Here is a 57,671-nt window from a genome sequence, read left to right on the forward strand (position 1 = left end):
CTGGCGGACCTTGGCTTCATCGTCTACTCCGGCCAGGACCGAAAACCGTCCGCGGTCCTCGCCGAAGGCGGCGTGGGCGTTGTTTCTGGAACTGCCAGCGCGATCCCCGAGCATTTCGCACCCCTCGCAACAGGGGACTTCTCCGCGGAGTCCGAGCTCTCCCGCGCCACGGACGACATCGGAGGGAGCATCCAGCTCATCAAGGACAGTATCGTCCGCCGAGGGATCGGCTACGGCGGCACCCGCATTCCACCCGCACACCCGGCGTCCAGTTCGATCCCGACCTCACACGCGCGCCGCGCCCATAAGGAGCTCGTCGCGCCGGTCATCACCACATAGGGCTGCCGCACCGCTACTGAGCGCAGCAGCCCCCCACCCCACGAGAGGCAACACCATGCAAAGACGCATTCCCTACATCGCCGGCGCGCTCGCGATCGCCCTGGCCAGCGGCCTCGCCGGCTGCTCGTCCGGAACGCCGGGCGAGGGGGCATCCGAATCGACGGTTGACGAGATCACGGTCTGGGCACGCGGAAACGCGCTGGGCGAGGGGCTGTTCACTCCCCTCGTGGACGCCTGGAACGAAACCCACGATGTCGAGGTGCGGCTGACCCTCGTCCCGAGTGCGGAGCTACCCGCGAAACTCGGGGCAGCGGCAGGCGCCGGCGAGATGCCCGACGTCGTCCTGTCCGACATCGGCAATCTGCCCTCGCTCGTCGAACAGGGCGTACTGCAGGACCTGTCGGACAAGATCGAGAGCCTCGAGTATGCCGACGCGCTCTCGCCGTCGGCGATCGAGCAGGGCCGCGAAGGCGACGCCCTCTACGCCGTCCCGGCCAGCGTGGATCCGTCGCTCATGTATGTCAACACGAGCCTCCTGGCACAGGCCGGAATCAACGAAATGCCGACCTCACTGGACGAGGTCGCTGACGCGGCGACCGCCGTGAGAGGCCTCGGGGATGACACGTACGGCTTCTACTTCGCAGGCAGCTGCGGCGGATGCCTCGCGTTCACCACGGACCCCGTCGTCTGGGCCGACGGGGGCGAGATCGTCGCGGACGACGGGAACGTGGTCATCGACACGCCGGAGATGGCTTCCGCCCTGCAGTTCTATCGCGGAATGTGGGAGTCGGGCACCGTGCAATCCGACGCGCCGGCCGACACGGGCGCGAACTGGGCGAACGTGTTCGCGCCAGGCAATATCGGCATCCAGTTCAATGGCTCGTCACTTCTCGGCGCTCTCTCGGCCGCTGAAGTGCCGTTCGAGTGGGATGTAGCCGCGATCCCCGGACCGGGCGGCGGTGAATCATCCTTCATCGGCGGCGACACATTCTCGGTGACCAAAGACGCCCAGAACGTTGATGCGGCGTGGGAGTTCATCGAGTGGGCCCTCGATGAACAGCAGCAGATCGACATCTACGCAGCCAACGGGTGGCTGACCGTGCGCACGGATCTCACGGACAACGAATTCACGGCCGCTGATCCCCGCGTGAAGAAGGTCAATGACCTGATCTCGATCGGACAGACACCGCGGACCCCCTACAGCGGCCAGATCTTCAACGACCCGACCGGTCCCTGGCTGGCGACATTCCGCGCGGCCGTCCTGAATGGTGACGACATCGATGCCGCGCTGGCAGAGGGTCAGGATCAGATCGACCAGATCCAGGGAGGCTGATCCAGTGGCCGTCGTCGAAACTGTCGCGTCGGAACGCGGAACTCTCCGCCGCCATCCGTCGTCCCTCGGACGGCGGGCGGCGGCGACCGGAGCGGCCTTCGTCCTGCCGGCAGCGGTGCTTCTGGTCATCTTCTTCGGTGCGCCACTGGTGCTGTCGCTGGTGATGTCCTTCTTCGACTGGCCCCTTTTCGGAGACCGACAGCCGGTCGGTTGGGAGAACTACGCTCAGATCCTGTCCGACGACATCGTCCTCCAGAGCATCGGATTCACTCTCTACTACACCGCGCTCGTCACGATCATCACCTTCGTCGTCTCATTCGCCCTGGCTCTGCTCGTGCAGCGCGGCGGACGGGCAGTCGGCCTCTTCCGCACCGCCATCTTCATTCCCGCCGCGATCGGATTCGGCCTAGCGGGACTGCTGTGGGGTTTCCTCTACAACGCCCAGATCGGGGTGTTCTCGAACCTCCTCCAGATCGTCGGTCTTGCGGACGATCCTGTGCTGTTCTTCCAGAGCCAAACGTCATCGCTGTGGGCGGTGATCGTCATGGTCACGTGGAAGAGCCTGGGGCTGAACACGCTGGTGATGCTCGTCGGACTGCAGTCAGTGCCGGCGGAGCCTCTACGAGGCGGCCCGAATGGACGGCGCATCGTGGTGGCAGCGGATCCGTTTCATCACCCTGCCCCTCATGCGGCCGACCTTCGCGCTCCTCTTGGTCTTGGGGATCTCGGGCGCTCTGCTCTCCTTCGATCAGTTCTTCGTCCTGACCGCGGGAGGACCCGACCGCTCGACCATCACTGTGGTCTACGCCATCTATCGAGCGGCATTCACGCAGTTCCACCTGGGCTACGCAGCGGCCATCGGCGTCGTGCTCATGATCGTGATCCTCCTGATCAACGTCGTTCAGCTTCGATTCCTGCGCACGCGGGACTGAGGAAAGACATGTCCATCACTGAGAAAGCCCCGCTCACGCGAAAGCCCGCGAAGCCGGCGGAGGCGTCCGTCGGAGAACCGCATCGCGAACCCCGGGAACGCACGCCTCGCCCCGTGCTGGTGTTCGGCGGCGTCGTCAGCATCCTCCTGCTCTTTCCCTTCTTCTGGTCGATCCTGTCGTCGTTCGGGATCTCGCCGGGAGGACAGTCAGGAATGCTGCCCTCCGAGTGGGGGTGGGACAACTACGCGCGACTATCGGACTTCGGAGCCGGGATCGGTCGCTACCTGTGGAACACCGCTCTCGTGTCCGTGCTGACCGTGGTCATCTCGGTCATCGTGTCCGTGCTCGCGGGGTATGGATTCGCTCGGTTCACATTCCCCGGCAAGACGATCGTGTTCTTCGGCATCCTCGCGGTGATCATGGTCCCGCACTCAACGCTCCTCATCCCGCTGTACACGATCCTCGCAAGCGTCGGCCTGACCAATTCGCTGGTGACCCTGGCCTTCATCTATGCCACGTTCCAGCTACCTTTCGGTGTCTACATGATGCGCAATACCTTCGAAGCGATACCCCGCGAAATCGAGGAGAGCGCGGCGCTGGACGGGTGCGGACCGGTGCGAACGCTGTGGCGGGTTCTTCTGCCGATCGCCGTGCCGGGCGTCGTGACGGTCGCGCTTTTCGCGTTCCTCGCGGCGTGGAACGAGTTCCTCGCCCCCCTGATCTTCCTGACCGATGACCGGCAGTTCACTCTGCCGATCGCCCTGCAATCGATCAGCGTCGGCCAGCTCGGCGCCGTCGACTACGGCGCACTGCAGGCCGGGATCACCGTGAGCACGCTGCCCTGCATCATCCTGTTCCTCCTCCTACAGAAGTACTACGTCAACGGGCTCGTCAACGGGGCACTGAAGGGATGATCGTGGACACGACGACAGCTGGCATGACGACGAGGGGCTTCTTCGCACCGGTGAACACCACGCTCCTCTCCGGACGCCCTCTGCGCAAGCCCTTCACCCCCACGGGCGGGACCCTCCACAGATGGCGCCAGCGCAACTCGCAGTCCTCGATTCCGCACGGGATCGAATGGATGTCGCGCGGCCACTATCTGAGCAACCTCGAGCGAGCCGCCGACCGTCGACACGGTGGATTCACCGGGATGCACTGGATGGATTCCGACCTGTACAAACTGCTCGAGGCCATCGCGTGGGACGCCGACGGCTCATCGGACGCGATGACCTTCTTCGACTCCACGACCGAGCTTCTGGAGCGGGCCCAGCTCGCCGACGGATACCTCAACTCCTACTACCAGGTCGCCGCTCCCCAGGATCAATGGTCTGACTTCGCCTTCGGCCACGAGATGTACCTCGGCGGACACCTCATCCAAGCCGGAGTAGCCGCGTCCCGCGCGCGAGGAGAACGTCGTCTGCTTGACATCGGGATCTGGTTCGCTGACCACCTATGGGAGTTGTTCGGCCCGTCCGGAGAGGAGCGCATTGACGGACATCCCGAGATCGAGCTCGCCCTCGTCGACCTGTTCCGCGAGACGCTCGACGAGAAGTACCTCGAGCTTGCCCGCCTCATGCTCGACCGGCGGGGCCATGGACTCCTCGGCGAGGGACACTTCGGCAAGTTCTACTGCCAGGACGAGGTGCCGTTCCGTGAACGGACCGAGCTGACCGGCCACGCTGTCCGAGCCGCGTACCTCGCGATCGGCGCAACCGACATCGCGATCGAGACCGGCGATCAAGAGCTGCTCGATCGCTGCATCCTTCTATGGGAAAGAACGACCGCCCGGAAGGCCTTCCTCACAGGGGGAATCGGATCCCGCCATTTCCACGAAGCGCTCGGCGCGGACTGGGAGCTGCCGCCCGACCGCGCATACCAGGAGACGTGCGCATCGATCGCGATGGCGTGGTGGAGCCACCGCCTGATGGTGGCGACCGGCCGCCCGGAGTTCGCCGAGCACCTGCAGCGCGTCACACTGAACGCGATCGCCGCGAGCGTCTCAGACGACGGATGCCGCTTCTTCTATCGCAACCCGCTGATGCAGCGCACCCTCGAACCCTCGCCCCCCGCCGATGCGCTCCTGGAAGAGCGAATCGACATCGGCACGAGGGCGAGCTGGTACAACACCGCGTGCTGCCCCCCGAACCTCATGCGGTTCTTCAGCACCCTCCCCCACCTGATGGCGTTCGAGCTGGACAACAGCATCGTCGTCGCACTCCCCGAGATCGGACGCGTCGACACCGTGCTCTCCACGGGAAAGCGTCAAGAGGTGGCCATCGATCGCTACGAGCCGGAAATCGGCGTGCTGGAGGTCGGCGAAAGAACCGATCCGTTCACGATCGCCGCATCCCTCTCGCGACCCCAGCTTCGGGTCTCGCCCGACCAAAGCACGACCTTCGCGTGGAATCCGGGTCCCGTGATCGTTCGGCCGCACCCGCGGGTGGACGCCGTCCGTGGACAGATCGCGATCGTTCACTCGGATGTCGTCTACGCGGTCGAGACCGCCGACGAGGCCGCAATCGACGATCTGCTCGACCTCCGGGTGAACACCAATACGCCGATCACCGTTGACGGATCCCCCCACGACGGCGCACCGAGCTCGATCACGGTGGACGCGCGCGTCGTCAGTTCACCGGACGACACCGCATTCCACCTCGCGCCCGAGGATGCGCCACCCCCCGCCGAATCCGCCACCGTCACGCTGCGACCGTGGCGTGCGTGGGCGCAGACACAGCCCACCGTCATGCGCGTGTGGCTGCCCACATCCGAGGAGAACGCGCCGTGACCTACCTTCTCCCTGCCATTCAAGATGCGCCGCCCGCGACGGAGCGAACCGCCTGGCTCATCGCATCCGGAGACCTCCGCGAGAGTGCGAACATCGCAGGATGGCCCACCCAAATCGAGATGGAGACGAAGATCGCCGCCGTCTTCGCCGAGGAAGGATGGAACGTCCAGCGGGCGCATCCGGTGGACCCCGTCACGGGTCACGGCTTCATCTCCAGCCAGCGGATGGGCATGGATGTCTTCCGCGACATCCCGCGAGACACTCCCCTCATCGTCGCGGAAGCTGTCTGGCAGTACTCGCATCACATCCTCGCCGGCCTGCGCACACAGCGGGGCCCGATCCTCACCGTCGCCAACTTCTCCGGCGCCTGGCCAGGGCTCGTCGGGCTCCTCAACCTCAACGCATGTCTGACGAAGATGGGCGTTCCCTTCTCCACCACATGGTCCGTCGACTTCGACGACGACTGGTTCCGATCCGCCATCCGCGAATGGATCGACACCGGCCACATCACGCACGACGACAGCCATGTTCGCGCCCTGCCGAACCTCCCGTCGACACCGGAGGTCGAGCTCGGCCAAGCCCTCGCAGAACAACTGAAGCGAGAGAAGGCGATCATCGGGGTCTTCGACGAGGGCTGCATGGGCATGTACAACGCGATCATCGACGACGAGCTGCTCAACCCCACCGGAATCTACAAGGAGCGTCTGTCGCAGTCCGCGCTCTACGCCGAGATGCTGACGGTCGATGCCGAAGAAGCAGAAGCCGTCATCGCGTGGCTCGTCGACCGGGGGATGAGCTTCCGCTTCGGCGACGATCCCACCACCGAGCTCACGCGGGCGCAGGTCGTGTCGCAGGCCAGGATGTACATCGCCGCGCTCCGGATCGCCGACGACTTCGGCCTCGCCGCGGTGGGCATCCAGTACCAACAGGGCCTCAAGGACCTCGTGCCGGCATCCGATCTCGCAGAGGGACTTCTCAACTCGACCAACCGCCCTCCCGTGATGTCAAGAGACGGCACACGCGAACTCGTCCCCGGACGCCCCCTCCCCCATTTCAACGAGGCCGACGAGGGAGTCGCGGTGGATGCTCTCGTGACCGACCGCGTTTGGCGTGCAATGGGATTACTTCCCGATAACACGCTCCATGACATCCGATGGGGAGAGGATTTCGGCGGCGAGTTCGTCTGGACCTATGAGATCTCGGGTTCGGTACCGGGCTCGCACCTCGGAGGCTGGCAGTACGCGGAAGGATGGCGGCAGTCTCCGGTCTTCTTCCCGGCCGGCGGCTCGACCGTCAACGGCGTGAGCAAGCCTGGTGACGTGGTTCTCTCACGCGTCTTCGTAGAAGGCGGGGCTCTGCACGTGGACCTCTTCCGAGGCACCGTGATCGATCTCCCCGCGCGCGAGAGCGACCGGCGCAAGGAGGCGACGAACCCGGAATGGCCAATTGCACATGTCGTGCTGCACGGTGTGACACGGAATCAGTTCATGGCGCGGCATCGGGCCAATCACGTTCAGCTTGTGTACGCCCCCGATGCCGAGTTGGCTGACAAGGCACTGATCGCGAAGGCCGCCATGTTCGAGCGGATCGGAGTTCGTGTCCATCTTGTAGGCGACGTAGCGGCTGGCGGCGCGCGTCCCATTGATACCGAAGCCCGGGTGCCCTCGCCCAGCGCCGTTCACAGTGTGCCGCAGGTCTGAGGAAAGTGATTCCGCCCAGCTTTCTGACCTTCGTTTGCCTCACTTGCGTCGGGGCAAAGAGCGACGGCTATCACCCGCGGCTGTGGCCATGGCTCGCGTCAATTGCTTGGCACAAGATCGCGGCCGTCGCGACGTCAGACGACTACCGCGGGTGCGTTGTAGCGGAGGAGTGAGGCGGCAGCGATGGGCTCGAGCGGGTCGAACACCCGCGGAAGGGTCAGTGTTGTGAGAGCGGTGTTCTCCAGTCGCGGGAAACGACGCCGATAGTCGTCCAACGGGATCCCCATCGCTGCGCACAACATCAGCCGGATGAGTGTCGTGTGGGCGACGACTGCGATCGTGGCACCGTCACCGACTCCTCTCACGGCGTCAGCAACCGACGCCCAGCCCCGGTTGACCGCGAGGGACCCCATTTCCCCCTGAGGCAGCGGGGTCGAGGCGGGCTTGGCGAGGAACGCTTCCAAGTCGTGGGGGAACTCTCGGCGCATTTCGTCTCGCGTCAACCCTTCGGCTCGTCCGAAGTCGACTTCGCGAAGTCGCGAATCCACGACCAAGGGGACCCCAGCCGCCGTCGCCACCACTTGCGCGGTGAGGGTCGCTCGAGTGAGATCCGACGTGGCGACGACGTCGATGGCGGCGTCTCGCGCCCAGGGCGACAGCGCCTGAGCCTGGGCTCGTCCACGGTCGGTCAGTTGCACATCCGTAACACCGGCATAACGATTCTCCGCGTGCCAGACCGTTTCGCCGTGCCGCAGCAGGTGAAGAGTGATCATTTCACGCCGCTCATCGCTGCGTCGCGCAGACCAGCGGGGATCCAGCCCCGATCGAACAGGTGTGCGACGAATGTCGCGTAACCCTCAGAAAGCGCAGCTTCGCGAGATGCGGTCGGACCGACAGGCTTCACCTCGGGCACCATACGCTTGGCGACAGCGACGAGAGGATCGCCCGTCCTTGGGTCGTTGCGATGCTCTAAGCTCGCGGCCGCGAGCATCGCCATGCCGACAGCCCCCTCGCCGTGGACGGCCGGGGAGATGTCGCGCCCCAGCATGTCCGCTCGGAGCTGGTTCCATGCGGAGTTTTTCGCTCCTCCCCCCGTGACGAAGACCTTCCCCCCGATGTCGTATCCCACCCAACGAAGCAGGTCGTAACCGAGCCGCTCCACGTACGCGACACCGTACAGAATCGCTGAGAACAGCTCGTCGTCATCACCGCTGGGCAGGAACCCCGTGGCATCCGGGGCCACAAAGGGAAATCGCTCACCGCGGCCGACCAGCGCGTATGCGATCGGCGGTGGCGCCGTCGGGTTGAAACGCTCCGTAAGCTTCCCGAGGTCCCGCCCCGGGAGTAGCTTCGTCATCACCCCGGCGCCCGAACTCGATGCGCCACCGGGATACCACCCCCCGCCAAAGGGAGCTCGATGCGCATAGACGGCGCCCGTCGGGTCGACGTGCCGAACGCCAGCCGATCCCTTCACGACGAGGGTCGTGCCGAGCACGGAGTTCCAGTCCCCCGGGTGGAGGGCGCCGGAAGCGATCTGGGCGGCGCATCCATCGGTCATCCCAGAGACGATGAGGCACCCCTGCGGGAGACCCGTCGCGGAACTCGCGACCGGTCCGACCTCTCCGATCACCATTCCGGACGCAACGACGTTGTTCACGACATCAACCGGGATTCCTAACGCCGAGAACACCGTCTCTGGCCAGGCGATCTCATCGAGGTCTACTCCGGTTTTCAGGGCCGAGCTGAGATCGGAGGGCAGGAGCCTTCCGGCGAGCATCGAGGTGATGACATCCGGCTGATGGGCGATGACCGTGTTCTGCTCAAGCGGACTCTCACGCAACATCTGCATGAGAGTCGGCAGGCCCCACGATGCCTGCATCCGATACCCCAATCGAGACCACACTTCCGAGCCGGCGTCGTCGACGTCTGGAAGCAGTCCGGCACCACGCCGATCGTCGTACATCACACCGACACCGCGCGGCGCGCCGGTGCGTGCGTCGACGGCGACGAGCGTCCCGGACGTGCCGGAGACCGAAACGCCCAGCGGCCCGACTCCGTTCGGAAGGGCGGCGGTGACGGCACGCAGAGCCGCGGCCGTCGCCGCGATCCATTCCCCGGGATGTTGCTCGTGTCGACCCCCGGTCCTGATACTGTGCAGCGGCTGGGCGGCCGTTGACATCACCACGCCGTCGTGCGCCACCGCGACGGCGCGGACACTCTGGGTGCCGAGGTCCACCCCGACCCACGAAGCGGCGCTCACCGTTCTTTGTCCGTCGTCCGCCAGGTTACCCAGCGCTCAGCCAGCGCGACTCTTGTACGAAGAAAGTCTGTGTGGCGCTCGTCGAAGAACTCGCGGACCCCCGGATCCGGTGCGTAGGAGGCGCCGCGGATGACCACGCGCTCCGCGGCCTCCTCGAGATCGCTGAATGAACCGTTGGCGACGGCGGCGTACATCATCGCACCCTTCGCACCGATCTGAGTTCCCTGCACCCGAACGACCGGAACACCGGTGACGTCGGCAATAACCTGGCACCAGACCTCGCTCGCTGACCCGCCGCCGGAGAGTATGAGCTCGCGCGGATGAGCGCCTGAGGCGTCGAGGCAGTCGCGGATGGTGTGTGCGAGGCCCTCGAGAACCCCCCGAGCCACGTCCTCCTGCCGCGTGCTCACCTTCAGACCGAGGATTGCGCCGCGGGCGTCCGGATCCAAGAAGGGCATCCTCTCCCCCGCCTCCGCCAGGTACGGAAGTACCCTCACGCCCCGGGCTCCGGGCACAGACCTTGCCGCAAGAGCTGTCACTTCCTCAGCAGCCGCAAGACCCATGACGCCCCGCGCCCAATGGACGACCTCGGTACCCGCCAGCGTCGGGAAGACCCGTGTTGCGCGTGAGCCGTCGATTCCGAGGAGTGTCAGACCCGTGGGTGCGCCCTGGGTGTCTGGGGCTTCCGTGATGATCCCTGTGCACAGCGTCGTTCCGAGGATGCAGAACGCCGAGCCTGTCGCGACGCATCCCCCGCCAACCGCCGTGGACAGCACGTCGTATGGAGCCAGCGTCACGGGAAGCCCTGGCTGAAGACGCATCTCCCGAGCGGCGCGGGGACTGAGTGCAGCTGTAAGGTCGCGCGCGCCGAGAACAACGGGCAGCTTCGCTTTGATATCGGCCAAATCGAAGAGCTCGATGATCTCCTCGGAGTACTGACCGGTCCGCACGTCTAGCCATGGAGCGGAAGCCTCCGACGGGTGCAGTCCGCGCCGGCCGGTGAGCGATTCGAAGAGCCAGCTGCCGCACGTGACGACATCGCGGACATCTGCGAGCGCATCTGGGTCGTTCTCAAGGAACCAGCTGAGGATGGCGTGGGGCAGCCCAAGATTGCCGAGCGAACCGTTGATGCGAAACGCCTCTTCGAGTCGGCCGTCATCGGTCCAGCGGTCGACAATCTGCACCGCTCGCGCATCGTTCCACAGCACGGCGGGACGCGCGGGCTGGCCGTCGCCTCGGATCATCCATGCGCCGTCGCCCTGCGCGGTGAGGGCGATCCGGCTGATCGTACCCGGAGCGCGTCGAGCAGCTTCTGCGGCGCACGCGAAGGCCATCTCGCGCACCTCCGCCATGTCCTGCTCAATCCATCCAGGATGGGGAGAAGACAGCGCGGTAGGCCGGGAAACAACCACCTTCTCGTCACCGCCACCGTCGAAGACGACGGCCTTGATAACGCTCGTCCCTGCGTCGATCGCGAGCGTGAGGTCGTCGCCCGTCATGATGTCGGAACAAGATTCAAGGTCGTGAGCACCGCGGGATTCGCGACGTGCAGAGGCGTTCGATCATCGAGGAAGCGAGCGACGTCGCGAGCGACGATGTCGGCCGCGCGCATAGCGGTCTGGCGAGTCGCGCCCGCCAGGTGCGGAGTGACGACCGCATTCGGCTCGACAAACAGCGGCCAGTCTCCCGGGGGCGGTTCGACGTCGTAAACGTCGAGCGCGACCGCGCCGAGTCGCCCGGACTGTAAAAGGCCGGGGAGTGGCGCGTAGTCGAGAAGCCCTCCTCGCGCGGTGTTGACGAGCACTGCACCACGGGGGAGCAGGTTCAGCGCGCGCTCGTCGATCATCCGCTCGGTCTCTGGGGTCAGACGCGCGTGCAGACTTACGACCGCGCTGCGCGAGAGGAGCTCATCCAGACCATCGACTGCCTCGACGCCGTCACTCGCAAGGGTCGCGGAATCGGTGTAGGGGTCGTACACGATGATGTCGGCACCGAAGGCTTTCAAGATCCTGGCGACGATGCGACCGATGGCGCCATAGCCGACCAGGCCCACCGTCGCACCGTGAAGTTCGACTCCGACGTTCTCCCACGCGTAATGGTCGCCCCGCCACGCACCGTTCTTCAGTTCGGAGTTCGTGAACGGGATGCGCCTCATGGCCGAAAGAGTGAGGCCCACCGCGAACTCTGCAGCCGCTTGTGCGTTACGTCCGGGGGCGAAAGTCACAAGGACACCGGCGTCCGTCGCCGCCTGCAGATCGACATTGACCGGCCCGCCGCGGCACACCCCGACCATGCGCAGGTCCGGCGAGGCGTCGAACACTTCGGCGGTGAACGGTGCCATCTGCGTTAGGGCGATGTGCGCACCCGCGACGGCGTCGATCGTCTCTTCGATCGTCCCACTTGCCTCGAGCACATCACCCACCTCCCCGAACGGCTCTTGGGGCCAATCCAGTGTGATCGCTCGGAAGGTCGTCGCCGCACCATCAATCTCTCGCTCGAGAGCCGAGCGGAAGAGATCTGGAGTGACGAACCCGTCGGCGGCGATGGCGATCATCGGCATGACGTGCCTCCTTGCATGCGTCTGAACCGACGTCAGGTCGATTCCGCATGAGGACTATAACATCCAGAATGGTAAAAATATCAATCCCGGCGAAGCGATCCCCGACGGAGCGGGGGATCACCGTGATGAGAGCGACGCAACGTGGACCGTGGCGTGATCAGCGATACGCTCCCGCACTCGGGGCTCCACATCCTCGGTCAGGATGACGTCGGTGAACTCGGAGATCGGAAGGTATCGGTGCAGGGACGTGTGGCCGACTTTCGAGCCGTCCATCATGAGCACCCGGCGTCGGCCGGACTGCAGCATGGCCCGCTTCATCGTCACGATGTCCTGCTCTTGGTGGTACGTCAACCGGTCATCCATCGTCGAGGTCGACTGGAAAGCGATGTCGACCGCATACGCCTCAAGGTTCGTCTGATCCGGGGGTGCGATGAAGGAGTCGTGCGTGCGGGAGTACGCTCCTCCGATCATGATGAGGTGCACATCCGCGGCCTCTTTGAGAAGTGAAAGAACCTGGCAGTAGTTCGTCACGACCGTCAAAGGAGCGGACGCCGAGAGCAGCTGACCAAGCGCAAGGACGGTCGTGGAGTCGTCGAGCATGAGAGACATGCCCGGCTCCACGAAGGAAATGGCGACTTTGGCCAGAGCCACCTTCTCCTCCGTGCGGCGCAGGAGACGGAACTCGGAGCTCGACTCGAAGACGCTTGTCGGGAGCGCGGAGACGCCGCCGTGGAACTTCCTTACAAGATTGCGTGCAGCGAGATCTTCGAGGTCGCGGTGAACCGTCATAGCACTGCGCCCGGTGAGCTCGATGAGTTCGGCGGCCGTGGCGGAACCGACGCGCAGCACATGATCGAGGATGATCCGCTGACGAGCGGCGCGGGAGATCGCACCCGCAGCAGTAGCCATGTCGTTGCTCCCTCCATCGAGCATGTTATCGGGACGAGTGCGACTTACTGGACTTTGATGTTTTAACACTCTCATTGACATTTTTACCGCTGTCGTTGATATAGTCGGCCGAGCGACGGCTGAGTAAGCGGTCAGCGCATCTGCATCGTCAGCACCCCAGCACCGGGGCTCAAAGAGGAGATTCGATGAAGAAGTCACATCTGCGATTCACCGCCGTCCTGGGCGCACTTGTTCTGGGGACAACACTGGCGGCGTGCTCCATGGACGCATCCGGCTCGGGTTCAGGAGGGGACGGGGCTGAGTCCGGTGTTATCGCGTTCTTGATGCCCGATCTGGCTTCGACACGATACGAGGAGCAGGACGCCCCCCTCTTCACCGCCAAGGTGGCGGAACTGTGCACGGACTGCGAAGTCGTCTACCAGAACGCGGACTCGGACCCTGCGAAACAGCAGCAGCAGGCCGAGTCAGCGATCACGCAAGGGGCGAAGGCCATCGTTCTCGATGCCGTCGACACGAAGGCCGCGGCGACAATCGTCACCAGCGCGCAATCCGCAGGTATCCCGGTCATCACCTATGACCGTCCGATCACGACTGCGCCGGCCGACTTCTATGTCTCATTCGACAACGAGGAGATCGGCAACCTCATCGCAACCTCTCTCGTGGAAAAGCTCGATGCCGACGGGGCCGAGGGCGGAGTACTCATCGTCAACGGATCGCCCACCGACGATGCGGCACAACTCATCAAGGCGGGTATCAACGCGGGCGTGGACGCAAGCTCGTACGAGATCCTGGCGCAGTTCGACACTCCGCAGTGGGACCCGCAGGAAGCCCAGGACTGGGTGAGCGGACAGATCACGCAGTTCGACGACATCGTCGGCGTCGTGGCAGCCAACGACGGCACCGGGGGCGGGTCGATCGCGGCGTTCCAGGCAGCCGGCGTCAGTCCCGTTCCGCCCGTGACCGGCAACGATGCAGAACTCGCCGCGATCCAGCGGATAATCGCCGGCACGCAGTACAACACGATCTCCAAGCCCATTGCCACGGTGGCAGAAGCTGCCGCCGAGGTCGCCGTGCAGCTCATCCGCGGCGAGACTCCGTCCGCAGACACAGAGCTGTTCGACACCCCCTCCCGGCTGTTCACTCCGACGGTCGTGACCGCGGAGAACGTCAAGGAGGTCATCTTCGACGGGGGCATCTACACAGCCGACCAGGTGTGCACAGGCGAGTTTGCCGCAGGGTGCGCCGAGCTGGGCATCGAGTAGACATCGCGAGGGTCGGGACGCCTGATCTGCAGTCCGGCGTCCCACCTTCCTTCCCTTTCGTCACACCCACTGAGCCCCGCAGAAAGTTGCATGTCGTGACAACAGACACATCACCGCGGCACCCGGAGATTCATAGGGTGCTCGAGATGCGAGCCATCTCGAAGAGCTTCGGAGCAGTCGCCGCCCTCACCGACGTTGATCTGTCGGTGGGCAGCAGCGAAGTCGTCGCCATCGTCGGCGACAACGGGGCGGGCAAGTCGACACTCGTGAAGGTCCTCGCAGGGGTACACAAGCCGGATGCGGGAACCATCGTCTTCGCGGGCGACGAGGTGTCGATCGACTCACCCAACGACGCGATCGATCGAGGGATCGCGACGGTGTTCCAGGATCTCGCCCTCTGCGACAACCTCGACGTGGTTCAGAACCTTTTCCTTGGCAGGGAGATGAAGCCTCTGCAGTTGGACGAGGTCACCATGGAGATCACGGCGTGGGATCTGCTTCGCCAGCTGTCGGCCAAGATTCCGTCGGTGAGAGTTCCCATCGCCTCACTCTCGGGCGGGCAACGTCAAACCGTCGCGATCGCACGGTCGCTCCTGGGGGAGCCGAAACTGATCATCCTCGATGAGCCCACCGCGGCGCTCGGAGTGGCGCAGACGGCTGAGGTCCTCAATCTCATCGAACGACTTCGCGAGCGCGGGTTGGGCGTTGTGATCATCACCCACAACATGGAGGATGTCCGCGCCGTCGCCGACCGCGTGGTCGTCCTCCGGCTCGGTCGCAACAACGGCGAGTTCGACGCCAGGCAGACGAACTCCGAGCAGCTCATCGCCGCCATCACCGGCGCCACCGACAATGTCGTCTCCCGCCGCAGAGCGGCCGTCGACTCGGTGAGCGCGGCCGAACAGGCCTTACCTGCGGCCACCTCAGAGACAGGAACTCATCCGTGACCGGCACAGCGCAGCATCCCCGCCCAACCGATCGTCAAGACGAACGCCTGCAGGCCGAGGCCGCCGGTCTCAGCGGAATCTTCTCGCAATCTGTGAGCCGCATTCGTGGCGGAGACCTCGGGCTCCTACCCGTCATCATCGGACTGGCGCTGATATGGGCAATCTTCCAGGCGCTCAACCCCTTTTTTCTCTCCAGCAACAACCTCGCCAACCTCCTCATGCAGTCAGTGCCGGTCGGCGTTCTAGCCCTGGGGATCGTGTGTGTGCTGCTCGTGGGGGAGATCGATCTGTCCGTCGGGTCCGTGAGCGGACTCTCGGCCGCGATCGTCGCTGTGACTTTCGTCACCCTCGGATGGGCGCTGCCGCTCGCCGTTCTTGCGTCACTCGCGGTCGGACTGTTCATCGGCCTGTTCTACTCCATCGTCTACATCCGCATCGGTGTGCCCTCGTTCGTCATCACTCTCGCAGGGCTACTGGGCATACTCGGCCTGCAGCTGCTCACCCTCGGGACCTCCGGGACGATCAACCTGCCCGTCGACTCGTTCCTGGTGTACTTCGGCCAGCAGGCCTTCGTCCCTGAGCCACTTTCTTATGTACTCGCGGTGGTCGTAGCGGGAAGCGTCTTTCTGTCGTCCTTCCTGACTGCGCGCCGACGGACGACAGCGGGGCTCTCCGCGCGGCCCCTGAGCGTAAACATTATGGGGTCTGCTGCACTCCTGATCGTCCTGGTGGTTGCGGCGTGGTATCTCAACCTGACCCGCGGCGTCGGATGGATGTTCGTGTTCTTTGTCGTACTGGTGCTCATCATGAACTACGCCTTCACACGGACATCGTGGGGACGATCTGTCTTCGCCGTCGGCGGCAATAGGGAAGCCGCACGCCGCTCCGGCATCAACGTGTCCCGCGTCTACATGTCGGTGTTCATGCTCTGCACCACATTCGCGGCCCTCGGCGGTCTCCTGGCCGCCGCGCGGTTGAACTCCGCTGGGCCGCAGACGGGCACCGGAGACGTGAACCTTAACGCCATCGCTGCCGCTGTCATCGGAGGCACAAGTCTGTTCGGGGGACGCGGGTCGGCTTTCGCGGCACTGCTGGGCGTGCTCGTGATCCAATCCATCTCGAGCGGGTTGACCCTGCTCAACCTCGACTCATCTATCCGATTCATCGTCACTGGCGCTGTGGTGCTCATCGCGGTGGCACTGGACGCCGTGGCCAGGAGGTCTCGCGCCTCGAGCGGACGCGCTTAGTCCGTCGAGGACGGCGTGAGACACCGGCGAGATGCACTTCGACGCTGTTGTCAGCGGCTAACTGAGCGCCAATGCGGCGCGACCCGCGTACTGCGTGTCATGCGTCGCTTCAATCTCCAACAGCCGGTTCCACTTGCTGGTGCGCTCTGAGCGCATCGTTGAGCCAACCTTGATCTGCCCCGCTCGCCAACCGACGGCGAGATCTGCGAGCCAGCTGTCTTCGGTGTCGCCGGAACGGGCACTGACGACGGTTGCGTACGAGCCGCGTCGGGATGTCGTCACCGCATCCGCGGTTCGCGTGACAAGGCCAGCTTGGTTCGGCTTTATGAGGACTGAGTTTGCGATGGCCTCCGCGATGCCCTTCTCGATCCGATCGACATTCGTCGCGAAAAGATCGTCGCCGAGTAGCTGGATTGACGCAAGGCGGGCTGAGGCACCCCTCCATGCATCCCAGTCGTTGTCACCGAGTGGGTCCTCGACAGAGACGATGGGGTAGTGCTGGACCCAATCCGCCAGGCGGGCGATCCACTCCTCGGTGGTCAAGGCGATGTCCTCGGATCGCAGCGCGATTTGCCCGGCGCCGTCCACGAGCTGGGAGGCGGCGATGTCGACGGCGATGGCGACATCGTCACCCACGCGCAGCCCGCTGCGCTCGATGCCGCTGGTGACGAGTGCGAGGGCGGCTTCGTTGGACTCGAGGCGGGCGCTGAGCCCGCCTTCGTCGGCGACCAGCGCAGCCCATCCGCCTTGCTCGGTAAGCAGAGCGGCGGTTGCCGCGCGTACCCGTGCCGCCCACTCGATGCCCTCAGTGAAGCTGGAGGAGCCGAGCGGTACGACGAGGATGTCCTGGATGTCGATTGCTCGACCCGCGTGAGCACCGCCGGAGATGATGTTCACCATCGGGAGCGGGATGAGGGGTACCCCGGAAGGGTCGAGCACCCGCCACAGGGGTGAGCGGTCAGCGTCGGCGAACGCGGTCAGCGTGGCAAGCGACGCGCCGAGAGCGGAGTTGCCGCCGATGCCGGAGAGCGCAGGGTCGGCGTCGAGGGCTTCGATCGCGGCATCGACTGACCGCTGGTCTCCTGCATCCAGCCCGATGAGAGCGTCGGAAATCGGTCCTCTCAGGCGGTCGACGGCGCTCCGGGTTCCGTAGCCGTCGTAGCGGTCGTCGCAGTCGCGCAGCTCGATCGCCTCGAAGTCGCCGGTGGAGGCACCCGAGGGTGTGATTACCCGACCGGTGCCACCGCCTTGCAGAGTGACACGGCAGCCGACAGTGGGGCGGCCGCGTGAGTCGAGGGCCTCCCACGCCTCCAGGGTTGAAATGGTTGTGGTTGGCATGGGACTAGTCCTCGTCTCTGCTCAAGATTTCTAAGGGATGCGAACGGTCGTACTGCTCGGCCATAGTCAGCAAGGCCCCACCGACACGGAACGCTCGCTCCTTCTGCTCCTCTGTGAGGTACTTCACTCGCGATCTACCGATGACTCGGGACAGCATCAAACAGCCAATCTGCTCGGACAGGTCCCTGTCATCCAGGGCGATGCCGGTCTCCTCATACGCCTCAACGAAGAGATGTCCCGCGCGATCAAACTGCGCCCGTCGGTCATGCCCGGCTCGGATGCGCTTCAAAGCGAAATGGGACAGGAAGAATGCGACGTCGAAGGTAGGGTCCCCCCGATGGCCGACCTCGTCGTCGATGAGCCAGAACTGACGGGGTCGCTCGGACGTTCGAGGTGCAACAAGCACGTTCTTCGGCGAGAAGTCGCCGTGTACCAGGCAGCGGCGGGTAGAGAGAATGCGGTCGGCGACTCCCTCAACTGCTTCGGCATAGTCCGGCGCTCGCTCCGCAACGGCGTAGTGAAACGGTTCGATGCGCAATCCGAGGAAGCCCGCGGCGCCGTCGTCGGGAGGAAGGGACCACATCTGCTCACTGGTCGCCGTATGCACGGAGCCGATCATGCGACCGAGGCCCGCCGCGACTTCGAGGTCGGGGTCACCTGCGAGGAGCTCAGTCTTCCAGTCGCCCCAATCGACTGGTGCGTGCTCCATCGTGAGGGTCAGTGTCTCTTCGTCGACGTCGAGGGCGGCGGGCGAGTGGGTGGGGATGATGTCGCCCAACATGCTCATCACCCGGGCCTCGTTGAGAATCCGCTCACGGGGCGCACTCCAGTCATCCTCGACGTCGAGCTTGTCCAGGGACTGCTTCACCACCACGCGCCGCACGCCATCGAAAGCGGAGTAGACGGCACCGCTGACACCGCCTGTGAGCTGCTGCACCGTCCAGTGGTCGTCTGGAGCGAAGGAGAGCCCGCGTTCCCGGAGATAGGCGGGCACAGTGGTCACGGCAAGCGTCGTCGACATGTGAGTCCAATCCAGAGTGGGTATCGCAACCATACACAAGCGTTTCTGGACTTGTCGACTTGTGATTGCTTGCGATCAGTGCAATGCTGACCAAACCGAAAGGAACGATGATGTACCTCGAAGAACGACGACGTGTCCTTCTGAACCGGGTGAGACAACTCGGTCGGGTCGACGTGGCCACCGCCGCGGCCGAGCTCGACGTCACCACCGAGACAGTGCGCAAGGACCTCGTCCACCTTGAGCGGCAGGGATTCGTCACCCGCACCCACGGCGGCGCGATCCCGGTTCAGCGACTCGGTTTCGAGCCGGCCAACGCCGTGCGCCAGTCGGTGATGACCGACGAGAAGATGCGGATCGCGCAGGCTGCTATCGCCGAACTTCCCGAGGACGGCGCCATCCTGATCGACGCCGGCACGACAACGGCGCTCATGCCCCGATTCTTCGATCCCGATACCCGGCTGCGGGTTGTGACCAACTCGCTGCACATCATGAACGAGCTCAGCGCGTTCCCCAACGTCACCCTCATGCACCTGGGCGGTGTCTTCCGCCCGATCAGCCAGAGCACCGTTGGCCCGTGGGCGGTGGCCGCTCTTCGCGAGCTGCGAATCGATGTCGCATTCATTGGCGCGAACGGATTCAGCGTCGACCACGGGCTGACCACCTCCGACCAGGCCGAAGCGGAATGCAAGCAGGCGATGGTGCGCGCTTCCCGCCGGTCGGTTGCTTTGCTGGACCACTCCAAGATCGGCGCTGAGTACTTCCACCGGTTCGCCGAACCCTCCGGCGTAGACGTGATCGTCACCGACTCGGGCATCGACAGGGATCTTCTCGATGATCTTCGGCAATCCGTCGACCACATCGTCGTCGCCTAACGCGCGGCGGCACACCATGCCACCAACAGAAGAAGGGCAGTTCATGACCAAGTCATCCCCCGCAGCGCTGCGGCGTTACCGCGCAGTCGCGGTGGTCGGAGGCATCGCGGCCTCCGCCTTGGCCGTCAGCGGTTGCACCGCGAGCACGTCCACGCCGGACAGCAGCGACGGCGTCACCACCATCACTGTCGCCACCGCCGCCGTCCCTCAGTTCGATGACATCCGCGAGCTAACCCCGCAGTTCGAAGAGGCATACCCCGACGTTAAGGTCGAATACGTCAACCTGCCCGAGGACCAGCTGCGTGACCAGCTCACGCAGGGCGTCGCCACCGGCTCCAGTCCGTTCGATGTCGTCAGCATCGGCCCGCTCGAGGTGCCGTTGTGGGCGCAGAACGAGTGGCTCGCACCGATTGACGACTACCTCGCCGAGGACACCGAGTTCGACGAAGGCGACATCATTCCCGCCGTGGCCAGTGGCCTCACCCTGAACGACCAGCAGTACGCGGTCCCCATCAGCGCCGAGTCGTCCATGCTGATGTACCGGCAAGACCTGTTCGACGCTGCCGGCCTGCAGATGCCGGAGAAGCCAACGTGGGCCGACGTGGCGCAGCTTGCCGAGCAGATCCAGGACCCGTCGCAGAATCTCGCCGGCATCTGCCTGCGCGGCGACGCCTCGTGGGGGGCTTCGATGGCGGCTCTGAACCCGATGATCAACGCCTTCGGCGGAATCTGGTACGACGAGGACTGGAACCCACAACTATCCAGCCCCGAGTCGGTAGCCGCGATCGACGCGTACCTCAACCTGCAGCGCAACTACGGCGTGCCCGGTTCTTCCACGGCCGGCTTCCCGGAGTGCCTCACCGCGTTCACGCAGGGTCAGGCGGCGATGTGGTTCGACGCGACCTCGGCCGGCGCTTCTGTTGAGAATCCCGAGGTCAGCTCCGTCGTCGGTCAGGTGGGCTACGCCCCCGCCCCGGTCGACTCGTGGGACGGCAACGGCTGGCTTTGGTCGTGGAACCTGGCCATCACCTCCACCTCGGAGAAGCAAGACGCCGCCTGGAAGTACCTGTCTTTCTTCGGCTCGAAAGACTACGTGAAGCTCGTCGGTGAGGAGCTCGGCTGGGAGCGCGCACCCTCGGCCACACGCGCGTCCACCTACCAGATCCCCGAGTACATGGAGGCGGCGCCGTTCGCGCAGACCTCGCTCGACATGGTCGACCTCGCAGACCCGACTCAGCACCCGTCCGAGACGCCGTACGACGGCATCCTGTTCTTGCTGCTGCCCGCGTATCAGGACTTCGGCACCCAGGTCGCCAAGGAGGTATCCGACGCCATCACCAGCGGGGCGTCAGGCGCCGAGGTCGGCGCCGCAGCCGATGCAATCCTCGCCCGGTTCGCCGAAGACAATCGTGAATGGGCCGACGGAGAGTAATCATGACGCAGTCCTCAGTCTCTGAGGCGCAGAAGCGCCCGGCGCAGGCCCCGTCGCCTCCGCCGGGCGCCACCCGAGAGATCACGAGTGATCAGTCGTCGCGGTGGGCACGGGTGAAGGTCGCGCTCCCGCTCTACCCAACGATGATCGTGGTGCTGCTGGTCAGCCAGCTGCCGTTCCTCCTCACCCTCTGGTACAGCCTGAACGACTGGAACCTGGCCACTAGCCAGGACGGTCCGGAGTTCATCGGGCTCGCCAACTACGCAGAGATCTTCACCGAGCCCGAGTTTCTACAGGCCGCCGGGAACACCGCCATAATGACGGTCGGCGCCGTGCTGATCTCATTCATCGTCGGCCTTCTGCTGGCGTTGCTGGTCAACCGGGAGTTCCGGGGACGAGGCGTCGTGCGGACCCTGCTGATCATCCCGTTTCTCGTCCTCCCCGCCGCGACCGCGCTGCTGTGGAAGAACACCATGCTGGGCACCACCTACGGCATCGTCAACTGGGTCATCGGCCTGGTCGGGATCCCCCCGGTCGATTGGCTCGGCCAGCACCCGATGCTGTCGGTCATCATCATCCTCAGCTGGCAGTGGTCACCGTTCTTCATGCTGATCCTCCTCGCCGGGCTTCAGAGCGAAGATCCCAGCATCATCGAAGCCGCCAAGGTGGACGGCGCCCGCTCATTCGACCGTTTCCGCTACCTCACCTGGCGGCACCTTCGGCCCTACAGCGAACTGAGCGTCGTCCTCGGCTCGATCTATATCATCCAGACCTTCGACGCCGTTTACCTCGCCGCTCAGGGATCTGCGACCACCAACCTGCCCTACTACCTGTACCAGCGAGCATTCCGTGGACTTGAGATCGGCCAGGCCTCCGCGATGGCCGTCATCGTCCTCATCGCAACCCTGATCATCGCCTCAATCGGCCTGCGCGTCGCATCAAACCTGCTCAAGTCCACCGAAGGGAGGGCATCATGACCACCCGGACCGCGACCGAGCTCATCACCGTCACCTCCACCCGGAGACGCCGCACCCAGGGCCGTTACGGATGGATGCTGAGCGCGCTGACCTGGATCGTGGCGCTGCTGACGGTTTTCCCGTTCATCTGGATGATCATCACCGCGTTCAAGTCCGAAGTCGACGCCGTAACCCTACCCCCGAAGCTGTTCTTCGAGCCCACCCTGGAGCAGTTCCAGACCGCGTTCGCAAACAACTTTCTCCCCTTCTTTCAGAACTCCATCACCTCCAGCGTCGTTTCGGTGGTGCTGGTGATGGTGCTGGCGCTGCCCGCCGCGTATGCGCTGTCTATCCGTCCGATCCGTGCCTGGCGGGACGTGATGTTCTTCCTGCTGTCCACCCGCATGCTGCCCATCGCCGGCGCAATTATCCCGATCTACTTGATCTCGAACTGGTTGGGACTTCTGGACCAGACGGTCCTGCTCATCATCATGTATACGGCGATGAACCTGCCACTGGCGGTCTGGCTGATCCGCTCCTTCATGGTTGAGATCCCTAAGGAGATCCTCGAGGCGGCCCGCGTCGACGGGGCCAACTTCTACCAGGAACTGTGGCGCATCGTGTGGCCCATGGTCGCCCCCGGGCTGGCCGCGACCGCACTGCTGTGCTTCATCTTCTCCTGGAACGAGTTCTTCCTCGCCCGCAGCCTTACCTCCGTGCAAGCGCAGACCGTTCCGCTGTACCTGGTCGGCTTCATCAGCACCCAGGGACTTTTCCTCGCCAAGCTGTCCGCCGCCTCCCTGCTGGCCACCCTCCCGGTCGTACTTGCCGGGCTCCTCGCCCAAAAGCAATTGGTCCGAGGCTTGTCCCTCGGCGCCATCAAGTAGATCTCCCCGCACGGGAACGAAAGGAAATCCTCACACCATGGAAACTTCGGAGTTCCGACTCGGCCGCCTCTTCGCCAAGGACACCGGCCGCACCATGATCGTCGCGTTCGACCGCGGTCTAGGTGCCAGCGCCAAGGGCGGCGGAGAGTCCGCGCAGACGGTCGTGCAAGCAGTCGTGGACTCCGGCGCCGACGGAATCCTGCTCTCCCCCGGCCTGCTGGACCGCAGTCGGCAGTACCTTGCACACCGGAACGCTCCCGCTGTGCTGGTGCGCACCGACTTCATCTTCCTCGGTGCGCTGCAGCCCCACGGCACGGCCGGTGCGGGCGAGGAGTACCGACGACTCATCGACGCCCGGGAAGCCGCCGCCCTCGGTGCTGACGCCATCGTGATGTTCCTCGTCCTCGGAAACCCGGACGACGCCGTCACCGCAGACAACGCCCGCGCCGTCGCCCGCGCCGCACGCGAAGCCCACGAAGTGGGACTCCCACTGATCGTGGAGACCGTCCTGTGGGGCTCCCTGGTCCAAGATCAGGCCGATGCGGAAGCACTCATCTACGTCAACCGCCTCGCCGCCGAGCTTGGCGCCGACGCGGTCAAGACCCAATACACCGGCAACGTGCAGACCATGCGGGAGGTCGTGGACAACACTCCCATCCCGCTGCTGCTGCTCGGCGGCCCGAAGACCAACGACATCAACGCGCTTCGCTCGACTACCTTGGACGCGCTGACCTCCGGAGCTCGAGGCCTCGTGTATGGCCGCAACGTGTGGCAGGCGGTCGACCCCACCGCCACCGCGCGCACTCTTCACGCCCTCGTCCACAGCGCATGACCACCGCCTCACCTCGCATCGTCATCATCGGCGACCCCTACGTCCCCGCCGCGACGATCGATTCCGCCATCCGCGACCGCCTCGGCGACGCGGCCGCGCAGATCGTCGCGGTGGACTGGACGATCCCCGGCGGAGGCCCGGCCATCCACGCGCTGCAGCATCAGATCGAACTGCACGGCCCGGACGCCGTCGACGTTCCCGCCGACCTCGTGGACCTGGCACTCACCGCCGACATCCTCGTCGTGCACTTCCTGCCCGTCCCCACCCGAGTCATCACGGGAAACAAGGCGCTCCGCGCGGTGGTCGTCGCCCGCGCCGGCACCGAGAACGTCAACGCCACCGTTGCCGCAGCGCAGGGGATCGCTGTCCGCAGCATCGCCGGCCGCAACGCCCCGGCCGTGGCAGAGATCACGCTCGGGCTGGTCCTCGCCGAGATGCGCAACATCGCCCGCGCTGACCGCAGCATCGCCACCGGCGGATGGCGGAAGGACTATCACTCCCGCTCAACCGAACTCGGCGGACGTACGGTCGGCCTCATCGGGTACGGGCAGGTGGGTCGCAGATTCGTGACGCTGCTGTCCGGATTCGACGTGACCGTCGTCGCCTCCGACCCGTACGCCGACCGAGCCGTGCTGGAAGGCGACGGCGTCACGCCGGTCACCTTCGACGAGGTTTTCGAGCAAGCCGACGTGATTGCGGTGTTCGCACGCCTCACCGAGGAGAACGTCAGATTCATCGGACGCGATCAGTTCGCCAAGATGAAGCCGACCGCGTACTTCGTCAACACTGCGCGAAGTCGCCTCGTCGACTACGACGCCCTCCTGGACGCGCTCGAGCATGACCAGATCGCCGGCGCCGCACTGGACGTGTTCGACGAGGAGCCACTGCCCGCCGACAGCCGGTGGCGTCAGCTCGACAACACCACCCTCACCGTGCACTTCGCCGGCGACACACCCGAGTCCTTCAGAAGGTCGGGTGGGCTCGTCGCCGAGGTCATCGACAAGATGCTCAAGGACGAAAGCCATGCTCCTCGGAATTGACAGCGGACAGTCCGCGCTCAAGGTCGTCGTCTTCGACGAGGACGGCCTCGAGCTGGTCACTGCGCGCCGCCCCACCCAGACCATCCAACCCCGAGCGCATCAGGTCGAACGCGACGCCGACGGCGTCATCGACCAGCTTCTCGACGCAATCGCTCAAGCCGTCGCGGCCGTCCCAGGTGGCGGTCACGCAATCACCGGCGTGGGAATCGCCGCGCACGGCGACGGCATGTACTTCGTCGGCCGTAACGGACGACCCACCCGTAACGCAATTCTCGCGTTGGACACCCGCGCAGAGCCGATTCTCCAGCAGTGGGCCTCAGACGGCACCCTGGCCAAGACTCGGCAGTCCACGGGACAGGAGCCATTCGCCGCGTCCCTCGCCCCCCTTCTCGCTTGGCTCGCCCGTCATGAGAGGGCGATGCTGGACGACACGCAGTGGCTGCTCTACTGCAAGGACTGGCTGCGCTTCTCACTGACCGGCGAGATTGCGACGGACTTCGTCGAAGTCAACTCCTCCGTCGGCGCGCTCGACGGCAAGAGCTACTCCAGCGCCGCACTGGCGGAGTACGGGCTTAGCGAGTTCGAGAGGCTCCTCCCCTCCCCCCTCCCCGCCACCGCGATCGCCGGCGGCATCCTCCCTGCAATCGCGGCACGGACCGGCCTGCACCCCGGCACGCCGGTTGCTGTCGGGACACATGACGTCGTCGCCGCCGCGCTAGGCGCGGGCGCTACCAAAGTCGGGGACTACTCGATCCTCGCCGGCACCTACAGCGTGAACCAGTACATCGCCGCCGAGCGAGTAGTGAACCCGCACTGGCAGGCACGGCCCTGGATCGACGGGCGCAGCTGGGTGAATATGGCGGCCTCACCCGCGTCAGCCACCAACTTCGAGTGGTTCCTGCGGAACTTGATGATCGACACCCCGGACGCCATTGCGGCCGCAAACGAGGAAGTCGCCGCTCTTGGAAATGACGATGAGGTCCCCGTTTACCACCCGTTCCTCTACGGCAGCCCTTTCGGCGCCACCGCGAGCGGCTCCTTCCTCGGCCTCCGCGGCTGGCACACCCGCGCCCACCTGATAAAGGCGGTCTGGGAAGGCGTCGTGCACAATCACCGAACCCACATGGACTGGCTGCTGGAGGGCGCCACGCCCCGGCAGGTTGTCAACCTTGCCGGTGGCGCCGCGCGCAGCAGCCTGTGGGCGCAGATGTTCGCCGACGGGCTTAACGCCCGCATCGAGGTAGCGCGCGCAACCGAGCCGGGAGCCCTGGGCGCGGCGATGCTCGCCGGCATCGGCACCGGCATGTTCACCGACGCCGGCCAAGCCACTACCGCGTGGTCGCGCGTCGACCGCACCTTCACCCCCGCCCGCAGCGCCGCCGCCCGTTGGGACCTCACGCACGCCCGCTACACCACCACGCTCGAGCCTCGCCCGACCGATCTGGAACCTGCTCGAGGAGCCACCCGCATGACCGCCACGATGAATGCCGTCGTGTACACCGCGCTCGACACGGTCCAAGTGACCACGGTGCCCGTACCCAGCCCTGGACCCGGGGAACTGCTCATCCGCGTCGAGGCAGCAGGCCTGTGCCATACCGACCTCGACATCCTCGCCGGCCGATACGCCGCGCAATTCCCGCGGGTTCCCGGCCACGAGTTCGCCGGCACCGTCGTCGACACCGGCCCCGCCCTTTCGGGTCGGATCGGGGAGCGTGTCGCCATCGATCCGCTCATCGCCTGCAGCAACTGCCGCAACTGCCGCCGTGGCTACCCGAACCTGTGCACCCGCGCACAGGCCTACGGAGCCGAACGAGACGGCGGCTTCGCCGAATATGCCGTCGTCCATTCAGACAATGCCGTCAACGCCGGCGCTCTCGCCGCCCCGGTCGCCGCGCTCGCAGAACCCTTCGCGTGTGCGGTGAACGCCCTCAATCGTGCCAGCATCCCGCCCCGATCCAGAGCACTGATCGTCGGAGCCGGACCAATGGGAATGATCATCTCCATCGTCGCCCGAAGCCGCGGCATCGACGACCTCACCCTCGCCGACCGCGTACCCGAACGCCTGAACGTCGCAACCCGGTTCGGCGCGACCAACACCACCCTCGTCGACGGAAATCTGCTCGACACGCTGCCTGCCGCCGACTACGATCTCGTCATCGACGCGACCGGTCGACCCTCTGTCGTACAAGAAGCCGTCGGACTCCTCGCCGACGGCGGAACCCTCGTCCCGTTCGGGGTCTGCCCACCCGGCAATGACCTGCACCTCGACCCGTTCGAGATCTACCGACGCCAGCTGCGCATCATCGGCTCGTTCAGCCTCAACCGCGGCATCCCCGACGCCCTCCACATCCTCAACGCCGCTCCCTTCCCCGTCGCCGAGCTCATCACCACCCAGTTCCCGCTTCAGCAGGGAATCGACGCTCTCGCCGCCATCGGCGCGCCCACCACCGTCAAAGTCCAGTTCGACCCCACCGCCCCCGCTACTCAATGAAGAAAGGCACAGCCATGACCCACAACATCTACGTCGACGGCGCCTGGACCACCTCCGGCTCTGAGGAGCTCATCGACGTCATCAACCCCGCCACCGAGGAAGTCATCGGCTCCGTCCCGGCCGGCACGGCCGACGACGTCGCTGCCGCCGTCGCCGCCGCCAAACGTGCATTCGACGACTGGGCGTCACTGACCCCCGCCGAACGCGGCGACTGGATCGACAAGATTGCCGACGGACTTCACGCGCGTCGCGAAGAGATCGCCCGCACGGTCTCCTCCGAGATCGGAATGCCCTACTCTCACTCCATCGAGTGGCAGTCCGACCTACCCATCCGCAACTTCCGCTTCTATGCCCAGCACGTCCGCGACTACCAGTACGACGCCGGCTACGTGAAGCACTCCATGGTGGTCAAAGAGCCGGTCGGCGTCGTTGGCTGCATTACCCCGTGGAACTATCCGCTTCACCAAATCGCGCTCAAGGTCGCGCCCGCCCTCGCAGCGGGCTGCACCGTCGTGCTCAAGCCCAGCGAGGTAGCCCCGCTCACCGGCTACATCCTGGCCGAAGTCTGCGATGAGATCGGACTGCCCGCTGGCGTCTTCAATCTCGTCAGCGGCCGCGGTGTCCCCGTCGGGGAGGCAATCGCCACATCCGCGGACATCGACATGGTCTCTTTCACCGGGTCCACCGCTGCCGGGATCCGCGTCAGCGAACTCGCCGCGCTCACCGTGAAAAAGGTCGCCCTCGAACTCGGCGGCAAGTCCGCGAACATCATCCTCGACGACGCCGACCTCGAGGAAGCCGTCGCGGCCGGTGTCGCCAACTGCTACTTCAACGCAGGACAGACCTGCACCGCTCTCACCCGCATGCTCGTTCCCAACAGCGTACTTCCGCAGGTCGAGGAGATCGCGAAACGTGCCGCCGAGGAATTTGTCTACGGTGATCCGTTCTCCGATGACACTCAGCTCGGCCCGGTCGTGAACTCCCGCCAGCTGCAGCGTGTGGAGGAACTGATCGCCAAGGGCGTCGAGGAAGGCGCCACCCTCGTCACCGGAGGCGGCACAAGGCCCACCGACAAGGGATACTTCGTCGAACCGACCGTATTCTCCGGCGTCACCAGTGACATGACAATCAACAAGATCGAGATCTTCGGCCCGGTCCTGTCCATCGTGCCTTACAGCGATGAAGACGAGGCTGTCGCCCTCGCCAACGCGAGCGAGTTCGGCCTTGCCGGCGGTGTTTGGTCCAGCGATGTCGAGCGCGCCGTGCGTGTCGCGCGACGTCTTCGCACTGGCCAGGTGTCCGTCAACGGTGGTGGTTTCAATAATGAAGCGCCGTTCGGCGGCTACAAGAAGTCTGGAGTGGGGCGGGAGGCCGGCGCTGCCGGGTTCGAGGAATTCTTGGAGACAAAGTCGATCCACAAAGGCTAGATCGCCCCGAGCTCCAGACATCCGTAGTCGTCAACCGGCCGTCGCGAGGGGTACCTGACATGGGTGGGTGTGGAGACCGGAGTCGGACGAGATGTCGCGCTTTCGGGGTGGCTACGGGTGTAGACGGTTTAATCGAACACCGAGGCGAGGGCCGCCTCTAAGTCGTTATGGCCTGCGTCGAGTTCCGGACAACAAGCGTTGGTCCCGCGGCCTTCACGAGAACGTCCATCGGCGCCGCCGATGGTTCCCGTACGCGTCGCAACAATTCGGTGACGGCTTCCGCACCCATTTCCCGTAGCGGCATGCGGATCGTCGTCAGCGGCGGCCCCGACACTTCCGCTGTCCACGCGTCGTGCATGGCAACCACCGATACGTCCTCTGGGATCCGGATGCCGAGTGATCTGGCCTCCCCGATCACCCCGAGGGCGGCGTTCACGTTGGCGACGAAGATCGCAGTCGGCGGCTGAGCACGGCTCATGAGTGCACGGAGGCCAGCCCTCCCCTCGTCCACCCAGTATCCGACGTGGACGACGAGGTCCTCCTGAGGTTCAACGCCGGCGGCACGATGCGCACGGATGAAGCCCTCGTAACGCCGCGCCGCCGTGTCGTTCGTCGAACGCCCTCCGATCATGCCGATGCGACGGTGCCCGAGTTCAATCAGGTGTTTTGTGGCGAGTGATGCGCCTGCTGCGTCCGGAAGGACGACCGAGCTAACCCCGGCAGGGCCTCGCGAGTTGATGAAAACGACGGGCCGCGGCGATTCAGCGAGATGGGCGATCTCTGCGGCGGTGCGATCGTCGCGGAACTGTACCAGCATCCCGTCGACGCGGCGCTCGCCGATGAGCCGGCGAAGCATCGATCCTCCCGGCTGCATGTCCTCGGCACGGCCCAGCACGACCGTGTAGTCATCCGACAGCGCTGCGTCTTCAACCCCCTCCATGAGCTCTGCGAAGATGGCGTTCGTGAGGTCTGGGACGATGAGGGCGAGCAGATTCGAACGCGCTGATTGAAGGGCGCGACCCGCAAAATTGGGCTGATAGTCGAGGGCTGCGGCGGCATCTCTCACGCGCTGCCGCGTCGATGCAGACACCCGGGCATCCGATGTCGCACTCAGCGCTCGCGAGGCGACTGAGATCGAAACGCCTGCGCGTGAAGCGACGTCGCCCAGGGTTGCCATAAGACGAGAGTAGGAGATTCGCCCCGAAGGTGTCTGATCGATGGAGTTCGTCGACTAGGCCCGGGGGTCTTCGGGGTGAGCCTCCAGATCAATGAAGTCGCCGTCCGCCGGGTCCACATCCACGACGTTCGTGGGTGTTGTCTCGTGCAACGATGCAAGGACCCACCCCGCGGGAGCGATCACTCTGATTGGGGTACCCGCGCGGAGCCGTCGCGCTCCCGGTGTCGTGCGCGCCACCATCCGGATGGTTGACGGCGTCCACTCCAGACGGTCTACGACAACCCCGCCGCGGAGATTCAGTCCGTCAAGATGCCCTGAAGCCCACTGCGAAGGAATCGCGGGGAGAAGGGTGATGGAATCAACGGTGGAGTTGAGCAGCATCGCGTTGATGACTGCGGGGAATCCGCCGGCGATGTCCACGTTGAAGATCGAGCCGACATCGTGGGTGGTGGACAGCGACGGGAGAAAATAGAGGCGAGACATACGGTCAACGCACTCGAGCGCTAGACCGGGGTCGCCGATGACGGCCGCGGCGAGGCCAAGTTGCACGAGCCCATAGGCCATCTCTTCGCGGTTGCCGCCGCTGGCCCGCCAGGAAAGCTTGGCTCGAATGAGATTGCGGGCGGGCTCACGAAGCTCGGCGTGGAAGCGGCCGTCCGGCTCGAACCAGGTGCCGAGCAGGTGCGACGCCGTTCGGTGCCCAACCCGTTCGATGACCCCATCGTCCAGCCACTCGGCGAGCGTACCGTCTGGCGCGATCCGGTAGGGGGGGAGTGCGTTAAGCCACTCCCTCCGCCGCGGCTCGAGCTCCTGGTCGATCCCCGTGAGCTGTGACGAGCGGATCAGTCCGTGGAGGAGCCGATCGAGCACGGCACGGTCCATGGTCGCGTTGCGGCATGCCTGCGAATCGAAAGTCGGGGATCGGTTCTCTGGTGAGTAGGAGGGACTGAAGACGATGCGATCGTCATCGTCGCGGGTGAGGAATCCCTCGTAGAATCGTTCGACCTCGCGCGCAAACGGGTAGGCAGAGGAGCGCAGATAGTCGAGGTCAGCCGTGTGCCAGACGTAATCGAGGAAGAAGAGCGCGGACCATGCGCCGCCCGCGGTCCAATACTCGTGGCAGTGCTTTGCGTCGAAGTGCGTGCAGGCGCCGTGTGTGGGACTGCACCGCGAGGGGAGGACGAATCCTTCGGTGCCGAAGAGACGCCTCGCATTGTCGCGGAAGTCCTCGGCGAACCCCTCGAGCATGTCGAGGTAGGTCCGGAGCTGCGCGGGGTTTCCTGTGCCGAGCATGCTGGAGATGGATCCGCTCTGGACGTTCCCGTTCATTGTGTAGTCGGATGACCACGCGGGATCGAAGGAGCCGGACCAGACGCCCTGCAGGGTAGGCGGGAGTGTGCCGGTGCTGTCCGCGATGAGCCGCTGCGCGGCGCGGTACTGCGTCTCGATGAGATTCTTTTTCGCGTCCGGTGATTGATCTGCGAGGAGGTCCTCGACCGCGCGACCGTCACTCTGCACGTGCAGGGAAAGGCGGGTCATCTTCACTTTGCGGCGGAGGTGAGCTGCGTGTTCACGAAGGAGCTGCTCGTAGTCGGTCTCAAGTGCACGCAGGCGGGCACCGCCGTCCACCGAGTCATTCGAGGCTGACGAGTCAGCCACGTCGAGGGCAACGGCGATCGTCTTCGCTTCCGCATCCTCGTGGAGGACGCGCAGGACTGTATTGGATCCAAGAACGTTTAGAGGCCAGTTCGCGACGAACCGCATGGCGAGCCACTGCATGCCGTCCTCTGAGCCGGAGTTGAATTGCACGCGCTCCGCGTTGCCACCCTTGACACCCGACATTGTCGTCATGACGTTGCCCGGAGCCGCGAGGCGGATCGATGCCCCGCGCGCCGCTCCCGCCAGCCGGGCGATCATCACATGGTCCGCGCGGCTGACGAACGTTTCGATGGAGGCGGTCCGCGCGCCGTCCTTCCAGTGCACGGAGACGACATCGAGCTCCATGTCCACGTATCGGCGATAGTCTGTCGGCACCGCGCTGTCGGTCTCGATCACCAGTGTCGCTGAGGGAACCAGCGGGTCGGTCCACTGGAGTCCGGGGTACCCTTCCTCAGCAGCCCGGGAAACTCCTAGGTCGGCCGCGTCTTGCGCATGCCCGGAGTCGATCATCCTGCGGATGAGGGCGAGATCGGTGGCCAACAGGGGGGCGGAGCGCGGTGGATCGGTCGGCAGAACGACCTGTTCGTGCGCGAGTGTTATCTCGTGCCGGAGCGGATCTCCGTGCAGTAATGCTCCCATCACCCCGTTGCCGACGGGAAGACCGTGCTCCCAATCCTCCCCGGGGCTGCGTGACCAAAATCGCTCAGGGGTCAAGGCCGACTCCGATTTGTCGGGGCTGGCTGGAGCGAGATCGGAAGCGGGCCTGCCGCGTGCGCGTGCAGGTGGCACGCTACCAGGTGAGCAGATCGAGGCGCCGTCTCCGATTCTTCGAGCGGCGGCATCCTCGAATGGCATGGCTCGAAGGCGAACGCACAGCGAGGATCGAAAGGACACCCTGGAGGCATCCGCTGCAAATCCGGTGGCGAGCCAGGAATACCGATGGCGTCCTTGCGCTCGCCGTGCAGCGAAGGGAACGAGTTCAGCAGACCGTGCGTGTAGGGATGCTGCGGATTCCGGTATATATCGTGTGCCGGTCCCTCCTCGACAATGCGCCCCCCGTACATGATCGCGATCCGGTCGGCCAGTTCGATCAGCAGCGACACGTCGTGTGTGATGAAGATCACGGAGAAGTCAACATCGGTTCGCAGGCGCAGGATTTCCTGAAGAATCTGGCGCTGCATCACCACGTCGAGAGCGGTCGTGGGCTCGTCCATGATGACGACGTCAGGTTGCAGTGCCATGGCCATCGCGATCATGACCCGCTGTCGCATGCCGCCGGAGAGCTGATGGGGGTAGGCCGACAGCCGGTCTCCCGGGATGCCGACAAGGCTCAGGAGCTCCTTTGCACGGGTACGAAGCTCCGCCCTACTCGTTCCGGGGCGATGGCGCCCGATGGCATCGGTGAGCTGCCGTTCGATACGGAACACCGGGCTGAGCGAGTTCATTGAACCCTGGAACACGAGCGCGATGTCACTCCAGCGCAATTCGCGGAGACGATCATCCGACACGCGGAGGATGTCCACCCCGGCGCCTTCGCCTGGTGCGTGATAGATGACCTCCCCAGCCGTCACTACCCCGGGAGGAGAGAGCAGCCGGGTCGCGCCGTATACGAGCGTCGACTTGCCCGACCCGGATTCCCCTGCGAGTCCGAGCACCTCACCGCGCCGCAGCGTGAGATCTACGTTCTGCAACGCCTTGACCTCCGCCGATCCCATCCCATAGGAGACGCTGAGTCCCCTGATCTCGAGAACAGGCTCGCCCGTCGCGTCAGCTTTCACGTGAAGCTCCATCTGTCATCACCGGCGTATAGCCGACCCGGGATCGCATACCCGCTCGTCGAAGAACCTTCCGATCGATGCCGCCCGACCGCAGCTTCGGGTTCACAAACTCGTCGATTCCAAGGGTGATGAGCGTCAGGCCCATCCCCAGCACAGCGATGGCCAGTCCCGGTGGCACGAACCACCACCACGCCCCCTGGGCGAGAGCCTGTTGCCCCTGTGCCCAGAAGAGAATCGTGCCCCAGTTCCAATCATTGGACGAGCCGATACCGATGAACGACAGCGAGACCTGCGACAAGATGGCGAAGTTCACCGTGCCCACGAAGCTCCCCGCGATGATCGGCACGAGGTTCGGGAAGATCTCGAACATGATCAGCGAGGTCGTACTCTTCCCGGTGGCCCTCGCAGCCTGGACGAAGTCGCGGTTTCGTAGCGAAAGCGTCTGGGCACGGATGACGCGCGAACCCCACGCCCACGCGGTCACGCTGATCACCAGCGCCACAGTGATCCACCCGCCACCGTTAGGGATGAATCCCGCGATGAGGATGATGAGCGGCAACGCCGGGATGACCAGGAAGATGTTGGCGAGCGCGGAAAGCAACTCATCGGCGATCCCGGGGAAGAGAGCCGCGTTGATTCCCACGACAAGGGATATGAGTGTCGCGATCGTGCCCGCGACAGTGCCGACGATCATGACACTTCGCGCGCCGACGAGGAACTGCGAAAAGACGTCCTGCCCTGTCTGCGTCGTGCCGAAGGGATGTGTCCATGACGGCGGCTGAAGGAGGTCGTCGCTGAGGGCGTTGGGGTCGAATGGGGCGACGATCGGTCCGAGGATCGCGAGGAGAATGAAGAACGCCAGGATGATGAGTCCGGCGCGCGACTTGGGAGTGCGCCAGAAGCCCGATAGCGGGCTGTGCCGCTTCTCGGTCACCTTCTCCTGCTCCCGAGGGTCCGCGTCCAGCGCCGAGGCCGTGATTCCTGCGAGGTCGGTCATTTTCAGGCCTCCGATCGAGTGCGCGGATCGAGCAGGACATATGCCATGTCGGCGATGAGGTTCGCGATGAGCACAGCGAAGGTGATCACCAGGAAGAGCCCTTGCATCAGGGGGTAGTCCTTCGCTTGAACTGCCTGAAACATGACAAACCCGATACCGGGGTAGGAGAACACCATCTCGGTGAGGAGGCTGCCGCCGACGATGAAGCCGAGCGACAGCGCGAACCCCGAGATGCTCGGTAGCACGGCGTTGCGTGCGGCGTAGGCGAAGTTGACGACCCGCTCGCTCAGACCCTTGGCGTGGGCCACGACGACGTAGTCCTCGCTTGTGACAGTGACCATCATGTTGCGCATGCCCAGCATCCAGCCCGCGAAGGAGCTGACAACGATCGTGAGGGCGGGCAGGATGCCGTGGTAGATCGCGCTGGAGATGAACGCGGCATTCCACCCAGGATCGGTGAAGATGTCATAGCCGCCCGCGTCCGGGAACCAGCCCAGGTTTACGGAGAAGATCGCGATGATCAGGAGGGCGAGCCAGAAGTATGGCACCGAAGAGAAAAAGCTCGTGATGGGAATGAGTCGCTCGGCCCATCCGCCACGCCGCCACCCCGCGAGGATGCCCGCGACGGTTCCGAGGACGAACCCGATGACGGTGGAGATGCCGACCAGCGTCACCGTCCACGGCAACGACTGTTCGATGACGGTCGAGACTGGGGTTGGGAAGTAGGTGAAGGAGAGCCCGAGATCGCCGCGAAAGAGTTGCGCCCAATAGCTGACGTACTGTTCCCAGATCGATTGGGAGGAGTCGAGCCCGAACAGCACGTAGAGCGAGGCGGTCGCCTCCGGGCTGATTTGACCCCGGAATCGCGTCAGCAGGGACTGCACGGGGTCGCCCGGAATAAGGCGAGGGAGAACGAAATTGATGGTGATCGCCGCCCACGCCGTGACAGCGTAGAAGAGGACTCTGCGGATGATGTACTTCACGGCGACGGAACCCCTACTCGGGGGAGAGGTAGCGTCGTCGGTTCCGTGGAATAGGCCCAGCATCGCGCGACGCGGTCGGCGCCGATGGCAATCTCGGGTGGCGCCTCGGCGGCGCACTTGGCCGTCGCCCACGGACAGCGAGGGTGGAATCGGCATCCGGTTGGGGGGTCGATCAAGCTCGGTGGCTCCGCAGACGTGGATGCTGCGTCAACGTTCCCCAGGGTCGGGTTCTCGGGGTTGGGCGCTGATGAGATGAGGAGGTGCGTGTAGGGATGTTTCGGATCTTGGGTCACCTCTTCGGCTCCTCCCGACTCCACGATCTGTCCGGCATACATGACCAGCACCCGATCGGAGAAGTGGCGAGCCGACGCGATGTCATGGGTGATGTAGAGGATGCCGAGGTCAAAGACCTCCTTGAGCTCTTTCAGGAGGTTCAGGACACCGAGTCGGATAGACACATCGAGCATCGATACAGGCTCGTCGGCGAGGAGGACGTCTGGACCCGCCGCCAGCGCCCGGGCGATGGAGACGCGCTGCCGCTGTCCGCCCGAGAGTTCGTGAGGGTACTTGTCGATATAGCGCTCGGGTGGTGTGAGCTTGACCCGCTCGAGCAACGCCCTTACGGCGCGGTCCGTATCCCCCTCGGTGCGACCGTGGATCTTCAGCGGGTCCGCGAGGTGGTAGCGAATCGTCCGCAGGGGATTCAACGATGCGAAAGGGTCCTGAAAGATCAGCTGCACCTGCGTGCAGTAGCGGCGAAACGCTCGCGTTCCTCGCGCACGGGCGGGAGCCCCCTTGAGGAGGACGTCACCTGAGGTCTGCTTTTGCAGTTGCGAGAGCACCTTGGCGATCGTGGACTTGCCAGAGCCCGACTCACCAACGATGGCGACGACTTCGCCCGCTCTCACGGTGAGAGACACATCGTCGACCGCCGTCAGCCTTCTCGATGGTGCGCCCCATCGACGGAGCCGTCCCCGCACCGCGAACGACATGCGTATGTCTCGGGCTTCCAGCAGGGGGGCGTCGTCCACCTCTGTGTTGTTCTTGTTGTTCACAATGACCTCTCGAGCGGACCGGGAGGGCGCCGCGACTTCGCTCACGACGCCCTCCCGGCTTAGCGCTAGTTCGCGGGCTGTAGGGTCACCATGACCTTCGAGATGTTCGCGTCGAGGATGCTCGGCGACGCGTAAGGATTGTCCGCCGAGGGCCAGCCGGTGAAGTTGACCGTAGTGAACATACCCGTCGTCGCCTTGGCGATCATCGCGATCGCCGGGATGTCCTCGACGAATACTCGCTGTACGGTGGCGAGGGCCTCAGCTCGTTCCGTCTCATCAGCGGCATTGCGGAACAGCGCGAGCGCTTCCGTCGCGTCGGGGCTGTCAAAACGCCCGTAGTTGCCCGTCACGTCCGTCCCGACAGGCTCGACCTCTGTGCCATCCATGTACGTGGCGTAGATGTCGTACGGGGTCGGTCCCGAATCGGAGTAACGCATCGTTCCATCGAAATCGCCGGCTGCCAAAGCCGCCTGCCACGCGTCTTGCGAAGGCGTCTCGATCGTGGTGGCGATGCCGATCTCAGCCAGACTCTCTCCGATCACCTGAAGAGCGGTGAGGTAATCGGTCCAACCGGAGGGATCGATGAGGGTCATGGTGACCGGATTGCCCGACGGGTCGATGAGAGTGTCCCCGTCGAATGTGAACCCGCCCTCGGCCAGCTCGGCTCTTGCGCCCTCAACGTCGACCGAGAACTCTTGTCCCTCGAACTCCGGGGCGATGTATTCGTCGCCTACAGGCTGCGGAAGCCCTGTAACCGAGAGCACCGGAGCGAGTATGCCGCCCGATGCGAGCTGCACCGTGCGCTCGCGGTCGATGACCATGCTCATGGCGCGTCGCAGATTGACGTTGTCAAAGGGAGCCTTCGACGTGTTCACCACGAAGGCGTCGATTCCAAGTGCCGAAACGTTCCAGGCGAGGTTCGTGTCTGGATCCTTATCAACGAAACCCTCGTTCTGATTAAGGGCGAACGACGACGCCCAATCCAGCTCGTGGGCGGCGAGGCCGTTGATGATCGCGTCGTTGCCCTGAAGCGCCTGGTAGGCGATCGCGTCCACCAGTACCTTGTCCGCTTGCCAGTATCCGGGGTTCTTTTCGAGTCGCGCGACGCTCGACGTGGAGGACACGAATGTGAACGGACCTGTGCCGACAGGCTGGGTGTCGGCGTACGTCGCGGGGTCGCCGGCGTCAGCCCAAATGTGCTCCGGCACGATGAATTGACTGAGGACGGCCGCCTGCTTTACGAATTGTGATTCGCCGAAGGTCACAGTCACGGAGTCACCGTCGACCGTGACGTCCTCGATCGGGATGTTGCCACTGTTGAGTGCCGCATTGTCCCTCAGCAGGGTGAAGGTGAATGCGACGTCGTCGACGTTGAATTCCTCACCATCGCTCCACTCGACGCCGTCGCGCGCCGTAAACATGACAGATGTGAAGTCGGGTGCCCACTCGTAGGCGGATGCGAGCCACGGTTCCGGCTCGTCAGTGGGTACTGCGCTGTTGGTCTGCACCAGCGGTTCGTAGATGAGCCACCGCCAGCCGTTCGCGACTGCGCTCGACGTCGCGGCGAATGGATTATTGCTGTCTGTGAATACTCCGCCCGTTCCGATGGTGATTGTTCCCCCGCCGGCGCTGTCACCACTGGAGCCACCGGCCCCGCAGCCCACGAGCACGAGGCCCGCAGATATGGCCATCGCGGCCGCCGCCATGATCTTCTTCGACCTGAAGCGCATCGTGTCTTCCTTCTCTGTCGTGGGGTGCAACCTTTGCACCTGTCGAGAAACCCCGCGTCGCTGAGTCCGGATTTCAGTGGCGGGCCAAGCACAAACATTTGTTGCGCAAACGTTTGTGCAAATGTATTCGATAAGTTTGCGCAGTGCAAGTCCTCCCAACGACTCCTCGTCCGCTGAGGCCTCTTCCGATCCGAAACGTTGCGTCGACGTAACCGCAGTCGCGGCGTCGGGCCTGAAGCGGAGTTCACACGGGCTGTCGAGCGTCGATGGAGCGCGTTGTGCCGACGACGTCGACAGACTCTCCGTCGCCGAGCTCGACACGGACGTCCGTGTCGCCGAGGGTGATGCGGACGTCTCGTCCACCTCGCAACCGCACTGATCCAGGCAGCGCGCGGACTGTAGCCCCTGCCGAGGTGCCGTCCCAGTTCAATGCCTCGACGACCAGCCCTCCTCGGGCATGGATCATTGTCGCGGCTCCGATGTCCCACTCCCCCGGGAGCGCGGGCAAGAGTATGAGCCTGTCAATCGAGGACTGAACGAGCATCGTATGCACGATCCCGACAAGTGATCCCGCGCCGTCGAGGTTGAAGATCGCGCCGTGGTCGTGGGTGAACGAGAGCGATGGGAGCGTGTAAGTCCTCGACAAGCGGTTTGCGCACTCCAAGGCGAGATCTCCGTCGGCCACGGCAGCGGCGGCGATACCGAGCTGCGCAAGCCCGTACGCCATCACCTCATTTCCGGTGTCTCGCCATTCCAGCTTCTTTCGAACAAGTGTGATCACGGCATCGGCGAGCGGACCACGCGTAAGCTCCGCGGGTGGATCGAACCACAGCTCCAGGAGCTGAGACGCCGTGCGATGGCCGATTTCCTCCTCCACCCCCTCGTCCAGCCACTCCGCGAGTGTGCCGTCTGGAGCCACGCGATAAGGCGGGAGGGCAGCGAGCCACTGCCGGCGTCGCTCGGCGAGGTGGCGATCCACATCGAGCAGCTCCGCGGAGCGGATCAGTCCGCGGAGCAAGACGGCGAGCGCCGCCCGGTCCTGGGTCGCGTTCCGGCAAGCTTGCGACGCGAAGGTGGAAGAGCGGTTTTCTGGCGAGTAGGACGGTGAGAACAGCAGCTGACCCTCTTCGGTCTGCAGGAAGCTCTCGTAGAACCGCTCTGCCTCTCTCGCAAAGGGATACGCCGCGGAGCGCAATCGCTGAAGATCTCCGGTGTACCACACGTCGTCGAGCGCAATCGCGGCAGTCCAGGGCGTTCCTGCGGTCCAGAACTCGTGGCAGTGGTCTGCATCGAAGTGAGTCGTGCGCGCATGTCGGATGCTGCACCGAGAGGGGAGGAGGTAGCCGTCGGCGCCGAACAATGTATGCGCGTTGTGGCGCAGGTCGTCGCTGAAGCCGATGAGCATGTCGATCCAGGTTCGCACCTGTGCTGCCGAGCCGCTCGACAATGAGGCCGCGAGCGCGCCGTTCTGGACGTTCCCGTTCATCGTGAAATCGGAGGACCATGCAGGGTCGAACGTGCCCGACCATATTCCCTGCAGGGTCGGAGGGAACTCGCCGGTGGAATCCTCGATGAGCGAGGCACCTGCCTGCAGTTGCAGCTGCAGCAGCTCCCGCGATGCGGACGGGCTCCGGTCCCGCAACAGCTCCTCAGTTGTCCTGCCGGAGGACATGACCCCGAGATCGACGCTCGTGAGAGGGAGCGAGGCATCCCGGGCGATGCGGTGTCGCTTGAGCAACGAGGCGTAATTGCCCTTCGGCCACGAAGCCCCCGCCTGGTCGTCGCCGTCCTGCCGGGGATTCACGCACAACCCCAGAAGGAGGCGGTCGTCCTCGCGGCTGAGGATCGCAATTCTGGTGGAAGCGCCGCTCTCGTCGACTCCCGCCCAACCGACGACGAAGCGAAGGTCGAGCAGCGCTTCGGGCTCCGGCGACCCGCCCCCGCCGAAGCGGGCTCGCTCCTGGTTTCCGCCACGCACACCCTCGGCGCCTATCGCGACGTTGTCGGGGGGGCGCAGCCGCACGCGTGTGTCATGCGGGACGTCGAGGACGGCGATACCGTCGGCCCGGCTCACGAACGCCCTGATGAGGCGTGGTCGTGCCGCGGCGGTCCAGACGATCTCGATCTCGCCCGAGAGAAGATCGACGCGTCGTTCGTAGTCCGCTGCTCCCGCATCGGAGTCGTCGCACAAGTCGATCGTTGCCACCGGCACGAGGGGATCCGTCCACTGCAGCCCGGAATATCCGTCCTCCGCGGCGACCGCCACAGCGAGATCCGCGGCATCTTGCGCTCGGCCTGTCGCGATCAGTCGCCGGATCTCGGCGAGGTGGGGGGCGAGGCGTGGCGCCGGTAGGGGCGGATCCGCTGGGAGAAGCACGCGCTCATGCGAGAGGGTGAGCTGGTGATGCCCAGGTTTCCCGAAGAGCATGAGGCCCAGCGACCCATTTCCTGCCACCAGCCCGTGTTCCCAGTCGCTTGCCTGGGTAGTAGTGCGATACGTCGGGCGCACACGGTCCTCCGTCCTGCGGTGGGATGGCGCCGCCCGCGACATCCGTCACCGGTGGCTCCTGCAAGCATGCGCAATCGTTTGCGCACTAACCTAGTGCGCCCTCCGATGACGATCAAATTCCCCTCGCCCATGTCGCCGCGAATGAGAAGGCATTCCCACGCGTGCTGATACATCCGAGCAAGGGCGTGATTCGCCTCAGTCTTTCACCTCGATGCTCACGGGCACTCCTTCGCTCTGCTGCGACACATACGCGGCTTCGACAACAGCCATTGTGTGCAGCACATCGTCGACGGATGTCGGCAGCTCCGGCACCGATCCCTCGATGAAACGCTGAACGGCTCCCATCGATCCGATGAACGCATCGGGGAACCACGACCCCGCGAAGGGCACGTCCTGCCACCCGCGGTCCTTTTGCTCGAGTAGTGCGAGTTCGAGCCTGTCTTGGCCCCCGGTCGGGTAGTCGAGCAGCAAGCCCATCTGGGCCCGGACCGCGCCCTTGGTTCCCTCCCATTTGATGTAGCTCTCTTCGTATCCGGACCCGAACGCGTGGTCGTGATTCGTGCTGACCGTGACCCGGAGGGGTCGGTCGCGATAGCGCAGCAGGATCGTGGAACGGGTGTTGGCGATTTCAGCTTTCTCGGGGTGCGGCAACGTGATCGCGCTGACTCCCTCGGGATTGCCGAGAAACGACCGTACGAGATCGAGGTAGTGCACGCTGTGCATATTGATCTCCAGCCGCTCGAGACCGAAGACGTGTGGGAAGAGCCTCCACGGGGTGTCGACCTGCACGCGTATCTCGAGGTCGTAGAGCTCTCCGATCGTTCCTTCGGCGATGAGGCGTCGCGCCTCGGCTACGTAGGGGGCAAAGCGCAGCTGGGTATTCACCGCGGCGACGAGGTTCTTCCTGTGACAGAGTTCGCTCAACTCGATTCCCTCGGCGAGGGTATGACCGAGCGGCTTCTGGATGAGCACGGCTGCATGGTCGGGCAGCATCTCGAGCGTCTCCAGATACTGCTCAGGCATCAGAGCGATGTCGTACACCGCATGTTCCGGCGCCGCGGCGACAGCCTCGGCGACAGTGCCGAACACATGCTCGATACCGTATTGATCGGCGAGCGCCTGGGCACGCGCGACTGTTCGGTTCACGAGCCCCCACACGGGGTATCCGGCCTTGCGATACGCCGGTAGATGCGCGTCCTTCACAATCCCGCCCGTGCCGATGATGACGATCGGCCGTGGAGAAGCTGGCAGTTCAAGCGTGTATGCGGCAGCCAGATGCCGCTCTGGAAAGTCCGTCATGACCTGTTCCCTTCATCGCACTGGCGGTCTGGTTACCGCTATGAGTCGTTTCCCATCGGATGAATCAACTTGGTGAGATGAGTTGATGGCGAACGTCGCTGCGGATGGCCCTGAGGCATCCGGTCATCGGTGCTCGAGGCGCTCGGGGTCGAGGCGGTAAACCTCTGCCGCAGTGCGCCCCAGCATCCACTCGCGGTCGCCGGCGTCAAGGCTGTCGAACAGGGGCCGCAGACCCCGCCAGACCCGCGTGTACCCTCCCGCCAGCACCGATATCGGCCAGTCGCCTCCGTAAAGCAGCCGGCGGGGTCCGAAAAGCTCGACGGCGCGGTCGAAGACCGGCCTGATCTGCTCGGTCGTCCACGCCGCCATGTCACCGGTCGCCGAATACAGCCCGCTTACCTTGCTGTAGACGAGCGGGTTCTCGGCGGCCGCAGCAAAGAGCGCGCCCCACGGCTGGATCGAGGAGAGCCCGATGGGCGGCTTCGCAAGGTGGTCGATCACCATGCGCAGCTCGGGATAACGCTCGGACAGGATCGGCACCAGCTCGAGGTGCCGGGGCAGCACGGCAACAACATCGAGCGTGAGGCCGCGTTCTTCGAGCACAGACAGTGCCTCTCCGACCTCGGGGCGCAGTAGCCAGTCCGGGTCGGTCTTGTTGTGGATAAGGTTGCGCACGCCAACGAGGAGCGAGTCCCCCATCCATGAGTCAATCGTCGCGGCCGTGCCCGCTGGGTCATCGAGCGGGGCGAACCCGACGATGCCCACCACCTCGGGGTGCTGCGCCGCTGACTCGCGCATGAGTACCGTGTCCTCTGGGTTATCAGCCGACTGTACCTGGACGGTGAAGTCGACGCCCGCGGCGCGGAGCTCGGGTCCGAGATCATCGAACGTCATCGCCCTGTCGATGGGGGCCATCGCAGAGCCCAGCCAGTCGTAGTCAGCGCGGGCCGGATCCCATACATGCTGGTGGGCATCGATCACGGGGAAAGTCACGTTACTCCAGGGTCTCGGTGGGGTCGGTGGTCAGAGCACGCGGTGGCGGTCCCAGACCGTACGAAGCGACTCGCCGGCGAGCAGCTCGGCGAGCACGGTGGACTCCCCTGCCGCACGCACACGGGCCCGGGCAAGCACGTCGTTCTCGTCCGCGCGGGGAACGATCACGATCCCGTCGTCGTCGGCCATCACGAGATCCCCCTGGGCGATCGTCACCCCGCCGATGACGACGGGCTCGTCGATGTCGACGATGCGCAGGCGCGCGCGGAAGTCGATCGGACGCCGGGAGCGCGAGAAGGCGGGAAACCCGAGGGCCGCGATGCGATCGGTATCGCGCAGATTGCCGTCGGTCACGACGCCTGCCGCTCCCGCCGCCAGGGCTGCGGCACTGAAGAGCTCACCCCAGAATGCCGAGTCGTTGTTCTCGTCGGTGGCGATGACGACGATCTCGCCGGTACCGATGCCGTCGATCATTTCGATCGCCTCGCCGTACGGATCGTCAGGTCTGTCGGCCAGCGACGGGGCGAAGCGCACCGTGCGTGCCCGCCCCATCATTCGCGTCCCGGGCACGATCGGGGCGAGCCGGTCGGACAGCACTTGATTCCGCAGCCCTGAGGCGTCGCATGAGTCGCTCAGGATAGCCGTCGTGAGACGCTCATCGCCGGGCTCGGGGCGGAACCCCCGATCATCGGATGACATGACAGACTCGTGGCAGGAAGAAGAAGACACTCTCGATCCCGAGTGCCAAGCGAATGCCAGGACCGTTCGCGCGCGGCGTCATGACGAGACCGATCCGGAAGTTGGGAGAATCGACGCGCACGATGTGACGACGACCGGATTGCGGGGCTTCAAGATCGGATGACCCCGCCGAACCCCCACGCGGTCTCCACAAACAGCGTCGCCATGCGAGAGAAGCGCGGTGCGTGCGCGGACGATGCGGGGGGGAGGTGTCGCTTCTGGGGTTCATCATCGAAGTTCGTTATCGGCTGGTGAGTGGTCGTGCGCCTGGTGTTGGGTCGCGCCAAGTCTAGAGCAAACGATTGACCGAGCGCAGCCCTGGGTGGCGATTGAGGATCACGAGTAGAACCTCTGATCGAGGGGGAGGCCGGCGGGCGAGTCCTCGAACATCTCAGCGCTATACCCGAGCCAGTTCACAGTCAGGAGGGCCGCCCTCCCACAGGATCCGTCTCTCGACGGAAATCTTCATCGGTAGTTGCCGAATCTGTTGACCTGATGCTTACGAGTGCCAAAGCGCCGACGAGGTCGAGAATTGACAAATGCTGCACGAGTTAGCAGTGCCCGGCCCCGCCGTCGCGCGGGCACGTCCGCACGCCAAACTGGGTCACTATCAAATAGGCCTCAAGGCCTTCGTCGACCGTCGCGAGTCGGGCCGAGTCGACCTGGCTCTGCGTCAGACAGAAGGCGGGGCCGTGGACTCGCGCACAACCACGAAAGGTTTCGGGTCGCGGACGACGACATCCGCGATGGTGCCGGAGGTGATCCTGTCATGGATCGCCGACATCGCCTCGCGACCGAGCTCATATAGCGGCATCCGCACCGTCGTGAGCGGCGGCCACGCGTTCTCAGCCGTCCACGCATCGTGCATCGCGACGATTGAGAGCTCCCCCGGCACACGGAGCCCAAGCCGCCGCGCCTCGAGTAGGGCTCCGTGTGCCGCATTAATGTTGGCGACCATGACGGCGGTGGGGGGCTCGGGCAGGGCCGCAAGCGCGGCGAGCGCGAGCCCTCCATTGCGGGGCTCGTAACCCAGGCGCGTCACGTATTCCTCCGGGACGTCGAGTCTGGCGTCCGCCATCGCGGCACGGAAGCCGCGCTCGCGGCGAGTCGCCGTGTCGGAGGCGGGGTGACCGCTGATCAGCGCGATGCGGGTGTGGCCGAAATCGATGAGGTGCCGAGTTCCGAGGTTGGCACCGAGGTCGTCATCTAGCACGACCGAGCCGGCGCTCTGGGGGTTAGTCGAGTTGACTAGGACGATCGGCAGCGACTCCTCGACGAGGATTTTGAGGTCCTCCGGACGCATGGTGTCGCCGACCTGTAGGAGCACGCCGTCGACGCGGCCTTCGCCGATCAGCCGGGGAATGGCCTCCTGCCCTTCGGGCATGCCCTCGATGCGGGCCAGTAGCACCATGTAGCCGCGGCGAGTCGCCTCTTCCTCGACCCCTCGCATTAGCTCGGTGAAGATGGCGTTCGTTAGGTCGGGGACGATGAGACCGATTACGTTCGTGCGCGAGAATTTGAGGGCCCGCGCTGCGAAGTTTGGGCGATAGTCGAGCTCCTGGGCCGCCTCGGTGATGCGACGCCGGGTGTCATCGCTGACGCGGGCGTTCGGTGCATCACTGAGCACGCGCGAGGCGGCCGACACAGACACCCCCGCGCGTGCGGCGACATCGCTCAGCGTAGCCATGGCCCCAGCTTAGGGATCACGCGCTCGCGACCCGGCGATTCACGAGATACAAGTGGGTCAGCACCATGACGGTGTCGCCGCGCTGATTCGTTGTGGTCACGAGCTCGTGCACGTAGCCGAACTCCTCCGGACGCCTCGTGTGCTCGGTCTTTTGAGTGATCTCGGCGCTCACATGGATCGTGTCGCCGATGAAGACGGGGCGGACGAAGCGGATGCGATCGTAGCCGTAAGTCATCGCTTGCGGGTTGATGTCGCCGGCCGTCATACCCACCGCGATCGAGAGGATCAGGGTGCCGTGGGCGATCCGCTGTCCCGCCGGCTGGGTGGCCATCCACTGTGCGTCCATGTGGTGCGGGAAGAAGTCTCCCGTCTGCCCCGCGTGGATCACTATGTCCGACTCGGTGATGGTGCGTCCTACGGTCTCGCGGCGGTCTCCGACCTCGATGTCCTCGAACCAGCGGTCGGTGGTCTTCATGTGTGCTCTAGCCATTCCCCGACGCCTTCGTCGAGTCTCGATCGCAGCTGCTCATCGGTGAGGCGGCCGATCAGGGCCTCGGTGACGAACTCGGAGAGTGCATTCTGGAGTTCGATGTAATGGACGGAGCGTGGGCGCAGGTAAGCACCCTCGAGCGTGGCGCGGGTGTCCCGGAAGAAGTCGAGCGAATCGGCATTTGTGCGATCGCTCTCCCAGGCGACGGTGTTACCCGGCTGTCCGCCGGCGTCGTAGTAGATGCCCTCCTGTACCTCGGCCGAGTCTAGCCAGAACGCGTACGCGATCGCCTGCTCGAGGTTCTTGGTGCGGGCGGAGACGGCGATGCCGGCACCTCCGAGCAACGCGCCGTTCACGCCGTTGCGAGACTCCGGAATGTCCGTGTACTTCACTCGGTTCGGCCGAAAGCCCGCCCGGCTGTAGTTCGTGTAGCCGAACATGAGCGGAACATAGGCGTATCGGTTGCTGGTACTGAGCGCGTCCGCCGCAAGGATCGGGTTCCAGGTGCTGTTGTTCTTAGGTACGAGAGAAGCGAGCCGGCGGAGCGTCTCCATGGCCTCGGCAAGCGCATCTGCGCTCAGGAACACACCGGGTGAGCGCATCGGCTCCTCCCCGTTGCCCGAGGCTACGGTGACGAGGCTCGAAAACGAGTCGACGGGCTTGTAAGGCCACAGCACGCGGCCCTGCTCGGCCAGGGCCAGAACACCTGTCCAGTCTCGCGGAGGCTCGGGCAGAAGATCGGGGCGATACGCCGAGACCTGCGCCGCGGCATCCGTGGCAAGGCCGTACTGGCCGCCGTTGTGCGAGTAGGACGCGTGCGAGGCGCCCACGGACTGCGTTGCGAGCACTGCGAGCTCGTCGTCGTGACCGGTGCCGTCGAGGCGAGCGAAGAGCCCGTGCTCGGCTGCCCGAGGGATGTGCGGGTGGTCGATCACGAGCAGGTCGTACTGCTCGACGAGGTCTTCGAGCGCCTGGTCGGCGAACGATTGCAGCGAGCGCTGCTCCCAGCGCACCTCGACGTCGGGCGCGACGGCGCGATACGCGTCGGCCGAGGCGGCGACGCTACCATGGCCGCGCTCGTGCTCCCAGGTGATGCCCGTGAGGACGGTGGTCACGTCATCCCACCTTCTGAGCCAAGGCGCCGGTCGCGTGTGTCGGCGGAAACTCGGCCCGCACTCTCTCGTCGTCTTCACCAAGCGTCGGCGCGGCCTTTTCGCTCGTAAGCACTTCGCCGTCGATGCGGAGAGGGCTACGCGTCGTCGAGATCGTCGCGCCGCGGCGCACGACCTGCTGGGTCATCCGGATCGCGACGAATCCTTCCGAGTCGAGGAGCTCGTCGAGGGTCAGAACGGGGGCACACCAGACGTCGGCGGCATCGAGGATGTCGAGCCAGTGCTGTGTGGTGCCGGTTGCGAAGCGCGCGGCGAGGATTGCCTCGATGCGCTCCTGCTGGTCCCACGCGAGCTGGGGGTCGATCATCCCCTCGAGTACCGGCAGGTCCAGCAGTGCGCCGAGCTTAGGGACGGGGTTCATCGCGAGGGCGATGTAGCCGTCGCTCGTGGGGTAGGTGCCATACGGCGCGGCGAGGAACGCGTGCGCGGCGTGGTCGCCGTGCCTCTGAACCTGAATCGTGTCGTCGTTGAGCTTGGTGCTGAGCAGTTCGAACTGAAGGTCGAGCATGGATTCTAGGAGGCTCGATTCGACCAGGCCGCCCTGACCGGTGCGGAACCGGCGCACCAGCAGGGCCGTGACGCCCTGCGCGATATGGCAGCTGAGCAGGTGGTCAGCGATCGAGAGCCCCACGGGCACAGGCCCATCGGCCCTCGATCCACTGAGCCACGGAAGGCCAGAGATCGCCTGGGCAAGTAGGTCCTGCCCCGGTCGATCCCGCCAGGGCCCGTTGTTGCCGTAGCCGGTCGCGCTGGCGTAGACGATTGCCGGATTGATCTCCTTGACCGAGGCGTAGTCGAGGCCGATGCGCTCCATGACGCCGGGGCGGAAGTTCTGGATGAGGACGTCTGCACGCGCCACGAGCTCTTTGACGTAGGCCAGGTCACTGGGCACCTTCAGGTCAGCGGTAACTGATTCCTTGTTACGGTTCATGGCGTGAAACGACACGGTGTCGCCGTCGAGCGTGCGACCCGCGAAGGCGAGAGTTCGTCCGATGTCGCCCGTGCCTGGCCGCTCGATCTTGATGACGCGGGCGCCGAGATCGGCGAGGCGCATGGCGGCGACGGGACCGGCCAGAAACTGGCTGAAATCGAGGACGAGCAGACCCGCGAGGGGTCTGATGTTCTCCGTAGTCATCGGCAATGGTTCGCTTTCGTCGTTTAACAGGTCACCGTTGATCAATCGTTTGCTCATGGTAGTTTAGGCCGCGGGCGACCGCAAGGCGACATCGTTGGGCTTGGGTTGCACCATGCAGTTGCCGAACTCATCCCTAGAAAGGCGCGCCGGTGCTGACAGCGAGCTATGTGGGCGACCACACTATCGAGATCTCCCACGCCGACCCCGTGCCGCCAGGCCCCGGACTCGTGCAGATCGCCGTGGCCTACACGGGCCTCTGCGGGACGGACCTTCACATCCTGCACGGCAGCATGGACGCCCGCGTGCAGACCCCGCTCGTCTTCGGCCATGAGATGAGCGGCAAGATCGCCGCAGTCGGCGACGGGGTCACGGGCTGGTCGTTCGGTGACGGGGTCACCGTCATGCCTCTCTCGTGGGATGGAACGTGCCCGGCATGCCTCGCCGGCAACACCCACGTCTGCCAGAACCTCGACTTCATCGGCATCGACTCCCCCGGCTCCCTGCAAGGCCTCTGGAACGTCCCGGTTGAGACGCTCGTGGCGCTGCCCGAGGGGGTGCGCCTGGATCATGCCGCGCTTGTCGAGCCCGTCGCGGTGGCGGTGCACGACGTCCGCCGCTCCGGCCTCGTCGCCGGGCAAAAGGTCGTCGTGATCGGCGGCGGCCCGATCGGTGTTCTCATCGCCACGGTCGCACGGCACTTCGGGGGCGATGTCGTCGTAATCGAACTCGATGAGAAGCGCCGTGCGCAGATCGAGGGCCTCGGCTTTACCACGATCGACCCGCGAGCGATCGACCAGGTGACCTGGGTCACCAGGTGGTCAGGGGGAGCTGGGGCAGATGTCGTGTTCGAGGTCTCCGGGGCGGCGCAGGCCGTCCTCGGCGCCACCGCGCTCGCCAAGGTGCGCGGCACGATCGTTGTCGTCGCCATCCACCCAACGCCCCGGGAGATAGACCTCCAACGCGTATTCTGGCGCGAGCTCAGCATCCTCGGTGCGCGCGTCTACCAGCGCACCGACTTCGAGACCGCGGTCGGCCTCGTGGCTGACGGCATCATCCCGTCCGAGCTGCTGATCACCCGCATCGTGCCGCTCAGCGAAACCCAGGCGGCGTTCGCCGATCTCGAGGCGGGCCGAGCCATGAAGATCCTCGTGGACGTGAGGGGCCAGGCATGAGCAGTCTCTTCTCGCTGGAGGGCACTACCGCCGTCGTCACCGGTGCCCGCCGCGGTATCGGCTTTGCGATGGCCGTCGCCCTTGCTGAGGCCGGGGCAGACATCATCGGTGTCAGCGCGACGCTCGCGCCGTTCGGAAGCGATATCGAGCGAGCCGTGACTGCCGCAGGTCGCTCGTTCGAGGGCCACGCGTGCAACTTCGCGGATAGCGGCGCCGTCGACGCCCTGGCTGCCGTCCTCGTCGAGCGCGAGATCGACACCCTTGTCAACAACGCCGGTACGATCGAGCGCTCCCCTGCGGCAGAGCATCCGCTGGAGCTGTGGGACAAAGTGGTGCAGGTAAACCTGACGAGCCAGTTTCAACTCACACAGGCCCTCGCCCGGCCCATGCTCGGGCGCGGACGCGGGAAGATCATTTTCACCGCATCACTACTGAGCTTCCAGGGCGGCATCAACGTGCCCGGCTACACGGCCGCGAAATCCGGCATCTCCGGACTGACGAAAGCTCTTTCGAACGAATGGGCGCCCCACGGCGTCAACGTCAACGCCATCGCTCCCGGCTATATCGCCACCGACAATACCGCCCAGCTTCGCGGCGACGCCCAGCGCTCGAAGAGTATCCTCGAGAGGATTCCAGCGGGGCGCTGGGGCGAAGCGTCCGATATCGGCGGTGCAGCGGTGTTCCTGGCATCCCGCGCTTCCGACTACGTGAACGGCATCACGCTCCCCGTAGACGGCGGATGGCTTGGACGATGAGCGGATGGCTGGATTCCCGGCCGATCATCCCGGTTGTCATCAGTGACGCCCCGGAGATCGCCGCAGACCTTGCCAACGCACTCGACGCTGGCGGCGTGACGTGCGCAGAAATCACCCTGCGCACCCCGCGGGGTTTGGAGCTGCTCATGGCCATGGTCGCTCACGCACCCGCGGGGTTCGCCGTCGGTGCAGGGACGGTGCTCGACCTCTACCAGGTCGACGCGGTGGCCGGCGCCGGGGCATCCTTCGTTGTCAGCCCCGGATACGATCCGGAGATCGTCGATCGCGCACGGGCGCTGGGAATGGCGGTGCTGCCGGGCGTGGCGAGCGCGACCGAGGTGCAGCGCGCCAGACGCGATGGCGTCGAGACGGTGAAGTTCTTTCCCGCCGATCGGTTGGGCGGCTGGGAGACGATCGCCGCCTTCGCAGGAGTCTTCGACGGAGTCGGTTTCGTTCCCAGCGGAGGCGTGGGAGCCGACAATCTTGACCGCTATCTCTCGCTACCCGCCGTTCCTGCCGTCAGCGGCAGCTGGCTGGCGCCGCGGCGCGAACTCGACGCCGGCGACTTCTCCGTAGTAGTGGAGCGCAGCCGGTCCGCCATCCGTATCGCAGCTGAGTCCTGCCCGAGCGGTCGGTCCATACGATGAGCGGAGACGCGGTGAAGAACGGCGTCGTCACGCTGGGTGAGACGATGACGCTCTTCCGCCCCACACATCCCGGCAACGGCGCCCGTGAGGACGACTACCGGATGTCGTTCGGCGGGGCCGAGAGCAACGTCGCCATCGGCGTTGCACGCTTGGGTGGCTCGGCGACCTGGATAGGTCGCATCGGCGACGATGTCGCGGGTCGCCGAATCGTCCGGGAACTCCGCGCCGAGGGCGTCGTCGTTCGTGCTCACGTGGATGTCGATGCCGGCACCGGCGCGATGATGAAGTCGGAAGCCGCCCCCGGATACACCGCCGTCCAGTATTGGCGCTCGGGCAGCGCTGGGAGCAGACTCGCGCCACCAGATGTCGATGCTGATCTGCTGGCCTCCGCGCAGCTCGTGCACGTCACAGGCATCACCGCTGCCATCTCCGACTCGGCACGCGATGCTGTCGGCGCGGCGATCGATGCGGCCAAAGAGGCGGACGTCCCCGTCAGTTTCGACGTAAATCACCGACCTTCGCTGTGGCGCGGGAGGGATCCGCGACCGGTGTATCGCGAACTCGCCGCATCGGCTCGGTTCGTTTTCGCGGGACGCGACGAGGGCGCGCTGCTGGTGGGAGACGGCACCGACGAAGAGATCGTCACCCGCCTCGCCGCGCTCGGTCCGACGACGGTCGCCCTGAAGCTCGGCGCCGAGGGCACCCTCGTGCTCCACGGCGGTCGGGTGCTCCGACGGGACGCAATCCCGATCGTTCCCCGCGACACGGTTGGCGCTGGCGACGCATTCGTGGCCGGCCTCCTCACGGAGTGGATGCTCGCGGAACCCATCGAGAACTGTGTCCACACCGCTGTGAGTGCCGGAGCGTTCGCGTGCCTGGGTTCGGGCGACTGGGAGAATCTTCCCGACCGGCGCCAGTTGAGTCTCCTGCAATCGTCCGGCTCGGACCCCGTCTCTCGATGAAGGGCCTACTCCGAGCCATCAGAGCGATGTGAGCGGGACCGCGCGGGGTAGGCCCGTGATGTGGGTATTGAGGAGGACGGGCACTCGCTCCCCAGCGCGCGGGCCAGCCTCGCTCACGCGCTCCTCGCTGGGACGGGACGCGCATGCATCGACGCGCGCCACGGGTCCGAGCAGCGTGATGAAGGCGTGCAGATAGTAAGAGCCTATGTCGTAGAGGAAACCGCCACCCGGCGCGTAGTAGAAGTCGTGGTTGCGGTGTCAGGCCTCGTGTCCGAGGATCGCCCTCGTCACTGTTACCCGAATTGGGGGCGCCGATGAGGCCCTCGTCGACGGCCCACCGGGCGGCCTGGATGCCTGTACCAAGCACGGTGTCCGGCGAGCAGGCGACCCAAGGTTCTCGCCTTTCGATGAGATCGAGCACCGCCCGCGCCGCCGGGAGGGTGACCGTAAGTCGCTTCGCGACCAGCTTTGCCGCTGCCTCTCGCGGCGACCGGCAGCTTAACCATGTTCTTCACACCGTCGCCCTCACCCGGCTTACGTATCCGGCACAAGATCGGGTTGCGGTAGTAGCGAGCCGAACGCTACCCCGCCCCCCGTCACGCGCGATCTATCCGATAGCAGTACGCGACCTGATCCGGGGTACGCTCCGGGAACGAAAGGTGCAGAGCTGTGCGGTCCCGCTTCACCGCGAGAGGGGTGGAGTCCGCTCCTAGGAGTGTGACGGTGCCGACCTCTCCCGGGTACGCGGAGCCGCCCTCCGCGAGCGCTCGAAGCGCGATACCATCCGGACCGGGTCTCCCGAGCACGGTCGCGTAGACCGTCTCGTTCCGAGCGGTGTATCGGATGTCGCGCTTCGTGTAGTCTGGCCTGCTCTCCGTGAAGTGACCGGCTGCAACCCGCCCGGCATACCACTCTGTCTCGTCCTCTCCGATGAAATGCGACCCTTCATCGCTGAGCCTTCCGTCCCCCTCGCGATCAATCACCCAGGGGCGGGTGCCGTAGACCGCCTCGCCATTCGTCCGAAGCCAGCTTCCGATAGCGGTGAGGGTGTCGGTCAGCTCATCGTCTACCGATCCGTCGGCGCGCTGAGGCACGTTCAGCAGAAGATTGCCGTTGTTGGAGACGACATCCATCAACAGATGGATGACGTACGCATCCGACTTGTACACGGGATTCTGGGCGTCAAAGAACCAATCCCCCAAGCTGGTGTCGTCCTGCCAGGGCCACCGCTGACCAAGACCTGGCTGCCCGCGCTCGACGTCAAGAACGAAGGCGGTCCGCTCCTCGTCGGAGACGGTCTTGATGTTCACTACAACTCCGTCGGAGCCCGGACTCCGCCAAGGGCGGTCCCAGAGACGGGAGTCGTTGAAGTAGTCCGCGATGACTCTTCTTCCTCGGGAACTAGGAGGAACGGCCTCGCACAGACTCCCCTGGTCAAAAGGGAGGCGAGGGTCGTCGAAGTACAACAGGTCGGGCTGGTACCGCCTCGATGCTTCGCGGACTCGCATCCAGAAGTTTCTGACAAATTGCTCGGAGGGTGCGTCACCCGCTGCGCGCGGCGGACCGTACAGATCCGCAGGATCCATTCCCTCCCACCACAACCCGGCCCCGTCCTCGACGCGAGTCGCGCCGTCGTAGGCCCCCTCGGCGTCTCCTCCCCTGGCGGCGTCGTACCAATCCCAGCTCCACGACCCGGCATGGAAGGACAAGCCAAACGGAAGTTGGTGCCTGCGCGCTGCTGCCGCCCATTCGCCGACCACGTCGCGGCGCGGACCCATCCGGGTTGAGTTCCACGGTTGATGAGTGGAGTCCCACAGGTCGATGTTGTCGGCGTGGACCGCCATGGAAACGAAGTACCGGGCGCCCGCGTTCTCGAATAGATCCATGAGATTCTCGGGCGAGAATCGCTCAGCGGTCCAGAGGTTCGCGATATCCTTCCACCCCGCCTTCGACGGATGGCCGTACCGCTCTCGGAAGATTGAGACGATCCGCTCCGCTTTCTGCCTTTCCCACGCTCGGGAACCGGGATACGAGCCGTACATGATGCGCGATACCCAGTCCCCAAGCTCTGGCTGCGCCTGGGGACCCCAGTGCGACCAGATGCCAAACTTGGCGTCGCGGTACCACTCCGGCGTCGCGTGATGCTTGAGGGACTCAAGCGATTGGGTGTACGTGCGGGCGTCGTCGATCATCGGAAGCTCTCTGTTCGTGGACGGTTGATCTGATGGGTGGGTGAGGAATCAACGCAAGGCTCCGCCCAGCGCGATGCCCTTCCGGATATGACGGCTGAAGACGACGTATATGACGAGCAAAGGAAGCATCGCCATCGTTAGCCCGGCGAACAGTGGACCCTGCTCGCTGGTGAACTGACCCTGGAACGACAGCACCCCCACTGGCACGGTCTGGCTGGTCGCAGACTGCAGCAGAACTAGCCCCACCTGCGTCTCCCCCCACACCCACACCGTCGCCAGAATGCCCGCAGCTGCGATGGGCGCCGCCGAGAGCGGCAGAACAATGCGGGTAAAGCTGGCGAAGGGCCCCAGCCCATCGAGAGCCGCCGCATCGCGCAGTTCGTCGGGGAACTCGAGGAAGAATGAATGGAGGATCAGCGCGGACGTGGGCAGCGATAGCCCCCCGTAAAGCACGCCGACGGCAAGAGGCTCGTTCAGCAGGTTCAGCCCGTTGAAGATCCGGAAGAGGGGGATGAGCAGGGCGATCGCCGGGATGATCGTGCCGATGAGGAACAGCATCATCACCCGTCTGCGCCAGCGCTGCGAGAGCAGGGACGTGAAGTAGGCCGCGATCGCCCCGGCCGTCAACGACACCGTGACGGCCGCGATCGTGACGATGAGCGTGTTGCCGAAGTACCGCGAGAAGCCCACACCGCCGAGCGGTCCCTCCCACGCGCGGCTAAAGTTCTCGGGGACCCACGCCCCAGTGAGGCTGAGCGGGTTCGCGTAGATGTCGGCCATGGACCGAAACGACAATAGGACGATGAAGACAAACGGCAACACGACCATTGTTGTCCACACCACCGCGGGGATGTGCGCGAGATAACGCGATGCCCGGCGAAGCCGCTTCATGACTCGGCTCGCGATCGGCTGAGGCGGATCGCGACGATTCCGACGCCGATCAGGACGATGCTGCCGAGCACGCCAATCGCGGCCGCGCTCCCATAATTACTGAAGAAGAACGCTTCGCGGTAGAGCAATACGGGCAGGGTCTGCGTAGCATCGCCCGGCCCGCCCCGCGTCATCGCCCACACGACGGTGAACCCGTTGAAGCTCCAGATAAACTGAAGCATCACGACGATGGTGAGAACCGGCTGGATGCTGGGGAGTGTGATGAACCAGAAGCGTTGCGCCGCCGACGTGCCATCAAGCCGACCTGCTTCGTAGAGACTGACCGGCACCTGCTCCATCGCACCGAGGATCAGCAGGAATGCGAAGGCCGATTCGATCCACACGTTGACCACGACGATCACATACAGCGCCGATTCGGGGTCCGCAAGCCAAGCGGTGCTGGCCGATCCGCCGAACGACTCGATGAGGACGTTGACGATTCCCGTGCCCGGCTGTACCGACAACGCCCAGAAGACGGCTAGAGCCGCAGGCGGTGCAATCGCGGGCAGAAACCAGACGAACTTATAGAAGGAGTTGCGACTCGTCGCGCTGCTGGCGATGGCGGCGAGGACAAGCGCGAGCCCCGTCGTGCCGACGGTGACCAGGACCGCGAAGACGAAGGTGGTGCGGACCGAGCGATAAAAGTCCGGCCGCGATAGCACATCCCCGAAGTTCGCCAGTCCCACCCATTCCACCGGGCCCGCACCGCGCCATGTCGCCAGCGAGAGCCGGACGGTATCGAAGACTGGATAGGCGAAGACGCACGCCAGCAGGATGAGGGCGGGGGCGAGCGCGATCGCCATGGTGAGGGGGGCGACCGATCGCGGGCTGCGCCGAGCTCTCCGAGCAACCCCGTCGCGATCAGAATCACGAGGCTGCGCGCTCAGGCGAGATCGACTTTCCAGGCTCATGAACCGGAACGAGTGAGCTGCAGTTGCGCATCCAGCTCGGCCGCCACCTGCTCCACCGTAGAAGTTCCGGCCAGGATGGCCTGAATCTTCGGGTCGACGAACTGCTGCCCGAGTGAGCCCGGTACGAGCGAGGTCCACCCGCTCGCGACTCCGTTGTCCTCGCCGTAGTTAATCAGGTCGATCACGATCGGCTCGAAGCTCTCTTCCAGGACGTCGAGCGAGACCTGCGTCGCAGGCAGCTCACCGCGGGCGGCGAAGATTTCCTGCTGGAATCGAGGCGACACTAAGAGTTCCAGGAAGGCCTTCGCCATGTCCGGATTCGCCGAGGCCCGCGGCACCACAAGAGTGTTGCCAGCATAGGTGTTGGGCAGAGTCAGTTCTCCTTCAGTCATTGGCGGCAAGAAGAGGTATCCGAGATCGAGATCCAGCCCCTGGTCGTTGGCGAATTGCCCCGGATTGTAGGACCCGCCAATGAGCATGCCCGCCCGCTCCGCGGCGAAGAGCGAAAGCGATGCCTCGCCGTCTTGGCTCAGTGCCCCGTCCTGGAAGACCCCCCGGTCGTACATCTCTTGGATCCGGTCGAGGGTGTCGGTGAAGGCGGGATCGGAGTACTGCGCGCTGACCTCGACGGAGGGTTGCCAGTTCGTCAGGTAGTTCTCCAGCTGCCCCGGTGACGCGGCGGTGGGCAGCAGGCTGTCGACGACCCACCCCCACTGATAGTTGGCGCTTCCTCCTATGGCAAGTGGATCGAATCCACCCGCTCGCAGCGCGTCAGTGATCTCGACGAGGTCGTCGACGGACGCGATCTGGTGGTCCTCCGGCACCTCAATCCCCAGCTGATCAAAGATCGCGGCGTTGTACCAAAGGATGCTGTAAAGGCTTCGGTTGGCTAGAACGACGTTCGGCGTTCCCGTCGGGTTGAGAGCCGCCGCCAAATCTGCGCCGTAGGCTTCTTCGAGGGATGCCGCGGCCCAGACGTCGTTGAGCGGAAGGAGTGCGTCCGCCGCCGACAGCGAGCTGTACGCCGCGGTGTTAGTGGGCACGACGCCGACGTCTGGCGCTCCGTCCGAGGCGAGAACCTGCAAGTTCGTCGTGATCTTCTGCTGGTCGGTGATGGTGACCAGTTCCACGGTCAGACCCTCATTCTCCGCCTCGAGCTGATCAGCGACCGCGCGGAAGCCCTCGCTCAGGGCCGGCAACGTCTGCACCGTCAGCGTCTGCTGATCGTCGGCCGGCTGTGTCTGACCGCCGCACGCGGTAAGCGCGACGGATCCCGTGATAAGGGCGGCTGCGACAACCGCTTTCCGATTAGTCGTTGTCATCCTGGGCCTCCGTTGGTTCACCGGGATATCGATTTATTTGCGTCGGGCAAGTGTGCGCAAACGTTTGTTCAAAAAAGTAGCAGCGCGTGTAAAGGCTGTCAACACCGCGCCGCGTCAGTCGTCGGACGTTGAGCAATGGTCAGGGGTGATGTCGTACCGAGGGCTACCAACACCGAGGCAGATATGAATACGGCTCGCACTCTGCGCGACGCCGTTCGCTGACTTGTTGACATCGGGACAGATGACCGGTTAGATGGGCACGCTCGTCCATCGCCGAGCCAGAAAGCGCGCTCCAAACCGTCATTAAGGCTACACGCGCCCGCTTGCAGTCCCAGCTCGCTTTCGCAGGCACCGTTCTTGTCTTGACTCCGCAGCGTACGGCCGACGCTAGCAATGCCCTTGCTCAGGTCGCACTCGACGCGATCGACGTGCTCGGCTGACAGCCATCGCCCTGCGAGCGTGCAACGCGCCAGGCTGCGTACTGTTCTTCACAAGCACGCATCCGGGTCGCGAATGACGTTCCGTCGGATGCGGGAATCCGGCCCGCGCGGCACGCCACTACCCGGCACCCGCGCGACCTAATAGCGGGCGGAGCGCACTGGCTCGACATGCGGCGCCCATGGAACCCGGGCAACGGCTCGACCGGGAAGGCTGGAAAATCTAGTCGCTAGGCGCGATCTCACGGAAGGCAATCGAGCACTTGTCCGTCGCGAGAAGCACCGTTCACCTAACTTGAAGGCTCAAATCTCCCCGAGCGCCTGCCCAAGCTGCAGATACAACAGCGACACCAGCTGCCCGTCGACGC

The 57,671-nt window shown here is 64.9% G+C and carries 47 protein-coding genes (2 of these 47 running past the window's edge); 20 read left to right on the forward strand and 27 right to left on the reverse strand.

Going from position 1 to position 57,671, the window contains the following annotated elements:
* The 5 genes in view from QSU92_RS07410 to QSU92_RS07430 are tightly spaced (at most 55 nt apart) and all read left to right on the forward strand, a layout consistent with a single transcriptional unit that may run on beyond the window.
* A protein-coding gene (locus tag QSU92_RS07410) for a dihydrodipicolinate synthase family protein (protein ID WP_289265536.1) crosses the window boundary here: on the forward strand, positions 1-339 show its 3' portion. Its footprint begins 522 nt before the window's first position; the window shows 339 of its 861 coding nt (coding positions 523-861); its start codon lies off the left edge, out of view; its stop codon occupies positions 337-339.
* Positions 340-394: 55 nt separating this feature from the next.
* Entirely contained in the window at positions 395-1,672 is a 1,278-nt protein-coding gene (locus QSU92_RS07415; RefSeq protein ID WP_289265537.1) for an ABC transporter substrate-binding protein, read from the forward strand.
* Between the two features lie 4 nt (positions 1,673-1,676).
* The gene (locus tag QSU92_RS07420) at positions 1,677-3,518 is read left to right on the forward strand and encodes an ABC transporter permease (RefSeq protein WP_289265538.1); all 1,842 of its coding nucleotides are present in this window, start codon (positions 1,677-1,679) and stop codon (positions 3,516-3,518) included.
* A 23-nt stretch (positions 3,519-3,541) separates the two neighbouring features.
* Positions 3,542-5,392, forward strand: coding sequence for a glycoside hydrolase family 127 protein (locus QSU92_RS07425; RefSeq protein ID WP_289265539.1), 1,851 nt, complete (start codon positions 3,542-3,544; stop codon positions 5,390-5,392).
* The gene (locus QSU92_RS07430; protein ID WP_289265540.1) at positions 5,389-7,092 is read left to right on the forward strand and encodes a fucose isomerase; all 1,704 of its coding nucleotides are present in this window, start codon (positions 5,389-5,391) and stop codon (positions 7,090-7,092) included. Before QSU92_RS07425 ends, QSU92_RS07430 begins: the two co-directional genes overlap by 4 nt.
* Positions 7,093-7,226: 134 nt before the next feature.
* On the opposite strand, the gene QSU92_RS07435 is transcribed toward QSU92_RS07430, so the two are convergent.
* From QSU92_RS07435 to QSU92_RS07455, 5 genes are all read right to left on the reverse strand, one after another.
* Complete coding sequence (locus QSU92_RS07435) at positions 7,227-7,865, reverse strand: histidine phosphatase family protein (protein ID WP_289265541.1); 639 nt, start codon at positions 7,863-7,865, stop codon at positions 7,227-7,229.
* Positions 7,862-9,352 carry an FGGY-family carbohydrate kinase gene (locus QSU92_RS07440; protein WP_289265542.1) on the reverse strand — a complete coding sequence of 497 codons (1,491 nt, stop codon included), beginning with the start codon at positions 9,350-9,352 and terminating at the stop codon, positions 7,862-7,864. Before QSU92_RS07440 ends, QSU92_RS07435 begins: the two co-directional genes overlap by 4 nt.
* Entirely contained in the window at positions 9,349-10,851 is a 1,503-nt protein-coding gene (locus QSU92_RS07445; protein WP_289265543.1) for an FGGY family carbohydrate kinase, read from the reverse strand. Before QSU92_RS07445 ends, QSU92_RS07440 begins: the two co-directional genes overlap by 4 nt.
* Complete coding sequence (locus QSU92_RS07450; RefSeq protein ID WP_289265544.1) at positions 10,848-11,912, reverse strand: 2-hydroxyacid dehydrogenase; 1,065 nt, start codon at positions 11,910-11,912, stop codon at positions 10,848-10,850. The genes QSU92_RS07445 and QSU92_RS07450 overlap by 4 nt, the downstream gene beginning before the upstream one ends.
* A 117-nt stretch (positions 11,913-12,029) precedes the next feature.
* Positions 12,030-12,821, reverse strand: coding sequence for a DeoR/GlpR family DNA-binding transcription regulator (locus QSU92_RS07455; protein WP_289265545.1), 792 nt, complete (start codon positions 12,819-12,821; stop codon positions 12,030-12,032).
* Between the two features lie 323 nt (positions 12,822-13,144).
* Between QSU92_RS07455 and QSU92_RS07460 the strand changes: the two genes are divergently transcribed.
* From QSU92_RS07460 to QSU92_RS07470, 3 genes are all read left to right on the forward strand, one after another.
* Complete coding sequence (locus tag QSU92_RS07460; protein WP_289265546.1) at positions 13,145-14,083, forward strand: substrate-binding domain-containing protein; 939 nt, start codon at positions 13,145-13,147, stop codon at positions 14,081-14,083.
* Positions 14,084-14,229: 146 nt separating this feature from the next.
* Entirely contained in the window at positions 14,230-15,030 is an 801-nt protein-coding gene (locus QSU92_RS07465) for an ATP-binding cassette domain-containing protein (protein WP_289265846.1), read from the forward strand.
* A 92-nt stretch (positions 15,031-15,122) separates the two neighbouring features.
* Entirely contained in the window at positions 15,123-16,277 is a 1,155-nt protein-coding gene (locus QSU92_RS07470; protein WP_289265547.1) for a sugar ABC transporter permease, read from the forward strand.
* A gap of 57 nt (positions 16,278-16,334) precedes the next feature.
* Here QSU92_RS07470 and eno read toward each other — a convergent pair whose 3' ends face one another.
* Together eno and QSU92_RS07480 are read right to left on the reverse strand one after the other, a co-directional pair.
* Complete coding sequence (eno, locus tag QSU92_RS07475; protein ID WP_289265548.1) at positions 16,335-17,615, reverse strand: phosphopyruvate hydratase; 1,281 nt, start codon at positions 17,613-17,615, stop codon at positions 16,335-16,337.
* Between the two features lie 4 nt (positions 17,616-17,619).
* Positions 17,620-18,636: a phosphotransferase family protein gene (locus QSU92_RS07480; RefSeq protein WP_289265549.1), complete on the reverse strand. Its 1,017-nt coding sequence runs from the start codon at positions 18,634-18,636 to the stop codon at positions 17,620-17,622.
* Positions 18,637-18,719: 83 nt separating this feature from the next.
* On the opposite strand from QSU92_RS07480, the gene QSU92_RS07485 reads away from it, so the two are divergent.
* From QSU92_RS07485 to QSU92_RS07520, 8 genes are all read left to right on the forward strand, one after another.
* Positions 18,720-19,508 carry a DeoR/GlpR family DNA-binding transcription regulator gene (locus QSU92_RS07485; protein ID WP_289265550.1) on the forward strand — a complete coding sequence of 263 codons (789 nt, stop codon included), beginning with the start codon at positions 18,720-18,722 and terminating at the stop codon, positions 19,506-19,508.
* Positions 19,468-20,940, forward strand: coding sequence for an ABC transporter substrate-binding protein (locus QSU92_RS07490; RefSeq protein WP_289265551.1), 1,473 nt, complete (start codon positions 19,468-19,470; stop codon positions 20,938-20,940). The genes QSU92_RS07485 and QSU92_RS07490 overlap by 41 nt, the downstream gene beginning before the upstream one ends.
* 113 nt (positions 20,941-21,053) lie before the next feature.
* Positions 21,054-21,917, forward strand: a complete 864-nt coding sequence (locus tag QSU92_RS07495; RefSeq protein ID WP_289265552.1) for a carbohydrate ABC transporter permease — start codon at positions 21,054-21,056, stop codon at positions 21,915-21,917.
* The gene (locus tag QSU92_RS07500; RefSeq protein WP_289265553.1) at positions 21,914-22,783 is read left to right on the forward strand and encodes a carbohydrate ABC transporter permease; all 870 of its coding nucleotides are present in this window, start codon (positions 21,914-21,916) and stop codon (positions 22,781-22,783) included. The genes QSU92_RS07495 and QSU92_RS07500 overlap by 4 nt, the downstream gene beginning before the upstream one ends.
* A gap of 37 nt (positions 22,784-22,820) precedes the next feature.
* A complete protein-coding gene (locus QSU92_RS07505; RefSeq protein ID WP_289265554.1) occupies positions 22,821-23,615 on the forward strand; it encodes a class I fructose-bisphosphate aldolase in 795 nt (264 codons plus the stop codon).
* Positions 23,612-24,655, forward strand: coding sequence for an NAD(P)-dependent oxidoreductase (locus tag QSU92_RS07510; RefSeq protein ID WP_289265555.1), 1,044 nt, complete (start codon positions 23,612-23,614; stop codon positions 24,653-24,655). Before QSU92_RS07505 ends, QSU92_RS07510 begins: the two co-directional genes overlap by 4 nt.
* Positions 24,639-27,146, forward strand: coding sequence for an FGGY family carbohydrate kinase (locus QSU92_RS07515; protein ID WP_289265556.1), 2,508 nt, complete (start codon positions 24,639-24,641; stop codon positions 27,144-27,146). Before QSU92_RS07510 ends, QSU92_RS07515 begins: the two co-directional genes overlap by 17 nt.
* Positions 27,147-27,160: 14 nt before the next feature.
* Positions 27,161-28,573, forward strand: a complete 1,413-nt coding sequence (locus tag QSU92_RS07520; protein WP_289265557.1) for an aldehyde dehydrogenase family protein — start codon at positions 27,161-27,163, stop codon at positions 28,571-28,573.
* Between the two features lie 157 nt (positions 28,574-28,730).
* Here the strand turns inward: QSU92_RS07520 and QSU92_RS07525 are convergent, their stop codons facing one another.
* The 15 genes from QSU92_RS07525 to QSU92_RS07595 all read right to left on the reverse strand — a co-directional run bounded on the left by QSU92_RS07525 (position 28,731) and on the right by QSU92_RS07595 (position 48,032).
* Positions 28,731-29,750 (reverse strand): LacI family DNA-binding transcriptional regulator, encoded by a 1,020-nt coding sequence (locus QSU92_RS07525; RefSeq protein ID WP_289265558.1) that lies wholly within the window; start codon positions 29,748-29,750, stop codon positions 28,731-28,733.
* Positions 29,751-29,804: 54 nt separating this feature from the next.
* Positions 29,805-32,048 (reverse strand): glycosyl hydrolase family 95 catalytic domain-containing protein, encoded by a 2,244-nt coding sequence (locus QSU92_RS07530; RefSeq protein WP_289265559.1) that lies wholly within the window; start codon positions 32,046-32,048, stop codon positions 29,805-29,807.
* A gap of 71 nt (positions 32,049-32,119) precedes the next feature.
* Positions 32,120-33,187, reverse strand: a complete 1,068-nt coding sequence (locus QSU92_RS07535) for an ABC transporter ATP-binding protein (protein ID WP_289265560.1) — start codon at positions 33,185-33,187, stop codon at positions 32,120-32,122.
* Complete coding sequence (locus QSU92_RS07540; protein WP_289265561.1) at positions 33,177-34,184, reverse strand: ABC transporter permease; 1,008 nt, start codon at positions 34,182-34,184, stop codon at positions 33,177-33,179. The genes QSU92_RS07535 and QSU92_RS07540 overlap by 11 nt, the downstream gene beginning before the upstream one ends.
* A gap of 2 nt (positions 34,185-34,186) precedes the next feature.
* Positions 34,187-35,167, reverse strand: a complete 981-nt coding sequence (locus QSU92_RS07545; RefSeq protein WP_289265562.1) for an ABC transporter permease — start codon at positions 35,165-35,167, stop codon at positions 34,187-34,189.
* Positions 35,164-36,267 (reverse strand): ABC transporter ATP-binding protein, encoded by a 1,104-nt coding sequence (locus QSU92_RS07550; protein WP_289265563.1) that lies wholly within the window; start codon positions 36,265-36,267, stop codon positions 35,164-35,166. The genes QSU92_RS07545 and QSU92_RS07550 overlap by 4 nt, the downstream gene beginning before the upstream one ends.
* Before the next feature lie 20 nt (positions 36,268-36,287).
* Entirely contained in the window at positions 36,288-37,952 is a 1,665-nt protein-coding gene (locus QSU92_RS07555; RefSeq protein WP_289265564.1) for an ABC transporter substrate-binding protein, read from the reverse strand.
* A 244-nt stretch (positions 37,953-38,196) separates the two neighbouring features.
* Positions 38,197-40,503 (reverse strand): glycosyl hydrolase family 95 catalytic domain-containing protein, encoded by a 2,307-nt coding sequence (locus tag QSU92_RS07560; protein WP_333783456.1) that lies wholly within the window; start codon positions 40,501-40,503, stop codon positions 38,197-38,199.
* 153 nt (positions 40,504-40,656) lie between these two features.
* Complete coding sequence (locus QSU92_RS07565) at positions 40,657-41,760, reverse strand: Gfo/Idh/MocA family protein (RefSeq protein WP_289265565.1); 1,104 nt, start codon at positions 41,758-41,760, stop codon at positions 40,657-40,659.
* Between the two features lie 123 nt (positions 41,761-41,883).
* Positions 41,884-42,741 carry an amidohydrolase family protein gene (locus tag QSU92_RS07570; RefSeq protein WP_289265566.1) on the reverse strand — a complete coding sequence of 286 codons (858 nt, stop codon included), beginning with the start codon at positions 42,739-42,741 and terminating at the stop codon, positions 41,884-41,886.
* A 42-nt stretch (positions 42,742-42,783) separates the two neighbouring features.
* Positions 42,784-43,452: an RraA family protein gene (locus QSU92_RS07575; protein ID WP_289265567.1), complete on the reverse strand. Its 669-nt coding sequence runs from the start codon at positions 43,450-43,452 to the stop codon at positions 42,784-42,786.
* A 712-nt stretch (positions 43,453-44,164) separates the two neighbouring features.
* Positions 44,165-45,178 (reverse strand): LacI family DNA-binding transcriptional regulator, encoded by a 1,014-nt coding sequence (locus QSU92_RS07580; protein ID WP_289265568.1) that lies wholly within the window; start codon positions 45,176-45,178, stop codon positions 44,165-44,167.
* Positions 45,179-45,194: 16 nt separating this feature from the next.
* The gene (locus tag QSU92_RS07585; protein WP_289265569.1) at positions 45,195-45,653 is read right to left on the reverse strand and encodes a MaoC/PaaZ C-terminal domain-containing protein; all 459 of its coding nucleotides are present in this window, start codon (positions 45,651-45,653) and stop codon (positions 45,195-45,197) included.
* Entirely contained in the window at positions 45,650-46,783 is a 1,134-nt protein-coding gene (locus QSU92_RS07590; protein ID WP_289265570.1) for an extracellular solute-binding protein, read from the reverse strand. The genes QSU92_RS07585 and QSU92_RS07590 overlap by 4 nt, the downstream gene beginning before the upstream one ends.
* A gap of 1 nt (position 46,784) precedes the next feature.
* On the reverse strand, positions 46,785-48,032 hold the full coding sequence (locus QSU92_RS07595; RefSeq protein WP_289265571.1) for a CaiB/BaiF CoA transferase family protein: 1,248 nt from the start codon (positions 48,030-48,032) through the stop codon (positions 46,785-46,787).
* Positions 48,033-48,142: 110 nt separating this feature from the next.
* On the opposite strand from QSU92_RS07595, the gene QSU92_RS07600 reads away from it, so the two are divergent.
* The 4 genes from QSU92_RS07600 to QSU92_RS07615 are packed head-to-tail and all read left to right on the forward strand — an operon-like array spanning position 48,143 to position 51,511.
* Positions 48,143-49,147, forward strand: coding sequence for a zinc-dependent alcohol dehydrogenase (locus tag QSU92_RS07600; protein ID WP_289265573.1), 1,005 nt, complete (start codon positions 48,143-48,145; stop codon positions 49,145-49,147).
* A complete protein-coding gene (locus tag QSU92_RS07605; protein ID WP_289265575.1) occupies positions 49,144-49,902 on the forward strand; it encodes an SDR family oxidoreductase in 759 nt (252 codons plus the stop codon). The genes QSU92_RS07600 and QSU92_RS07605 overlap by 4 nt, the downstream gene beginning before the upstream one ends.
* Positions 49,887-50,549 (forward strand): bifunctional 4-hydroxy-2-oxoglutarate aldolase/2-dehydro-3-deoxy-phosphogluconate aldolase, encoded by a 663-nt coding sequence (locus QSU92_RS07610; protein ID WP_289265576.1) that lies wholly within the window; start codon positions 49,887-49,889, stop codon positions 50,547-50,549. The genes QSU92_RS07605 and QSU92_RS07610 overlap by 16 nt, the downstream gene beginning before the upstream one ends.
* The gene (locus QSU92_RS07615; RefSeq protein ID WP_289265577.1) at positions 50,546-51,511 is read left to right on the forward strand and encodes a sugar kinase; all 966 of its coding nucleotides are present in this window, start codon (positions 50,546-50,548) and stop codon (positions 51,509-51,511) included. Before QSU92_RS07610 ends, QSU92_RS07615 begins: the two co-directional genes overlap by 4 nt.
* A 596-nt stretch (positions 51,512-52,107) precedes the next feature.
* On the opposite strand, the gene QSU92_RS07620 is transcribed toward QSU92_RS07615, so the two are convergent.
* The 5 genes from QSU92_RS07620 to QSU92_RS07640 form a co-directional block, all read right to left on the reverse strand.
* The gene (locus QSU92_RS07620) at positions 52,108-53,703 is read right to left on the reverse strand and encodes an alpha-L-fucosidase (protein ID WP_289265578.1); all 1,596 of its coding nucleotides are present in this window, start codon (positions 53,701-53,703) and stop codon (positions 52,108-52,110) included.
* A 48-nt stretch (positions 53,704-53,751) separates the two neighbouring features.
* Positions 53,752-54,594 (reverse strand): carbohydrate ABC transporter permease, encoded by an 843-nt coding sequence (locus QSU92_RS07625; protein WP_289265579.1) that lies wholly within the window; start codon positions 54,592-54,594, stop codon positions 53,752-53,754.
* The gene (locus QSU92_RS07630) at positions 54,591-55,436 is read right to left on the reverse strand and encodes a carbohydrate ABC transporter permease (protein ID WP_289265580.1); all 846 of its coding nucleotides are present in this window, start codon (positions 55,434-55,436) and stop codon (positions 54,591-54,593) included. The genes QSU92_RS07625 and QSU92_RS07630 overlap by 4 nt, the downstream gene beginning before the upstream one ends.
* Positions 55,437-55,540: 104 nt before the next feature.
* Complete coding sequence (locus tag QSU92_RS07635) at positions 55,541-56,866, reverse strand: ABC transporter substrate-binding protein (RefSeq protein WP_289265581.1); 1,326 nt, start codon at positions 56,864-56,866, stop codon at positions 55,541-55,543.
* A gap of 740 nt (positions 56,867-57,606) precedes the next feature.
* Positions 57,607-57,671 carry the end of a winged helix-turn-helix domain-containing protein gene (locus QSU92_RS07640; protein WP_289265582.1) on the reverse strand. 253 nt of this gene lie beyond the right edge of the window, so the window shows 65 of its 318 coding nt (coding positions 254-318); its start codon lies beyond the right edge, outside the window; the stop codon is at positions 57,607-57,609.

The sequence above is a fragment of the Microbacterium sp. ET2 genome (genome assembly GCF_030347395.1).
Taxonomy (GTDB): Bacteria; Actinomycetota; Actinomycetes; order Actinomycetales; family Microbacteriaceae; genus Microbacterium; species Microbacterium albipurpureum.

Coding starts and splice junctions, on each gene's coding strand:
- QSU92_RS07620 (WP_289265578.1), bottom strand. CDS start 53,703: ATGATCGACGACGCCCGCACGTACACCCAATCGCTTGAGTCCCTCAAG.
- QSU92_RS07630 (WP_289265580.1), bottom strand. CDS start 55,436: ATGGCGATCGCGCTCGCCCCCGCCCTCATCCTGCTGGCGTGCGTCTTC.
- QSU92_RS07485 (WP_289265550.1), top strand. CDS start 18,720: ATGCTGACCAAACCGAAAGGAACGATGATGTACCTCGAAGAACGACGA.
- QSU92_RS07415 (WP_289265537.1), top strand. CDS start 395: ATGCAAAGACGCATTCCCTACATCGCCGGCGCGCTCGCGATCGCCCTG.
- QSU92_RS07520 (WP_289265557.1), top strand. CDS start 27,161: ATGACCCACAACATCTACGTCGACGGCGCCTGGACCACCTCCGGCTCT.
- QSU92_RS07595 (WP_289265571.1), bottom strand. CDS start 48,032: ATGAGCAAACGATTGATCAACGGTGACCTGTTAAACGACGAAAGCGAA.
- QSU92_RS07490 (WP_289265551.1), top strand. CDS start 19,468: ATGATCTTCGGCAATCCGTCGACCACATCGTCGTCGCCTAACGCGCGG.
- QSU92_RS07505 (WP_289265554.1), top strand. CDS start 22,821: ATGGAAACTTCGGAGTTCCGACTCGGCCGCCTCTTCGCCAAGGACACC.
- QSU92_RS07460 (WP_289265546.1), top strand. CDS start 13,145: ATGCCCGATCTGGCTTCGACACGATACGAGGAGCAGGACGCCCCCCTC.
- QSU92_RS07510 (WP_289265555.1), top strand. CDS start 23,612: ATGACCACCGCCTCACCTCGCATCGTCATCATCGGCGACCCCTACGTC.
- QSU92_RS07435 (WP_289265541.1), bottom strand. CDS start 7,865: ATGATCACTCTTCACCTGCTGCGGCACGGCGAAACGGTCTGGCACGCG.
- QSU92_RS07580 (WP_289265568.1), bottom strand. CDS start 45,178: ATGGCTACGCTGAGCGATGTCGCCGCACGCGCGGGGGTGTCTGTGTCG.
- QSU92_RS07560 (WP_333783456.1), bottom strand. CDS start 40,503: ATGTCGCGGGCGGCGCCATCCCACCGCAGGACGGAGGACCGTGTGCGC.
- QSU92_RS07425 (WP_289265539.1), top strand. CDS start 3,542: ATGACGACGAGGGGCTTCTTCGCACCGGTGAACACCACGCTCCTCTCC.
- QSU92_RS07525 (WP_289265558.1), bottom strand. CDS start 29,750: ATGGCAACCCTGGGCGACGTCGCTTCACGCGCAGGCGTTTCGATCTCA.
- QSU92_RS07610 (WP_289265576.1), top strand. CDS start 49,887: ATGGCTTGGACGATGAGCGGATGGCTGGATTCCCGGCCGATCATCCCG.
- QSU92_RS07540 (WP_289265561.1), bottom strand. CDS start 34,184: ATGACCGACCTCGCAGGAATCACGGCCTCGGCGCTGGACGCGGACCCT.
- QSU92_RS07530 (WP_289265559.1), bottom strand. CDS start 32,048: ATGGGAGCATTACTGCACGGAGATCCGCTCCGGCACGAGATAACACTC.
- QSU92_RS07635 (WP_289265581.1), bottom strand. CDS start 56,866: ATGACAACGACTAATCGGAAAGCGGTTGTCGCAGCCGCCCTTATCACG.
- QSU92_RS07480 (WP_289265549.1), bottom strand. CDS start 18,636: ATGTCGACGACGCTTGCCGTGACCACTGTGCCCGCCTATCTCCGGGAA.
- QSU92_RS07515 (WP_289265556.1), top strand. CDS start 24,639: ATGCTCCTCGGAATTGACAGCGGACAGTCCGCGCTCAAGGTCGTCGTC.
- QSU92_RS07445 (WP_289265543.1), bottom strand. CDS start 10,851: ATGACGGGCGACGACCTCACGCTCGCGATCGACGCAGGGACGAGCGTT.
- QSU92_RS07455 (WP_289265545.1), bottom strand. CDS start 12,821: ATGGCTACTGCTGCGGGTGCGATCTCCCGCGCCGCTCGTCAGCGGATC.
- QSU92_RS07585 (WP_289265569.1), bottom strand. CDS start 45,653: ATGAAGACCACCGACCGCTGGTTCGAGGACATCGAGGTCGGAGACCGC.
- QSU92_RS07500 (WP_289265553.1), top strand. CDS start 21,914: ATGACCACCCGGACCGCGACCGAGCTCATCACCGTCACCTCCACCCGG.
- QSU92_RS07465 (WP_289265846.1), top strand. CDS start 14,230: ATGCGAGCCATCTCGAAGAGCTTCGGAGCAGTCGCCGCCCTCACCGAC.
- QSU92_RS07555 (WP_289265564.1), bottom strand. CDS start 37,952: ATGCGCTTCAGGTCGAAGAAGATCATGGCGGCGGCCGCGATGGCCATA.
- QSU92_RS07575 (WP_289265567.1), bottom strand. CDS start 43,452: ATGTCATCCGATGATCGGGGGTTCCGCCCCGAGCCCGGCGATGAGCGT.
- eno (WP_289265548.1), bottom strand. CDS start 17,615: ATGCCAACCACAACCATTTCAACCCTGGAGGCGTGGGAGGCCCTCGAC.
- QSU92_RS07450 (WP_289265544.1), bottom strand. CDS start 11,912: ATGCCGATGATCGCCATCGCCGCCGACGGGTTCGTCACTCCAGATCTC.
- QSU92_RS07565 (WP_289265565.1), bottom strand. CDS start 41,760: ATGACGGACTTTCCAGAGCGGCATCTGGCTGCCGCATACACGCTTGAA.
- QSU92_RS07615 (WP_289265577.1), top strand. CDS start 50,546: ATGAGCGGAGACGCGGTGAAGAACGGCGTCGTCACGCTGGGTGAGACG.
- QSU92_RS07605 (WP_289265575.1), top strand. CDS start 49,144: ATGAGCAGTCTCTTCTCGCTGGAGGGCACTACCGCCGTCGTCACCGGT.
- QSU92_RS07625 (WP_289265579.1), bottom strand. CDS start 54,594: ATGAAGCGGCTTCGCCGGGCATCGCGTTATCTCGCGCACATCCCCGCG.